The organism is Pseudomonas sp. MWU16-30317 (genome assembly GCF_020515695.1).
In the GTDB taxonomy this organism is placed as follows: Bacteria; Pseudomonadota; Gammaproteobacteria; order Pseudomonadales; family Pseudomonadaceae; genus Aquipseudomonas.
This window is the reverse complement of the sequence record NZ_JAIWJA010000013.1, coordinates 57,672-115,342: the sequence shown is the minus strand read 5'-3', so window position 1 is coordinate 115,342 and position 57,671 is coordinate 57,672. Positions and strand designations below refer to the sequence as shown.

At 59.3% G+C, this 57,671-nt stretch carries 47 protein-coding genes, 1 other RNA gene and 2 pseudogenes (2 of these 50 cut by a window edge); 29 read left to right on the top strand and 21 right to left on the bottom strand.

The genetic code is table 11. The features are described 5' to 3' along the window. The 11 genes from LIX93_RS27165 to LIX93_RS27115 all read left to right on the top strand — a co-directional run. A protein-coding gene (locus LIX93_RS27165) for a circadian clock KaiB family protein (RefSeq protein ID WP_226507138.1) crosses the window boundary here: on the top strand, positions 1 to 235 show its 3' portion. 98 nt of this gene lie to the left of the window's left edge; the window shows 235 of its 333 coding nt (coding positions 99–333); its start codon lies off the left edge, out of view; it ends in the stop codon at positions 233 to 235. Further along, on the top strand, positions 232 to 561 hold the full coding sequence (locus tag LIX93_RS27160; protein WP_226507137.1) for a circadian clock KaiB family protein: 330 nt from the start codon (positions 232 to 234) through the stop codon (positions 559 to 561). The genes LIX93_RS27165 and LIX93_RS27160 overlap by 4 nt, the downstream gene beginning before the upstream one ends. Beyond that, positions 558 to 2,180 carry a PAS domain-containing hybrid sensor histidine kinase/response regulator gene (locus tag LIX93_RS27155; protein ID WP_226507136.1) on the top strand — a complete coding sequence of 541 codons (1,623 nt, stop codon included), beginning with the start codon at positions 558 to 560 and terminating at the stop codon, positions 2,178 to 2,180. The genes LIX93_RS27160 and LIX93_RS27155 overlap by 4 nt, the downstream gene beginning before the upstream one ends. 142 nt (positions 2,181 to 2,322) lie before the next feature. After that, complete coding sequence (gene gvpU / locus LIX93_RS27150; protein ID WP_226507135.1) at positions 2,323 to 2,814, top strand: gas vesicle accessory protein GvpU; 492 nt, start codon at positions 2,323 to 2,325, stop codon at positions 2,812 to 2,814. Between the two features lie 358 nt (positions 2,815 to 3,172). After that, positions 3,173 to 3,652, top strand: coding sequence for a GNAT family N-acetyltransferase (locus LIX93_RS27145; protein ID WP_226507134.1), 480 nt, complete (start codon positions 3,173 to 3,175; stop codon positions 3,650 to 3,652). 324 nt (positions 3,653 to 3,976) lie between these two features. Continuing rightward, the gene (gene fabV, locus LIX93_RS27140; RefSeq protein ID WP_226507133.1) at positions 3,977 to 5,167 is read left to right on the top strand and encodes an enoyl-ACP reductase FabV; all 1,191 of its coding nucleotides are present in this window, start codon (positions 3,977 to 3,979) and stop codon (positions 5,165 to 5,167) included. Positions 5,168 to 5,298: 131 nt separating this feature from the next. Then, complete coding sequence (locus LIX93_RS27135) at positions 5,299 to 5,853, top strand: N-acetylmuramoyl-L-alanine amidase (RefSeq protein ID WP_226507132.1); 555 nt, start codon at positions 5,299 to 5,301, stop codon at positions 5,851 to 5,853. A gap of 191 nt (positions 5,854 to 6,044) precedes the next feature. Continuing rightward, positions 6,045 to 7,478 carry a pyruvate kinase gene (pyk, locus tag LIX93_RS27130; protein WP_226507131.1) on the top strand — a complete coding sequence of 478 codons (1,434 nt, stop codon included), beginning with the start codon at positions 6,045 to 6,047 and terminating at the stop codon, positions 7,476 to 7,478. Beyond that, positions 7,478 to 8,212, top strand: a complete 735-nt coding sequence (locus tag LIX93_RS27125) for a hypothetical protein (RefSeq protein WP_226507130.1) — start codon at positions 7,478 to 7,480, stop codon at positions 8,210 to 8,212. The genes pyk and LIX93_RS27125 overlap by 1 nt, the downstream gene beginning before the upstream one ends. A 4-nt stretch (positions 8,213 to 8,216) precedes the next feature. Next, positions 8,217 to 9,152 (top strand): AEC family transporter, encoded by a 936-nt coding sequence (locus LIX93_RS27120; protein ID WP_226507129.1) that lies wholly within the window; start codon positions 8,217 to 8,219, stop codon positions 9,150 to 9,152. A gap of 147 nt (positions 9,153 to 9,299) precedes the next feature. Beyond that, positions 9,300 to 10,607 carry an ATP-binding protein gene (locus LIX93_RS27115; RefSeq protein ID WP_226507128.1) on the top strand — a complete coding sequence of 436 codons (1,308 nt, stop codon included), beginning with the start codon at positions 9,300 to 9,302 and terminating at the stop codon, positions 10,605 to 10,607. A gap of 104 nt (positions 10,608 to 10,711) precedes the next feature. Here LIX93_RS27115 and LIX93_RS27110 read toward each other — a convergent pair whose 3' ends face one another. After that, positions 10,712 to 11,407, bottom strand: a complete 696-nt coding sequence (locus LIX93_RS27110; RefSeq protein ID WP_226507127.1) for a hypothetical protein — start codon at positions 11,405 to 11,407, stop codon at positions 10,712 to 10,714. 211 nt (positions 11,408 to 11,618) lie between these two features. On the opposite strand from LIX93_RS27110, the gene LIX93_RS27105 reads away from it, so the two are divergent. The 5 genes from LIX93_RS27105 (at position 11,619) to LIX93_RS27080 (ending at position 17,912) form a co-directional block, all read left to right on the top strand. Beyond that, the gene (locus LIX93_RS27105) at positions 11,619 to 14,189 is read left to right on the top strand and encodes a glycosyl hydrolase family 28-related protein (protein ID WP_275948760.1); all 2,571 of its coding nucleotides are present in this window, start codon (positions 11,619 to 11,621) and stop codon (positions 14,187 to 14,189) included. Between the two features lie 57 nt (positions 14,190 to 14,246). After that, positions 14,247 to 14,849 (top strand): TetR/AcrR family transcriptional regulator, encoded by a 603-nt coding sequence (locus LIX93_RS27095; protein WP_226507126.1) that lies wholly within the window; start codon positions 14,247 to 14,249, stop codon positions 14,847 to 14,849. Between the two features lie 250 nt (positions 14,850 to 15,099). Continuing rightward, positions 15,100 to 15,783: a type 1 glutamine amidotransferase domain-containing protein gene (locus LIX93_RS27090; protein ID WP_226507125.1), complete on the top strand. Its 684-nt coding sequence runs from the start codon at positions 15,100 to 15,102 to the stop codon at positions 15,781 to 15,783. Positions 15,784 to 16,014: 231 nt separating this feature from the next. Further along, positions 16,015 to 17,160, top strand: coding sequence for an alkene reductase (locus LIX93_RS27085; protein ID WP_226507124.1), 1,146 nt, complete (start codon positions 16,015 to 16,017; stop codon positions 17,158 to 17,160). A 332-nt stretch (positions 17,161 to 17,492) separates the two neighbouring features. Beyond that, positions 17,493 to 17,912 carry a hypothetical protein gene (locus LIX93_RS27080; protein ID WP_226507123.1) on the top strand — a complete coding sequence of 140 codons (420 nt, stop codon included), beginning with the start codon at positions 17,493 to 17,495 and terminating at the stop codon, positions 17,910 to 17,912. 34 nt (positions 17,913 to 17,946) lie between these two features. Here LIX93_RS27080 and LIX93_RS27075 read toward each other — a convergent pair whose 3' ends face one another. The 3 genes from LIX93_RS27075 to LIX93_RS27065 all read right to left on the bottom strand — a co-directional run bounded on the left by LIX93_RS27075 (position 17,947) and on the right by LIX93_RS27065 (position 22,214). Beyond that, positions 17,947 to 19,851, bottom strand: a complete 1,905-nt coding sequence (locus LIX93_RS27075) for an AAA family ATPase (protein ID WP_226507122.1) — start codon at positions 19,849 to 19,851, stop codon at positions 17,947 to 17,949. Positions 19,852 to 20,110: 259 nt separating this feature from the next. Then, the gene (locus tag LIX93_RS27070) at positions 20,111 to 20,359 is read right to left on the bottom strand and encodes a hypothetical protein (protein ID WP_226507121.1); all 249 of its coding nucleotides are present in this window, start codon (positions 20,357 to 20,359) and stop codon (positions 20,111 to 20,113) included. 784 nt (positions 20,360 to 21,143) lie between these two features. Further along, the gene (locus tag LIX93_RS27065; protein ID WP_226507120.1) at positions 21,144 to 22,214 is read right to left on the bottom strand and encodes a hypothetical protein; all 1,071 of its coding nucleotides are present in this window, start codon (positions 22,212 to 22,214) and stop codon (positions 21,144 to 21,146) included. A gap of 144 nt (positions 22,215 to 22,358) precedes the next feature. Here LIX93_RS27065 and LIX93_RS27060 point away from each other — a divergent pair, with 144 nt between their 5' ends. Beyond that, the gene (locus LIX93_RS27060) at positions 22,359 to 23,141 is read left to right on the top strand and encodes a hypothetical protein (protein WP_226507119.1); all 783 of its coding nucleotides are present in this window, start codon (positions 22,359 to 22,361) and stop codon (positions 23,139 to 23,141) included. 204 nt (positions 23,142 to 23,345) lie between these two features. Here the strand turns inward: LIX93_RS27060 and LIX93_RS27055 are convergent, their stop codons facing one another. The 14 genes and pseudogenes from LIX93_RS27055 to smpB all read right to left on the bottom strand — a co-directional run bounded on the left by LIX93_RS27055 (position 23,346) and on the right by smpB (position 41,899). Then, positions 23,346 to 24,047, bottom strand: a complete 702-nt coding sequence (locus LIX93_RS27055; RefSeq protein WP_226507118.1) for a SprT family zinc-dependent metalloprotease — start codon at positions 24,045 to 24,047, stop codon at positions 23,346 to 23,348. After that, positions 24,044 to 27,370: a type I restriction endonuclease subunit R gene (locus LIX93_RS27050; RefSeq protein ID WP_226507117.1), complete on the bottom strand. Its 3,327-nt coding sequence runs from the start codon at positions 27,368 to 27,370 to the stop codon at positions 24,044 to 24,046. The genes LIX93_RS27055 and LIX93_RS27050 overlap by 4 nt, the downstream gene beginning before the upstream one ends. 67 nt (positions 27,371 to 27,437) lie before the next feature. After that, entirely contained in the window at positions 27,438 to 27,917 is a 480-nt protein-coding gene (locus LIX93_RS27045; RefSeq protein WP_226507116.1) for an ATP-binding protein, read from the bottom strand. Between the two features lies 1 nt (position 27,918). Beyond that, positions 27,919 to 29,184, bottom strand: a complete 1,266-nt coding sequence (locus LIX93_RS27040) for a restriction endonuclease subunit S (protein ID WP_226507115.1) — start codon at positions 29,182 to 29,184, stop codon at positions 27,919 to 27,921. Beyond that, positions 29,177 to 31,672 carry an N-6 DNA methylase gene (locus tag LIX93_RS27035; protein WP_226507114.1) on the bottom strand — a complete coding sequence of 832 codons (2,496 nt, stop codon included), beginning with the start codon at positions 31,670 to 31,672 and terminating at the stop codon, positions 29,177 to 29,179. Before LIX93_RS27035 ends, LIX93_RS27040 begins: the two co-directional genes overlap by 8 nt. A 328-nt stretch (positions 31,673 to 32,000) precedes the next feature. After that, positions 32,001 to 32,273 (bottom strand): annotated as a pseudogene (locus tag LIX93_RS27030) (hypothetical protein); the annotation flags it as partial. Continuing rightward, positions 32,270 to 33,250, bottom strand: a complete 981-nt coding sequence (locus tag LIX93_RS27025) for an integrase domain-containing protein (RefSeq protein WP_226507112.1) — start codon at positions 33,248 to 33,250, stop codon at positions 32,270 to 32,272. The pseudogene LIX93_RS27030 and the gene LIX93_RS27025, both read right to left, overlap by 4 nt. Then, a complete protein-coding gene (locus LIX93_RS27020) occupies positions 33,228 to 33,587 on the bottom strand; it encodes a hypothetical protein (RefSeq protein WP_226507111.1) in 360 nt (119 codons plus the stop codon). Before LIX93_RS27020 ends, LIX93_RS27025 begins: the two co-directional genes overlap by 23 nt. Continuing rightward, positions 33,571 to 34,938 carry a YfjI family protein gene (locus LIX93_RS27015; protein WP_226507110.1) on the bottom strand — a complete coding sequence of 456 codons (1,368 nt, stop codon included), beginning with the start codon at positions 34,936 to 34,938 and terminating at the stop codon, positions 33,571 to 33,573. Before LIX93_RS27015 ends, LIX93_RS27020 begins: the two co-directional genes overlap by 17 nt. Before the next feature lie 905 nt (positions 34,939 to 35,843). After that, a pseudogene (locus LIX93_RS27010) lies at positions 35,844 to 37,100 on the bottom strand (integrase domain-containing protein). A gap of 185 nt (positions 37,101 to 37,285) precedes the next feature. After that, positions 37,286 to 37,685: a transfer-messenger RNA gene (gene ssrA / locus LIX93_RS27005) on the bottom strand. A gap of 109 nt (positions 37,686 to 37,794) precedes the next feature. Next, a complete protein-coding gene (locus tag LIX93_RS27000) occupies positions 37,795 to 38,076 on the bottom strand; it encodes a hypothetical protein (protein WP_226507109.1) in 282 nt (93 codons plus the stop codon). Positions 38,077 to 38,248: 172 nt separating this feature from the next. Continuing rightward, entirely contained in the window at positions 38,249 to 41,113 is a 2,865-nt protein-coding gene (locus tag LIX93_RS26995) for an FAD-binding and (Fe-S)-binding domain-containing protein (protein WP_226507108.1), read from the bottom strand. Positions 41,114 to 41,416: 303 nt separating this feature from the next. Then, a complete protein-coding gene (smpB, locus tag LIX93_RS26990; protein ID WP_226507107.1) occupies positions 41,417 to 41,899 on the bottom strand; it encodes an SsrA-binding protein SmpB in 483 nt (160 codons plus the stop codon). A gap of 170 nt (positions 41,900 to 42,069) precedes the next feature. Between smpB and LIX93_RS26985 the strand changes: the two genes are divergently transcribed. Both LIX93_RS26985 and LIX93_RS26980 read left to right on the top strand, forming a co-directional pair. Beyond that, positions 42,070 to 42,504, top strand: a complete 435-nt coding sequence (locus tag LIX93_RS26985; RefSeq protein ID WP_226507106.1) for a type II toxin-antitoxin system RatA family toxin — start codon at positions 42,070 to 42,072, stop codon at positions 42,502 to 42,504. Then, positions 42,467 to 42,814, top strand: a complete 348-nt coding sequence (locus LIX93_RS26980; RefSeq protein WP_226507105.1) for an RnfH family protein — start codon at positions 42,467 to 42,469, stop codon at positions 42,812 to 42,814. Before LIX93_RS26985 ends, LIX93_RS26980 begins: the two co-directional genes overlap by 38 nt. Before the next feature lie 87 nt (positions 42,815 to 42,901). Here the strand turns inward: LIX93_RS26980 and LIX93_RS26975 are convergent, their stop codons facing one another. Then, positions 42,902 to 43,429 (bottom strand): outer membrane protein assembly factor BamE, encoded by a 528-nt coding sequence (locus LIX93_RS26975; RefSeq protein WP_226507104.1) that lies wholly within the window; start codon positions 43,427 to 43,429, stop codon positions 42,902 to 42,904. 98 nt (positions 43,430 to 43,527) lie between these two features. Here LIX93_RS26975 and fur point away from each other — a divergent pair, with 98 nt between their 5' ends. Next, the gene (gene fur, locus LIX93_RS26970; RefSeq protein WP_226507175.1) at positions 43,528 to 43,935 is read left to right on the top strand and encodes a ferric iron uptake transcriptional regulator; all 408 of its coding nucleotides are present in this window, start codon (positions 43,528 to 43,530) and stop codon (positions 43,933 to 43,935) included. A 176-nt stretch (positions 43,936 to 44,111) separates the two neighbouring features. Here fur and recN read toward each other — a convergent pair whose 3' ends face one another. Further along, a complete protein-coding gene (recN, locus tag LIX93_RS26965; RefSeq protein WP_226507103.1) occupies positions 44,112 to 45,785 on the bottom strand; it encodes a DNA repair protein RecN in 1,674 nt (557 codons plus the stop codon). A 237-nt stretch (positions 45,786 to 46,022) separates the two neighbouring features. On the opposite strand from recN, the gene grpE reads away from it, so the two are divergent. From grpE to greA, 7 genes are all read left to right on the top strand, one after another. Further along, positions 46,023 to 46,586, top strand: a complete 564-nt coding sequence (gene grpE, locus LIX93_RS26960; protein ID WP_226507102.1) for a nucleotide exchange factor GrpE — start codon at positions 46,023 to 46,025, stop codon at positions 46,584 to 46,586. 128 nt (positions 46,587 to 46,714) lie between these two features. Further along, entirely contained in the window at positions 46,715 to 48,637 is a 1,923-nt protein-coding gene (dnaK, locus tag LIX93_RS26955) for a molecular chaperone DnaK (protein WP_226507101.1), read from the top strand. A 193-nt stretch (positions 48,638 to 48,830) separates the two neighbouring features. Next, a complete protein-coding gene (gene dnaJ / locus LIX93_RS26950; RefSeq protein ID WP_226507100.1) occupies positions 48,831 to 49,961 on the top strand; it encodes a molecular chaperone DnaJ in 1,131 nt (376 codons plus the stop codon). A gap of 97 nt (positions 49,962 to 50,058) precedes the next feature. After that, positions 50,059 to 50,865, top strand: coding sequence for a 4-hydroxy-tetrahydrodipicolinate reductase (dapB, locus tag LIX93_RS26945; protein ID WP_226507099.1), 807 nt, complete (start codon positions 50,059 to 50,061; stop codon positions 50,863 to 50,865). 299 nt (positions 50,866 to 51,164) lie between these two features. After that, positions 51,165 to 52,301 (top strand): glutamine-hydrolyzing carbamoyl-phosphate synthase small subunit, encoded by a 1,137-nt coding sequence (carA, locus tag LIX93_RS26940; RefSeq protein ID WP_226507098.1) that lies wholly within the window; start codon positions 51,165 to 51,167, stop codon positions 52,299 to 52,301. A 135-nt stretch (positions 52,302 to 52,436) separates the two neighbouring features. Next, positions 52,437 to 55,658 carry a carbamoyl-phosphate synthase large subunit gene (gene carB, locus LIX93_RS26935; RefSeq protein ID WP_226507097.1) on the top strand — a complete coding sequence of 1,074 codons (3,222 nt, stop codon included), beginning with the start codon at positions 52,437 to 52,439 and terminating at the stop codon, positions 55,656 to 55,658. Beyond that, a complete protein-coding gene (gene greA, locus LIX93_RS26930) occupies positions 55,655 to 56,131 on the top strand; it encodes a transcription elongation factor GreA (protein WP_226507096.1) in 477 nt (158 codons plus the stop codon). Before carB ends, greA begins: the two co-directional genes overlap by 4 nt. Before the next feature lie 76 nt (positions 56,132 to 56,207). Here the strand turns inward: greA and LIX93_RS26925 are convergent, their stop codons facing one another. Then, positions 56,208 to 56,516 carry a YhbY family RNA-binding protein gene (locus tag LIX93_RS26925; protein WP_226507095.1) on the bottom strand — a complete coding sequence of 103 codons (309 nt, stop codon included), beginning with the start codon at positions 56,514 to 56,516 and terminating at the stop codon, positions 56,208 to 56,210. A 102-nt stretch (positions 56,517 to 56,618) separates the two neighbouring features. Between LIX93_RS26925 and rlmE the strand changes: the two genes are divergently transcribed. Together rlmE and ftsH are read left to right on the top strand one after the other, a co-directional pair. Then, positions 56,619 to 57,254 carry a 23S rRNA (uridine(2552)-2'-O)-methyltransferase RlmE gene (gene rlmE / locus LIX93_RS26920; RefSeq protein ID WP_226507094.1) on the top strand — a complete coding sequence of 212 codons (636 nt, stop codon included), beginning with the start codon at positions 56,619 to 56,621 and terminating at the stop codon, positions 57,252 to 57,254. Positions 57,255 to 57,452: 198 nt separating this feature from the next. Continuing rightward, a protein-coding gene (gene ftsH / locus LIX93_RS26915; RefSeq protein WP_226507093.1) for an ATP-dependent zinc metalloprotease FtsH crosses the window boundary here: on the top strand, positions 57,453 to 57,671 show its start. It continues 1,692 nt past the right edge of the window; only the first 219 of its 1,911 coding nucleotides appear in the window; it begins with the start codon at positions 57,453 to 57,455; its stop codon lies beyond the right edge, outside the window.

The following is a 57,671-nucleotide window of genomic DNA, read 5'->3' as shown; positions in this document are numbered from 1 at the left end:
GGTAACGGCCCTGCGCAACCTCAAGCGCATCTGCGAGGAATACCTGGCGGGCGCCTACACCATTGAAATCATCGATCTGCTGGTGACTCCCCAGTTGGCGGCCGGGGACCAGATCCTCGCCTTGCCGACGTTGGTACGGCACCTGCCCACTCCCTTGGTGAAAATCATCGGCGACCTCTCCAATACCGACAAGGTGCTGGTGGGGCTGGATATCCGCAAAGAGCCCACAGCGTGAGCGACTTCGCGAATGCCCCTCTGACGGCGCCCGATGGCGACGAGGCATTCTGCGTCTTGCGGTTGTATGTATCCGGCAATAGCCCGCGCTCGACCCGGGCGATCCACAACCTGCGGCTGGTGTGCGATCGCTACCTGCGCGATCGCTACAGCCTTGAAGTCATCGATATTTATCACAACCCTTCAGCTGCCAAGGATGCCCAGATAATCGCGGTACCGACCCTGATCAAGCTGCTGCCGGCACCGCGGCGATTGCTGATCGGAGATCTGTCGGACAGCGTCAAGTTGCGTCAGGCCCTGGAGATCGCCGAGGAGGGTGAAGCATGATCGAGCGTGCGCCGGGGCTGAGCGATGCGCAGTACATCGAGCAGCTTGCTGAAAAACTGCGCGAAGCCGATGACACGCTGGAGGCCATTCGCATCGGCGCCGTGGATGCACTGTGTATCGATGATGGCGAGGGCGTCAGCGTCTACACCCTTGAAAGCGCCGATCGGCCCTATCGCACGCTGGTCGAGCAAATGCAGGAAGGCGCCGTGTCGATGTCGCCCGAAGGGGTGGTGCTGTACGGCAACGACCGCTTGGGGCAGATTTTGCAGCGGCCGCTGGAACAGGTTGTCGGCCAAGCGTTTGCCGACGGCGTGATCGCCGGCGACCGGCCGCGCTTCGAGGCTTTCTTGCTGGCCAGTTCCAGCGACGCCATGCGCGCCGAATTCAATCTGATCACCCCGTCGGGCGTGGCGGTGCCGGTCTACCTGTCGTTCCGCGGCTTGAATCAGGATTTCCCCGGTACGCCGATCATCTGCGGGGTGGTCACCGACCTCACCGAGCAACGGGCCATGGAAGCGCGCCTCAGCCAAGCGCAGAAAATGGAAGCCGTGGGCCAGCTCACCGGCGGCCTGGCCCATGACTTCAACAACCTGCTGCAGGGCATCAAGGGCAGCCTCGACTTGATCCTGCGTCGCAGCGATTCGCCTCGGGTCGGCCACTGGGCTGAAGCCGGGCTCAAGGCCGCCGATCGCGGCGCCAAGTTGACCGCGCAGCTGCTGGCGTTTTCCCGATCGCAGAAGCTCGAGCTCAAACCGCTGGTGATCAACGAAGTGATCGGCGACATGACCGATTTGCTGGTGCGCACCCTCGGCGCCGGGATTCGCATTCGCCTCGATCTGGAGCCGGCGCAGCACTATGTGCTCAGCGACCCGACCCAGCTCGAACTGGCGATCCTCAACCTCGGCATCAATGCCCGGGATGCCATGCCGGCGGGCGGCGAGCTGTCGATCAGCACTCACTACATGCCCGGCACGGCGCTGGTGCCGGAGGCCATGCAGGTCTGCATCGCCGACACCGGCAGCGGCATGAGCGACGAAGTGCGCCTGAACGCCTTCAACCCATTCTTCACCACCAAGGACATCGGCGCGGGCACAGGCCTGGGGCTGGCGCAGGTGCAGAGCATCGTCGAGCAGTCCCACGGCCGGGTGCATATCGAGTCGGTGCTGGGCGAAGGTACCCGCGTGTACCTGACGCTGCCGTGCACCCATTTGCGCGCAGTCAAGGCCGAGCCCGCAGCGCGGACCCATGACGGTTATGCGGTGCCGGGTAAAAGGATCCTGTTGATCGACGATGATCACGAGGTGCGCCGGGTGATCATCGACATGCTCGAAGTGCTGGGTCACGAGGTGCACGAGTCCGACAACGGCTACGACGGCTTGCAGCGCCTGGAGCAGATACTGCCCGATGTGTTGCTGTTGGACTTCGCCATGCCGCACCTCAACGGCGCCGAAGTGGCCACCGCCGTGCGGCAGAAACATCGACATCTGCCGATCATCTTCGTCAGTGGATTTTCCGACTCCGAACAGCTCGAAGCGGCCGTCGGCCCCGGCGTGGCGGTGCTGCGCAAGCCGTTCACCATCGAAGAGCTGGGCAGCATGATCGAGACCGGTGGGCGCTGACCCTTAATCTGGGGCAGCGGGCTTGCGCGCTCGGCGGCGAACAGATCCGATGCGCCGAAACCCCGCCCGTCGATTGATGCATTGCCCTCTGCCCTCGGGTGTTCTATAGAAGGGAAGTCAATCTATGGAACGGAGCTCCATCATGTCCAAGATCAACGCCAAGCTCGCCACTGCGCAGCCAGCTGCCGAGCCCCTCGCCGACCCCGCGTTCAGCAAGATGGAATGGGAAGGCCGCCAGGTCGACTGGTTGCTGCAATGGTTCGTGCGCGTGGCCAGCCAGGCCAATCTGGAAGTGGGCATCACCTTGTCGGTGCGCGGGCATCTGGTATCGGGTTTGTTGATATCGCCCCAGGCCTATTTCCATCTGCTGGCCGAACAGTTCGCCAAACCCTTCGCCGATGCCGGCAGCAGCGATGCCGAGAGCATCCGCGCGCTGGTACGTGGGTTTGATGAATCGACGGGTAAAGAGGAAGACCCGGCCGCGCAGTACATCCATGTGCGCGATGCACGGGTGTATAGCGGGCATCAAGGGCCGGTGTCGCCGGACGGGATGTTGTGGCGCGGCAAAGTGGCGGCGGTGGATGGGTTTTCGTTGGGGCACTTTCAAGGGGGTGGGGTGCTTCAAAATGTTTAAGGGCGCGCGTGGTACTGCTGCGGTAGATCTCGTTTGAGCACCCTACGGGGCTGGCCAATGACTTGCCTGCCAAGGAGCATCGCATCAGCCGTTACACCGTGCTGGAGCATCCTGATGGGTGTATGAATCTGCCGGCCCTTTCGCGGGCAAGCCTTGCTCCCACAATGCCAGCAGTTCCAGAGTCGAGCACCTGTGAATGCAAGGCTTGCCCGCGAAGAGGCCGGCACTACTTGCCTAGAACCATAGAATCTCCCACAGGTGTACGGATGCGTGCCCTTCGCTCTTTGGCAACACAACGTGCAGGATCTCCCGGCGCCCGCTAGCATTGACCCCCTATTCCCCACCGGATGACTGCCCCTTGACCCTTCACATCCGCCCGGCGCAACTCAGTGACGCGCCGCAGATTCTCGCCTTCATCACCGAACTGGCCGACTACGAGCGCGCCCGCCATGAAGTCGTTGCCAGCGTCGCAGACATTGAACGCTCGCTGTTCGGCGAAGGCGCAACCACCCATGGTCTGATCTGCCTGCAGGACGATCAGCCCATCGGTTTCGCCGTGTACTTTTTTAGCTATTCCACCTGGCTCGGCCGCAACGGCCTCTATCTGGAAGACCTCTACGTAAGCCCCGAATCCCGTGGCAGCGGCGCTGGCAAGGCATTGCTCAAACAGCTCGCCCGCGAAGCCGTGGCCAAGGACTGCGGTCGCCTGGAGTGGAGCGTGCTTGACTGGAACGAACCGGCCATCCAGTTCTACAAATCCATCGGCGCCGTGGCGCAGGACGAGTGGGTGCGCTATCGGATGGAAGGCGAGGGGCTGCGGCGGTTTGCCGAGGATTGAGGTGTTTGCCGCCTCCCGTTTTGAAATGACTCAACAGAAAGTTACACAAACCGTAACTTACTGTTGAGTCAAACGGCGGCGAGCGGCGAATCTGCTCAGCGCCGTTTGTAGTCTGTCGGCTGTATCGGGCGCGGCAATCGCAGGCAAGCCCCCTGGCTACAGGGTATTCAGATAGCCTTCGAGATCCCCGTGGTAAAGCGTTTCCCTGCGTATCTGCAAGCGCCGCCGTGACCCGCCGGTTTCCCAAGCGTCTATACCCGTGTTCAAATTGTAATGTTCAAGCCACCTGTGGCTCTCGGCATACTGTAAAGAGGAAGGGCTCCCATGATCATCAAACCGCGCGTTCGCGGCTTCGTCTGCGTGACGACACACCCCGTCGGCTGTGAAGTCAACGTCAAACACCAGATCGACTACGTCAAGCGCGAAGGCGCCATCGCCGATGGCCCGAAGAACGTTCTGGTGATCGGTGCCTCCACCGGCTACGGCCTTGCAGCGCGCATCACTGCGGCCTTCGGCTGCGGTGCGAGCACCTTGGGCGTGTTCTTCGAGCGTGAAAGCGCCGAGGGCAAGACCGGTACTGCGGGCTTCCATAACAGCGCTGCGTTCCACAAGTTCGCCGAGGCCGAAGGCCTGTACGCCAAGAGCATCAACGGCGACGCCTTCTCGGACGAGATCAAGCGCAAGACCATCGACGTGATCAAGCAGGACCTGGGCAAGATCGACCTGGTGGTCTACAGCCTGGCCGCGCCGCGCCGCACGCACCCCAAGACCGGTGAAGTGTTCAGCTCCACCCTGAAACCGATCGGCAAGGCCTTCACCCAGCGCGGCCTGGACACCGACAAAGTGGTCGTCAAGGACTTCACCCTCGAAGCCGCCAGCGAAGAAGAAATCGCCGGTACAGTGGCCGTGATGGGCGGTGAAGACTGGCAAATGTGGATCGACGCCCTGGACGAAGCCGGTGTACTGGCCGACGGCGCCAAGACCACCGCCTTCACCTACCTGGGCGAGAAGATCACCCACGACATCTATTGGAACGGTTCCATCGGTGCCGCCAAGAAGGACCTCGACAGCAAGGTCATCAGCATCCGTGAAAAACTCGCGGCCCACGGTGGCGATGCCCGCGTGTCGGTGCTCAAGGCCGTGGTCACCCAGGCTAGCTCGGCCATCCCGGTGATGCCGCTGTACCTGTCGTTGCTGTTCAAGGTGATGAAGGAAAAGGGCACCCACGAAGGCTGCATCGAGCAGGTCTATGGCCTGTACAAGGACAGCCTGTACAACCCCAAGCCGATCCTCGACGAAGAAGGCCGCCTGCGCGCCGACTACAAAGAGCTGGAAGCCGACGTTCAGGCCGAAGTTTCTGCACTGTGGGAAAAGGTCGACAACGACAACATCGACGCGCTGACGGACTTCGCCGGTTACAAGACCGAGTTCCTGCGCCTGTTCGGCTTTGAAGTCGAAGGCGTGGACTACGACGCTGATGTCGAGCCGCATGTAGTGATCGCCAACCTGGTGTAACAACCGGCTCACCCCGCGCGCAAGGTGCGGGGTGAGGGCAGGTGGTAGATATACAAGGCCGCTGCCTGTCTGGCAGCGGTCACCCTTTGCATACCGGCCTCGGGGAGGTCGAACAGCAGAGGGAACACATCATGACTTACTCACTCGTATGGTTGCCGGACGTACTGCGGGCCGCTGGGCTCAAGGTGGTGCTCGTCGATGGCTGGGCCACCCGTGGGCGCGCTGAAATGGGCACGGTCGAAGGGGTTATGTGCCATCACACCGCTAACCGCCGATCCGGCAATATGCCGACACTGGACACCTTGGTCCTCGGGCACAAGGACCTGCCGGGCCCTCTGTCACAGTTGGGGCTGGGCCGCGATGGCACCTATTACGTGGTGGCTGCCGGGCGTTGCAACCACGCCGGGGTCGGGGCGTTCCGTGGCAGCTCAGCGGGCAACAGCCGCTTTATCGGCATCGAAGCCGAGCACTCGGGGGAAGCCGAAGACCCTTGGCCGCAAGCGCAGTACGACGCTTATGTCGCGGGCGTCGCGGCGATCCTCAATCATCTCGAAGCGGACACGCACTACTGCGTCGGGCATAAGGAATTCGCCTTGCCGGCGGGGCGCAAGATCGATCCCAGTTTCGATATGGACGGGTTTCGCGCTCTGGTTCGGCAGCACATGCTGCAGACTCTGGCTCCCTGATCCGCATGTTCGAGCTAATGGCGCCATAGCCGTATACGGTTTGCGAAGAGCAAGAGTAACGGCTACGGGCCTCAATTTTACGTGGTCATCTCTTATTTCGTTTCGATCCAACGAGTGCATTTTATACTATTTCCGTTCCTGTCATAAAAATGACATAAAGCGTCGAAGCCAACAGGGACAGGGTTATGTAAATGAAAAGAACACGAGTGATAGCGACAATAGGGCCGGCGTCTCGTAGTCCTGACGTTTTACGCGCGTTAAGCCAAGCAGGGATGTCGGTGGCGAGGCTGAATGGCTCGCACGGCAATCTCGCCTGGCACGAAGAAACCATCGCATTGATCCGTAACACTCTACCAGATACACCGATCTTGCTCGATATACCGGGGCGTAAAATAAGAACCTTGCAGCTGGAGCACGAACCAGTGTTCTTGGCCGGGCAGAAGATTGTTCTGACGACCGATATCACCCACACCGGGAAAGAAAAGGTGCCGGTGGGTTACGATAAGCTACATGAGCGATTAAAGGCGGGAGATAAGTTGTTTGCCGACGATGGCACGCTTTCTTTTGAAGTCATTAGCGTCACTGGGCGCGACATATCAGTGCGTGCAGATATGGACGGTCAGCTGAAAAGTCGTAAAGGTATAAATGTGCCGGGCATCGATCTCGGCCAATCTCTGGTGACAACGAAAGACAGGGACATGATAGCCTTTGCTAAACGACAGGGTGTCGATTACATAGGTATCAGTTTTGTCGAAAGCAAAGCGCATATCGAGGCCATACGCTCCCTTATTGATGGGCCAACTCCCAAGATAGTCGCCAAGGTCGAAAATGCCGGCGGTATCGAGCATTTGGAAGAGGTGGTGTCTGCCGCCGATGTCATCATGATTGATCGCGGCGATTTGGCCGTTGAAACGTCTATTGACCGGGTGGCTATCTATCAAAAGCAAATACTCAAGTCGGCCACGCTCGCGGGTAAACCCACGATAGTCGCAACTGAGATGTTACACAGCATGATCGAAAGCCCGCTGCCGACCAAAGCGGAAGTAAGTGATATTACCAATGCTGTATTCGATGGGGCTGCTGCAGTGATGCTGTCTGGTGAAACGGCCGTAGGCCGTTATCCCGTCGAGGCCGTTACTAGGATATCCGGTATATCGCAACTGGCGGAAGGGTACATTTCCCATCATCGGGAAACTGCTTTTTCCGACAGGAACAATGACATTCGCAGTGCGATACAGGCGCTTACCCAAGCGCTGCCGGTGACAAAAATCATCGTGCTGTCATGTTCAGGGTATGGCGTCAGAATCGCATCCATGTCAGGCAGCGGTATACCGGTTATTGCGGTAGGGCAAGATCCTGCGGTGACGCGCAGCTGGAATCTGTTTCCCGGTGTCACGGGAGTTGCGCTTGACCTTGCTGGCCTGTCCAGCAGCACCCAGGACGCCAAATTGATACAGACCCTGCTCGAACGTAACCTGGTACGTGAAGATGACTACACGCTTATTGTCAGTACACAATCGGATTACACTCATCTGAGTGGTAACTTGCTGCGAACGCTGAACATACGGTCGTGGCTTGGGAATGTAGGTGAGCGCAAACATTCGGCGGCTATCGAGGTTGCCTAATGGAAGATCAATACCTCTATTTCTGTATAGTCGCTATTTTTGCAATCGTTCAGTCTATATTCGGCATGGGGATCCTGGTTTTCGGAACCCCTACATTGCTGTTGCTCGGGTTTGAATTTTCGACGGTGTTGGCTTTGTTGCTGCCCTCGTCGGTATTGATTTCCTTGACGCAAGTCGCCAGTTCAGGCTCAATTGCATTCCAAAGGCGGGAAAAACAGAATATCGTCATCTGCACCCTTTTTGTACTTGGCTTTTTGGCGTTGATACTGACGTTTCACTTGAAGATAAATATTGATATTTTGGTTGGCCTGGTTTTGCTGTTTTCCGCGCTGGTCCGTCTTAGTCCTTCGTTCAGGGCCAGGGTGAAAACACTGCTGAGCAAGAATGAACGGCTATTTGTTTCGTTCATGGGCACCGTACATGGACTTACCAATATGGGCGGGGCGCTGCTTGCCCTGTATGCGTCTTCCACTCAAGAGGGCAAGCTGGAAATTCGTACGGCGATATCCCGTTACTACCTGGCATTCGGTTTGATACAGTTGTCGGTGCTCGCGGTACTGAAGTTCGATGCGTTAAGCCTGTATGGCTTCCTGGCGGCGCCATTGGCGCTGTTCGTCTATCTCGTCGTGGGTAACTTGATATTCAAAAAAACCAGTTCTTTTGCTTATGAAAGGCTGGTTACCTTCTTCATCGCTGCGTATGGAGTGATTGTGTTGACCAAAGGATACTTGTAACGCGATGATGGCAATCACCTTGTTGTCCCTGCTACCTATCATGTTCCTGATTGCAATGGGGGTTGTGCTTCGAGTCAGAAACCTCATCGATGCCAGTTTCTGGCTCCCTTGTGAAAAGCTTAATTACTACTACCTCTTTCCGGCCTTGATGTTTTCATTGGTCGGCAAGGCAGACTTGAGTGAGTTTCCGATCAGGCCTATCGCGTTTTCGATTCTCGGCGCGGTCCTTATTGGTGGCGTCGCTTTGTGGCTTTGGCGGATATGGCTAAAGCAGTCCGGGCCGATTTTCTCTTCCGTCATGCAGGGCGCGTTGCGCCCTAATACCTATATCGGGGTGGCGGCTGCGGCTGCCACTTATGGGCATACCGGGCTGTCGGTGACTTCTATCAGTATTGCCGTGGCCATTCCCTTGCTTAACGTGGCCTCGATCGTAGTGCTGATGCACTATGGGGAGGGCAGCAAACCTGGTTGGTCGCACATTATCAAAACGCTGGTCAAAAACCCGGTCATTTTATCGGTGGTGACTGGGTTGTTATTCAACGGCAGCGGACTCACCTTGCCCGCCGCCATTGACATTATCTTGAAGATTTTGGGCGGGGCCTCCTTGCCTTTGGGCCTGCTTGCCGTCGGCGCGGGTCTGAATATCCGGGCGGCGAGGGCGGGGCACGGGCCGGTGATGCAGTCCTCTTTCGTGAAGTTGCTGCTGGTGCCGTTGGCCACTTTGTTGATCGGCACATCGCTCGGTATTTCTGGTGCAGTGCTGGCGACGGTAGTGCTGTTTAATGCATTGCCTTGCACACCGTCCGCTTACATCATGGCCAAGCTGCTGGGTGGGGACCACCAATTGGCCGCGGGCATTATCACCGTCCAGACATTATTTGCCGCCGTCACTATTCCGTTGGTGCTAATGCTAACGCAGCTAGTCACGTACACAGGCTGACCCGCGTCGACGCCGTGCTTCGAGGTGGTATGGCCTGAGATGAGGCAGGCCCGTCACGCCTCATGCAGGCTTGCCCGCCACCCTCGCCGGAGGGCATGATAGCCGCCAGAATTTTCCTTCACGCGACTTCCCTATGGCACTGCGTCCATGACCCACCGTCCAGCCCCATTTCCTGCCAACGAGGAAGAGCGCGCTCTGTCGCTCGAACACCTGCGCGTGCTGGACAGTGCCGCCGAGCAGGGTTTCGACGACGTGGTGCTGTTGGCGACCACCCTGTGCAATGTACCCATCGCGCTGGTGTCGCTGGTGGACCGCGAGCGCCAGTGGTTCAAGGCCTGCATCGGCCTGGATGTGCAGGAAACCCACCGTGACCTGGCCTTCTGCGCCCATGCGATCCTGGATCCCTGCGAGGTGCTGATCGTCGAAGATGCCACCCTCGACCCGCGTTTCGAAGAAAGCCCGCTGGTGCTGGGGCCGCCCTATATTCGCTTCTACGCCGGAGCGCCGATCCGCACCCACGCCGGCCACGCCCTGGGCACCGTGTGCGTGATCGACACCCGGCCGCGCACCCTCAGCGCCGCTCAGTCGCTCGCCTTGCAGGCCTTGGCCAGGCAAACAGGGGCGTTGTTGCAGCTGCGTCTGCTCGATCGGCAGCGCGAGCAGCACGAGGCCGAGCTGACGCTGCAACTGGAGGCAGCGCAGGCGCACAGCCTGGCCGCCGAGCAATCCCTGAATCATTCGCGCCGGGTGTCGTCGCTGGGCATGCTCACCGCCAGCATCGCCCACGACTTCAACAATCTGCTGCAGTCGTTCAGCGCCAGTCTGCAGATGATCCGCCTGCGCGCGCGGCGGCCGCTCGACGTCGAGCGCTTCAGCGACACCGGGCTGCAAGCGGTGGAGCAGGGTCGGCAACTGGTCAATCATCTGCTCAGCAGTGTGCGCCGTGATGGCCCGGAGCTGATCTGTATCGATGTCAGCGAGCGCATCGCCGCGGCGCAGGAACTGATGCAGCGCTCGCTGAGCCGCGATATCGAGCTGACGTTCGACCTCGCCGCTCACGGCTGGGGCGTGATGTGTGTCGAGGTGCAACTGCATGCCGTGGTGATGAACCTGCTGGCCAATGCTCGAGATGCCTTGGCGGGGCCAGGGCGGGTCACCGTGGCCACCCGCTTGCAAGCGGTGGAAGACGACCTGCAACTGGCGCAAGGAGACTACCTGGTGCTCAGCGTCAGCGACAACGGCCCGGGGATGACCAAGGCGCTGGCGGCTCAGGTGTTCGAACCCTTCTTCACCACCAAGCAATCAGGCCAGGGCACCGGCCTGGGGCTGGCGCAAGTGCGCGAGTTCGCCCAGAGCGCCGGCGGCTGTGTGCGGCTTGAAACCGCCCCAGGCGCAGGCACCCACGTGAAGCTTTATCTGCGAATCCTCGGCCACATCGACGGCCTGCCGCAGTAATTTACGCATCGGCTGGGATCGTCTGGCACTGGGGGCAAGGTGGCGCGTTCGGCGGGAAACAACCGCACTACGCCAATACCCTGGCGCAGTGCAGCGAGTGCGGATCAGCGTGAGGGGCGTTGTTGCGGCCCTGAGCGCGCATCGTTACGCGCCATGCTCTCTGTGGCCATGGCGGGTGCCGACGCCTTGCCATGCAAGCGCTTCATGGCCCAGACATGGTCCAGGGTCGCGGCCAGCCACATCGAATAGGTCAGCAACTCGATGCCCTCTTCGGCCATGGTCTTGGCCAGGCGCGCATAGCCATCCTTGAGGATCAGGTGCCAAAGATCGCCCATGCCGAACACTCGGGAAAACACCAGGATGCCCAGGCCCGTGGCAATCGAGCCGAAGGCGGGGGTGCGAGTGAAGGCGGCCAGTGCCTGCACGGTGTCCGCACGGTTTTCCTTGCTCCAGCCGATGGCCAGGCACACCGCCGCGATCGCACAGAAAGGCCAGCACCAGGCGCTGTGACTGATGGGGTCGAACAGCCCATCGAGTTCGCGCATCAACAGACAAGCAAAAAAGCCCCCTGCCAGCACGCTGAAGCCTTTTTGATGGGGCAAGCGAGCATTGCGCCAAAACAAAAGGGCGCAGATGAACAGCATGATTTCCTGAGTGACTTCGGTGAATGAGGTTTCCAGTATTTGCGTGTTGAAGACGGCGACATCGAGCCAGATCATGCCAAGGCCGAACAGGCTCATGGCGATTTTGAGACACACGCCCAAGGTGGCGTGGCGAAGGGTTTGCAGATCGGATTTCAAAACGGGCGGGCTCCGGGGCGCGGGGAATGGAGGGCGGAGGTGTTAGCGGCTTGCACTATTATTTGACAGGCTTTTCACAAATTTGTCACAAGCTGTTAGATGAAAGTTTCAGTGCCCTCCGTCTGAATCAAGGGCGATATCTCGGAACCAACTGCCTCGATCCTTGCCTCAACCGGGATTCAGCCCCTTTCCCGCTAGCACGGACCCGCTCATGACCACTCGATATAACGTTCTGGATTTCGGCGCCAAAGGCGACGGTGTCACCGATGACACCCACGCCATTCAGCTGGCCATCAACGCGGCGTTCAAGGCGGGAGGCGGGGAGGTGTACGTGCCGCCAGGCACTTTCATCGTCAGTGGTACCAACGCCGACGGCGGCAGCCTGACGCTCAAATCCAACGTCACCCTGACAGGCGCCGGCCAGGACATCACCACCCTGCAGCTGGCGCGTGGCACAAGTTACGACATCGATGGACTGGTACGCACCTCCAGCACCAGCAACACCCATGATGCCGGCATCAAGGACCTAACGCTGCTGGGCACATCGGCCTACACCAGCGGTACGGTGAACGGCTTTGTGACCGGCGCCGCGGCGGGCTCGAGCGCCCATGCCAGCAACATCACCGTCAGCCAGGTGACCTTGACCGGCTTCACCGGTAACGCCCTGCAGGCCAATGCACACGTCACCGATCTGGTCGTCAGCGACAGCCTGGCCCTGAACAATCAGGGCAGTGGTTTCGTCACCCGCTTCGACGACCAGAGCACTGCCAAGTTTTACGACAACACCGCCTCTGCCAGCGGCGGTGATGGTTTCGATCTGCACTATTGGGGCGGCAAAACGCTCCTCTACAACAACGTCGCCAACGGCAGCACCGGCGATGGCATCGTCCTTGAGGAAGTGCCCAGCAGCCAAGGCTCAGCCTCCCTCGGCGGCTGGATCTCCGGCGGCGCCGTTTACGAAAACGCCGGTGCGGGCCTCGTCATACGTGGCTTCACAGGGCGCGTCGACGGGGTGAGCGTTTATGACAACAACGAGGCGGGCGTACGCCTTGAAGGTACCGATCACGCCGTGGTTACCGTCTCTTCCATCTATAACAATGGCCGCGCCAACGGCGACGCGCAGATCGTCGCCACCGGCAACACCCTCGCCGACGGCCAGGTGGTGCCGGCAGATAACAGCCTGACGATCAGCTACAACACCCTGAGCGTAAGCGGCGAAGGCAACCACAGCACCACCGCCGTGCTCGACACCGACACCAGCACCCCGCAGTACCATCACATTCTCGGCAACATCGTGCAGGGCCTGCCCGATGGTATCGACGTGGCCGGCAACCTGAACGCTGCGCAGCTGGCGCCCAACCGTTTATACGGCACCGCAGGCCCCGACACTCTGATCGGCAGCGCGGCCAGCAGCGATCTGTACGGCGGCGGTGGCGACGATGTACTGATCGGCGGCACCCGCAACGACCGGCTCGAAGGTGGCCTGAGCGCTGACACTCTCACCGGCGGCGGTGGCAACGACACCTTCGTGTACAGCCATTTGGCTGACAGCACGCGCCTCCACCTCGACGTGATTACCGATTTCTCGCAGACGCGGGACAAGCTCGACCTCACCGCGCTGGGCATCGACCGCCTGGGCAACGGCTACAACGACACCGTCGCGCTCACCTATGTCGCCGCCGAGCATCGCAGCTACCTCACGCATCTGGCCGACAACGGCCGCGAAGACTTCCGCCTGGCCCTGGACGGCGACTACCGCACACGGCTCACCGACAGCCAGTTTACCGTGCTGCACCAAGGCACCGCCGGTGACGACACGCTGTCGTGGCTCGGCACCCCGGATGCCAGCGCCATCTACGGTGGCGCCGGCAACGACGTGCTCAAGGGCGGTCATGGCGATGGGCATCTGGACGGCGGCGCGGGCGCCGATATCCTCACCGGCGGCGGTGGCGCCGATGTGTTCAGCTACCACCAGATCAGCGACAGCTTCGTCAACGACCGCACCGGCGTGACGTCCACCGACCTGATCACCGACTACAGCCTCGACCTCGGTGACGCCATCGACGTCTCCGACCTCGGGTTCACTGGCCTGGGCGATGGCCATAACGGCACGCTGGCGCTGGATCTCACCGACCACGTCTGGCGCGTGCAATCACTGGACGCCGATGCCGACGGCAATCGCTTTTCGTTGAGCTTTACCCTCGCCAACAGCCTCGGGCTGGCGACCAGCGATGCGGCCAAGGCGTTCATCTTCGCGCCGAGCATTGAGGCCTCGAAGTACTATCTGCCCTATTGGACGACCACCGAAGGCAAGGACATCTTGACGGTCGGGGGTGGCGCCACGGTCGACGGCCACGGCGGCGATGACACCCTCACCGCCGGTGTCGGCGACACGGTGTTCATCGGTGGCCTGGGCCGCGATGTACTGACCGGCGGCAGCGGCTCGGATACCTTTCGCTACACCCAGTCCGAGGACAGCTACCATGGCGCCAATGATCTGATTACCGATTTCAATCCGCTCAAGGACCAGATCGACGTGGCCGCGCTCGGCTACACGGGGTTGGGCAATGGCCACGATGGCACCCTTTTGGTGGACTACAGCGCGGACACTGGGCGTACCTATGTCAAAGATCTCGACGTCAACGCCAGCGGCCACCGGTTCGAGATCGGCCTGGCCGGGGATCTCGCGGCAGCGATCAAGCCATCGAGTTTCGTATTCGCCGGGGAGGGGAGTGCCGAGCTGACCTTGCTCGGCGTCGCCCATGACAGCGTAACCGGGTAACAGTCGTTCCTGGCGGGATAGTAGACCGATCGGCTAGTAAGGTTTAACATGCCCGCCATGAGCACTCCAAAGACACGCGAAACCACCGACGTCCGCCAGGGAATCCTTGATGTAGGCCAACGAATCATGGCCGCCAAGGGTTATTCCGCCGTGGGCCTGAATGAAATCCTGGCCACGGCGGGTGTGCCCAAAGGGTCCTTCTACCATTACTTCGGGTCGAAGGACGCCTTTGGCGAGGCGCTGTTGGAGAGCTATTTTTCCACCTATCTGGCCGAACTCGATCAGATCCTCGCCCTGCCTGGTCTGACGATGGCCCAGCGGCTGCTCAAGTATTGGGAAACCTGGCAGCACACCCAGTCGTTCGAGGATTGCCAGGGCAAATGTCTGGCGGTGAAGCTTGGTGTGGAAGTCGCCGACCTGTCCGAAGCGATGCGCGCGGTGCTCAAGCGCGGTACCTCTGGCATTATCGATCGCCTCGCCCAGGCCATCGAAACCGGTGTGGCAGAAGGCTCGTTGACGGTCGGCGGCGAGCCCTACGCCGTTGCGCAGAGCCTCTATCAACTGTGGATCGGCGCCAGCATGATGGTGAAGATCACCAAGAGCGTGCTGCCTTTTGAAACGGCCGTGTCGACGACTCGTCAGCTGCTTGCGCTGTCCTGAATCCCTGAGGCGTCCCCTTATCGTTGCTCTCCAGAAGACTGGAGGAGCGAAAATATCAAAAAGCTATAGACGACTGGTCTAATCGAAGTTAAGGTAGTCAAACATTCACCGCAACGCACAGTAACAGGATGATCAGCAGCGCTCAGGTGCCCTTGGTCAGAAGCGCGGCGCAGTGATCAACATTTGCCTATGCTGTAGACGACCAGTCTAATTTTTTGACCCGAACCCCTACTGGAAAAGGAAAATCTAAATGAAAGTTCTCATGGTCCTGACTTCTCACGACACCCTTGGCAACACGGGCCGCAAAACCGGCTTCTGGCTCGAAGAGCTGGCCGCACCGTACTACGCCTTCCTCGACGCCAAGGCCGAGATCGTCCTGGCCTCGCCAGCAGGTGGCCAGCCGCCCCTCGATCCAAAAAGCAACGAGCCAGACTCCCAGACCGAGCAGACCCGCCGTTTCGAGGCCGACGCCGCCGCGACCGCCCAACTCGCCAATACTGTGCGCCTGGACAGCGTCTCGGTTGCCGATTTTGATGCCGTGTTCTACCCAGGCGGCCACGGCCCACTGTGGGACCTGGCTGAGAGCCCAGTCTCGATCAAGCTGATCGAATCCTTTCTGGCTGCCGACAAGCCTGTCGCCCTGGTCTGCCATGCGCCCGGCGTACTGCGCCACGTCAAAAAGCCTGACGGCACCCCGCTGGTGCAAGGCAAAAAAGTCGCCGGCTTCACCAACAGCGAAGAAGAGGCGGTCGGCCTGACCAACATCGTGCCTTTCCTGGTCGAGGATATGCTCAAGGCCAACGGCGGCCTGTATTCCAAAGGCGCGGACTGGTCTTCCTACGTGGTCCGTGACGGCCTGCTGATCACGGGTCAGAACCCGGGGTCGTCCAGCGAAGCCGCGACCGTGCTGATCGACCTCCTCAACAACGGCTGATCCGGCGCTCGGCGGGGGACGCAGCCGCGTCTCTCGCCTGAATTGAACCCTCTGTATCCGCACTTCACGCTATCGGCATGGGGCGGCGGATTGCGCCCTGATTTTCTGACGTGCCCATCACGGCGTCACGGACATCAGCAGCGGCGGCGCAGGCTAGACCTGCGGCAACCACAAATTTCTCAGCCTCGGGGCTCGCCCGCCGAGTGACTCACGCTTCAAGGAAACTGACTCATGAAATACCCCGCACTGTTCGAACCCACCACGCTGGGCCCGCTGACCCTGAAAAACCGCATTGTCATGCCGCCGCTCACCCGCCAGCGCAGCGCCCAGCCTGGCGACGTGCCCACGGCCCTGATGGCTACCTATTACCAGCAACGCGCCAGCGCCGCCTTCATCGTCAGCGAAGGCACGCAGATCGAACCCCGCGGCAAAGGCTACGCCTGGACGCCGGGCATCTACAGCCAGGCGCAGATCGATGGCTGGCGCACCGTCACCGACGCCGTGCACGCTGAAGGCGGTGTGATCTTCGCCCAGCTGTGGCACGTCGGTCGCGTATCCCACAACGCCCTGCAACCCGACGACGGTGCGCCGATCGCACCCTCGGCAATCCAGGCGAAGAACGTCAAAGCCTTTATCGAAACCGGCCCAGGCACCGGCACCCTGATCGAGCCCTCGATGCCGCGTGAATTGAGCGTCGATGATATCCACGCACTGGTCGAGCTCTACGCCCAGGCCGCGCGCAACGCCCTGAGCGCCGGCTTCGATGGCGTCGAGCTGCACTGCGCCAACGGTTACCTGGTCAACCAGTTCATCTCGGCCCACGCCAACCAGCGCACCGATGAATACGGCGGTTCGTTGCACAACCGCCTGCGCTTCTTGCGTGAAGTGGTGCAGGCCGTCAGCGCCGTGGTCGGGCCGGATCGCGTCGGCGTGCGCTTTGCACCACTGTTCACCAGCACCGATGAGGACCGCGTGTACATCGGCTTCGTAGAGGAAAATCCGCACGAGACCTATATCGAAGCCATCAAGGTGCTCGAGCAAGAGGGCATCGCCTACCTGTCGATCGCCGAAGCCGACTGGGCCAACGCCCCCGACCTGCCGGAAGATTTCCGCCGCGAGGTGAGAAGCACCTTCACTGGCCGGATCATCTACGCCGGGCTGTACACCGCTGAGCGCGGCGCACGCCTGATCGAGGCTGGCCTGGCGGACTTCATCGCTTTCGGTCGGCCGTTTATCGCCAACCCCGACCTGCCTCGGCGCATCGCCAACGGCTGGCCACTCAACCCGCTGAACGCCACCGGCCTGTATGGCGGGACCGAGCAAGGTTTTACCGATTACCCACGGTATGTCGCCGCTGAATTGGAGGTAGTGTCATAAGGTATCGAAGGCGAAGTGGTACTGATCACCGATAGCAATACCGGCATCGGCACCAAGGCTGCCGGTGATCGCTGATGCTGAAGGGTACCTCTGTAAGAGATGTATTGATGCGACCGGCCCCTTCGCGGGCAAGCCTTGCTCCTACAGCAAGCAGTTCCTCTGTCTTACACCTGTGGGAGCAAGGCTTGCCCGCGAAGAGGTCTGCACAGCTGGCACAAAAGTCGTAGCGAGGTGGCTGCGATCAGGCGCGATTGCAGCGTTCAGGAACTGGAGAAGTGCCATTGAATCCTGAACGCAATTCTGGAGTCCAATCTCTCAAAGGAGGGAACCCTATGAGAACTCTGATCGCAGCGCTTGCCATTGCCGCTCTGGCGGGCTGCTCATCCAATGCCATCAACATCAAGCAGACCACGCCCGCCTCCCCTGATGAGGTCTACGCCTATCAGGCAAAACCTAGCGGCCCGAGCGGGCAAGTGACGGTGATGCGTGAGGGCGGGGTCTACGGCGCTGCCTGCGATGTCGTTGTCTACGTCAACGACAAACGCGCGGCCAAACTGGGCACCAGCGAGCGAGCCACCTTCAATCTGCCTGTGGGCAAAGCCACTGTCGGCGTCGGATTGACCGACTCCGGGCTGTGCGGCGGCGCCGAGGTCAGGACGATCCCGGCAGATGTCCCGCTCAACGGCGAAAAGCTCTACCGGATCAGCTCGGACATAAACGGCTGGTTGATCACCCCGTATGTCGAACATTGACGGGGCGATCGCGGCAGATCAAGCGGCCGGCAGGTCAGTTCAGCGTCGAGTCCTCGCTGTAAGCCGCTTGTTCCAGGGCGGCATGCTCACGCTCGGAGTTACGCACAGCACTCAGCCCCAGCGCCTCATAAACTTCCGCACCGTCAATGGTCTCGGCCTCCAGCAACCGCGCCACCACCGTATCCATCGCGACGCGATGCTCATGCAGCAGCCCATCACAGATCGCCTCTTGCTCGCGCAGTAATGCATTCACCTGCAGCAGCGTAGGCGTCGGGTCAACTTCGATACCCGCATCGCGCATCACACTCAGCGTCGCCAGATCACTGTGCGGGCCCATACCCAAGGCGCTGACCATCGACAAGGCGATACGGGTCGCCTCCTGCAAATCGGACGACGCCCCCGACGACACCTCATGGAAATACAGCTTCTCCGCCGCCCGCCCCGCCAACAACATGACGATACGGTTCTGCAGTTCAGACTTGCGATGCAGGCGCTTGTCCTCGGTCGGGATCACCAAGGTCACGCCGAGCGCCTGACCACGCGGCAGGATAGTCACCTTGTCGACCTTGCCGATTTTCAACTGCGCCGCCGCGAGCGCGTGACCGGCCTCGTGCACGGCAATACAACGACGCTCCTGCTCGGTGAACGGCGTGACACCCATAGGCTTCTCGCCGATGCGCTGGGTCTCGATCGCATTCACCAGGTGATGCTCCTCGATACTGCTGGCCGCTTCCCGGGCAGCGAAGATCGCCGCCTGATTGACCAGCGCCGCAATCGCCGCCGGAGTCAGGCCCATGCAAGTGCCGGCCAGACGGTCGATGTCCATCTCGCCGACCTGCTTGAGCTTGCCCAGATACAGGCGCAGCAAGGCCTTGCGGTCCTCCAGCGTCGGCAGCGGCACGGCGATGGTGCGATCAAAGCGGCCCTCGCGGCGCAGCGCCGGGTCCAGGGATTCCGCCAGGTTGGTGGCGCCGATCACCAGCACGCCGTGGGCCGAGCTGAAGCCGTCCATCTCGGTGAGGAACTGGTTGACGATGCGATTCTGCTCGGCCTCGCCCATGCGCGGCTCGGCAGCGCGGCGGCCGATGCCGTCGATCTCGTCGATAAGAATGATGCACGGCGCCTTGCGCCGCGCCTGCCGGAACAGACTGCGGACCTTCATGATGCCCACGCCGTAGAACATGCTCGAGAAGTCGCTGCCAGTAGCCGCGATGAAGTTCACCCCGCACTCGGTGGCCAGTGCCTTGGCCAGATGCGTCTTGCCGGTGCCCGGCGACCCGGTCAGCAGCACCCCACGCGGCGGTCGCGCGCCCAGAGAGGTGAAGCGCTCGGGATAACGCTGGGCCATGGCGATGTCCAGCAACGCCTGCTTGGCCTCGCCGCAGCCGACCACGTCGTCGAAGGTGGTGGGCGTATGCTTGTTGCGGCGCAGATAGCCCATCACCCGCCCGGACACCGTCGGCCACGCGACGCTCAGCAACAAACCGATCACCAACAAGCGCATGGTCATGTCGATGGCAGCGCCGGCACTGATCGCGTCGCTTTCTTTAAGCTCGGAATACTGGAAGGTCGGCGTCGCATCGCTGGCCACGAACAAATAGGCCTGACGCGCCACGAAGCCAGAACCGTCGTACACGGCGTAATGGCTGCCGTCCTTGAGAGTGACGTACAGCTGGTTGTTGCCGCTGATGGCCTCGGCCACTTTGTCGGCACGCACGTCGTCGACGAAGCTGGAGAAGCGCGCAGGTTGAGCGCGCCATGGGCTGTCGTCGTGCTGGAGTTGCTCGGCCATGGTCGGGTTGGCGGAGACGGGGGATTCGCTGTGGGATAGCCACATGCCGCCGGCCAATATCAGGGTGATGGCGATGCCCGCTGCGGACTGCCAGTAACGATTACGCAGCCGAGTGCGGATGCGCTGGATAAATGAAGGTCGGGCCATCGGAACCTCTGCCTTGGGCGAATACCGGTAGAACGGGGAGCGTTGCTGCTCTCAAGGGGGTATCGGCCGGCGGAGTGGAGAGTGGAGCGCCGGAAAATTGTTCCCCGCTGGGTGGTAGCGAGAAATGGGCCAAGGTGGGATGGGCGGGGATGAAGGGCGACGGGCGGGTGTCCCAAGCCCTGCAAGGCGCAGGACTTTAGGTAGGGGCATTGAGAGGAGCAGGGAATGACTGGATTCAGCGTCAGCCATCGTTGAGGGGCTATTCCTCTGCAGGTAGCCTTTGCAACCGTTCCTGCACCGCGTCGTCGAAAATCATGTAAAGCGCTTCAATATCTGCTGGCTTCAACCTTTTGGAAGTTTCAAGGCCAAGGATCAATGCAATCTCCAGCGTACCCTCACGTTCGATGTCTTCCCGTGTGCTCGCTGCATTGAGTGCACGCACCAGGTCGTTGATCGGTCCACGGACAGGCTTGGGTAGCTTCAACAGGTCCAGTCGTTCTTGCGGCATGCGGTTGGCGCTCCGGCACAGGGGGTGAGCGCTGATCGCGTGCGGGGGCGCGGTTGGCACTGGGAGGATGACAATATGGGATTGTACAGGTATGCCTTGATTGATGCTGTGGTTGGCTTTGAGGTTATTACCAGGCTGGCGTAGGGGCCTGACTATATACGGGTGCGTTTGGGCAGATTGCGGGGTTCGCAGGGTAAATGCAGAGGCAAGCGCGTGGTCCCGCCGGTCTCCGTGCTGCTGGTCGGCATTTTGGTAGGCCGTCGCCTTTGCGAAACGTAACAGCTAATTCGTATCGCATAGCAGTGGTTCAATTGGCGAAATAGTCGCATCAGGATTTATGGTTTTGCTGCCCGGAGTATTGAGCTGTGAGAGGTTTTCCTGTGGGCTTTGGGCGGGGGTAGCTGTATGCAGGGTAGGAATAGCGGTACTTGGTACTGTGTCGGTTGGGCCGGGGTGAGCTGAAATGATGTGCTAAGCCTATGAAAAATATGAAGTTGTTTAGTTGCGCCGTCTTTGTGGAATACCATTTGGAATGCGCTGCACAGGATTGAGGCGGAATGCTGAAGCGTGATCCTCCTGAGTCAATTACCAAGAGTCATTTCGCTGTGGCCAATCTCGTGGTTGTCAGCCCGTTTTTCTTTCCTGTGTTGGATGAGGATGGGTACAGGTGTCAGCTTTAAATGAAGGGACCTAATTGGCTTTGATTACTCATCGTTAGCATCCGGTTGCTAAGAGTACAGGTGCGTGGTTGAGCAGTATCTTGTACTTGTACCCTGCTCGCGGACTATGTGGGCGTGAAAACGGCGAAAAATTCCTTGAAGCTCTTTGTGGTTAATGTGTTATGTATGCGTGGCAATCCTGTTTCATCTAAAGGGGCGGTTCCTTTGCCGTTTCGGCTTCTCTCGTGCTGGAGTTGCTCTTGCAGTTTATCCACTGATAGCCAATAGTTGCATGTCTGCTGGTCATGTGATCGATTGATGCTGAAGTATTTTCCGTCTCGCTCACCTGCGACTGGGTAATGATGAATGGACTCACTCAGCCAGTATAACTTGGAGTCCAATGTGGCTATCCATGTGTCCTGAAGCTTGCCATAAAAGAGCTCTTTGGAAAACTCCAGGGCGCCTTTTATGTATTTAAGGTCTTGAACGCCATTGAAGATGTTTTTGAAGCGCTGCGCTGGCTTGTTGCTCCCACTCATGAAGTTGTTCTTGATATCTTCGATTTTGGCGTTAAGCTCGTCGGAATAGTTGGGCTTTTTCTCACAGAAGCAGTACTTGGCAATTTCGGCTTCAACGGCGCTGAGCATATCAATGTCATCACAAACACGGCTCATATATGTTTTGAATTTTTCAATGCTTGGCAAGCTCGGCTTCGTGGCGTTGATAATATGTATCTGCATGAGCGAAAAAAACGGCACGCTGTAGAGGTGCTGCTCTTCTATGCTGAGTTCTGAAAACTCATACGGTCGGGTTCTTTCCGTTTCATTTGGAGTGTTTCGTGTCGCGGTCGGATGATCGATCATCTGCGGGCAGAATATCGAAAGAAACAATTCATACATCTCAAAGCTAAGCTTCTTGAATTTCGGATGGACCTCATTAAGGGCAAGCCCAGGCGTTATGCACAGACTTTGTGGTGGGCAAGAATTTATGAAATTTATAAGTCTAGTTAAGTCGAAATCGTTCGGGCTGTGGCGGCGAAGAATTACATCTTCCATTCTCACCAGAATGTTAAGGTCGAGAATCAAGGTCGTCTCTATGCCGTTCCGCTTGTTCTCGGCCACCATGCTTGGGGTGAGCCGCGGGGAACTGTCGGTTTTGCGGCAAGGCTTTATGAAATGTAGGGTATGTGTGGGCATTGTGATTTACCTAACTCCTATCTGATTAAACTGTGTCCTTAGATCGTTTGCTGCTTACTGCGTAGAGCCTGCATTGCCTGCTGGGTCGGCGTCAAGTAGATAGTCAGATATTGCTTCTAATGATCCTTTAGTGGTGATAAATTTATGCTACTAATCTATGGCGTGGATGATATGAAGAAAACTAGGCAGGAAAACGTAATTCAAGCTGCAATTACCGGTGCATTGGAAGCCTATTGCAGAGATAGTCGGACTTCGCTCAAAACCTTCCCCCCATATGCTGTACAGCAAGGCGACGGAATGCGGCTGTATTGTGGTGATCTAGTCGCTATGCTGGAAAACGCTAAAATACTGCTTTTGGAAATTAAAGAGCTTAATTGTAAAAGCGGGGTTTTTGACCAGTTTGATGGCGAGCAATTCAAAAGCTGCCTTGCTTATGAGAGACTTGGCGTTCCCATTGCATACTCATATAATACTATATCTCTTCCTGATTATGATGATCGCTCGGATGTTGAACGGTGGCCTGAGTTAATTTTGGGTAGGACGAAACGGGCATTGCCGAGTAAGCTGCCAAACAAAAAGCCAGATAAGTTAAATCATTCATCGCTGCTGGATTGGCTTCGTGATGATCAGGGCGGCGACATGGCTGCGGGCTTTGGCCGGGTGCTCGGTGCGCTTAAGCGTCCGGAAACGCTAAAGAATGGTGCGTTGGTCCTTCTGTACGGCGTAGCTGAGCAAACGCTTGCAATGCTAGATCGTGAACAGGTTCTACTCGTTTTGAACTATTTGGACAAGGAAAGTAAATTGCGTCCGGGTCATTATAAGAAGATAGAAAGTGTACTGGGTGCCGCGGCTGAGGTATTTAAAGGTTACATAAAGCCTATGATTATTAGAGACAACTCTGGTGGGGCGACGCCAGGGCAGCCGTGAATTATTTTATTGATTTTCTGCAGGGTATGGTTGTTCAAAGAGTTCTAGGCGCGTGGTGATTCTAATGTCTGGCTCAAAGGTTAAATGCAGAGATTTATCCGATCGCTGGAACCCTGGTGCTTGTAAGCCATCCTCATAGCCAAGTTGGTTGGTTCTGACCAGTACCTAAGTCGCGGGTGCTGGTGAAATGGTCAGCCATGGTACTCAGAGGCCTTCAACATCAATTCCGTGTTCTGCCAACCATGTCTTGCGCTGTGCATAGTCAGGCATGACGCGTTCCAGGCGGAGCCAAAATTCTGGGGTGTGATGTGGCTCTTGCAGGTGCACCATTTCATGCACCACCACGTACTCCGCAATGGGCTTGGGCAGTAGGATTGTTTTCCAATGAAAATAGAGCTGTGCGCCCTTACCACATGAGCCCCAGCGATAGCCCAGATCCTGCACACGCACACCGCTGGGGATCAGGTCCATGCGGGCTTGGTGGTTCTTGACGCGCAAGGCCAGCCAGCTTCGGGCGTGTTCGCTGTACCAACGGATAAAATGTTCACGGGCTCGCGGCAGTTCGCTACGCAGCAGGCGGAAGCGACCGGCAGAGAGTTTAAGTGGCACATCCTGCTCATCAACCAGTTTGAGGCGGTAACTGCGCCCCAGATATAGAAACCCCTCTCCGTCCACGTATTCCTTAGTGGGGATTGAGCGCTGCAGGCGTTCCTTTTCGGCAAGACGCGAGTAAATCCAGAAGCTTTTTTCCGCTACGAATTGCCGCAGCGCTTGCTCCTCTACCTCTGGCGGGGCAGACAGGATAAGTGCGCCGTCACGCTCGACAGTGATCTGTAGCGTCTTGCGCCGCGCGCTTCGGCGTAGCGTCAGTTGTAGGTCGTCTACAGTGAGGGTTTGATTGCTCACAGCTGCATCAACCGTTCATGGCTGGCTCTGGCCTGATCCATCAGGCGGTCAGACAGCACACCCGCCGTATCGCTATCCACCAAGGGCGGACGCAGTCTCATCAAGTGATCGAATAGCTGCCCGGCCAGCTCTTCCTGTGCCGCTCGCTTGCGCGGGCTCCAGATATCGCGGTGGCTTTGGAGTTCGCCCACCAACAAATCGACCAATTCTACTGTCACATCCTTCAAACGCAGCATCTCGGCGGGCTGCGGATTGGCGTCGGCACACACCACATCCAGCAGGGTGCGCAGGAAGGGTGCATAGTGCTCGGGCAGATCCAGGGGGCTGTAGTCATCGCTCATTTGACCGCTGCGCAGCTCGTTGATGATCTTCTGCATCTGTTCAACCAACTGATCCCACTGCTCGCCCAGCGACTTGAGCAGCTCGTTCAGGCGTTCGGACAGCTTGCGAAAAAGCACCGGATCTTCATCAGCATGGCTGCGCACATGCGAGCGAATGGCGTGCTCCATCTCTGAGGCCTTGGCGCGGTCGTTGACGCTACGCGACAACTGCTTCTCGAAGTCTGCATCGGTGAGCTGGATCGGCGGAATCTTCGGGTCGATGCCCAGCGAAATAACGTGATCGTCGATCAGCTTGCGCACCTTGGCACCGACATCCTTGCCCAGTTGCGGCAGGTCCTTGTAACGCCCGCGCGCACGTGCATGGATATAGGCCAGACGCTTGGCATCCTTGACGAAGGGCAGGCCCTCGGGGCGTGGCAGTACGGTGTCCAATGAGTCGAGGAACGCTTTCAGCTTTACCGCAAATTCGGCGCGCATCTTTTCCGACTCCAGTGCGGCAATGCAGGCTTCTGCATCTCCCAGCGACTCGATGCCCTGGCGGCGCAGCACATCCACTACACGCAGATGACGATCTCGCAGCACCGGCACTTCGTCCTTGATGCTGCTCAGCGCACCTTCGATATCCTCGTCCGCATAGGCTGCCAGGGCTTCGCGCAGGTGGTTGGCGACCCCGTAGTAGTCGACCACGATGCCACAGCGTTTGCCGAAACCAGTACGGTTGACCCGCGCAATGGCTTGCAGCAGCTCGGCTTCCTTGATTGGCCGGTCAAGGTACATGACCCCTTCAATGGGAGCGTCAAAGCCGGTGAGCAACATAGACTTAACAATCAGGAAGGCAAGCGGATCGGTCTTGCCCGACTGCTCATGATTAAGAGGCTTCTTGAAGCGTTGGATCAGTTGCTCGTGCTTGCTGCCATCCGTCCAGGTTTTCCACTCGGCCGGATCGTTATTTGAGCCGGAGATAATCGGTGCGAATTCCAGGCTGCGTACCCTGTCGCGATAGCGCCACGCCTGCACGCGCGCCTGCAGCTTGGGTGGACGCTGGCACAGTGCCTCATCGTCGAGGTCCTTGTCGGCTGCCGGCAGCGCTTCAGCCTCGACCAGCAATTCATCACGGGCGGCCTGCAGCGCGTGGAAATAGCGGATTACCGCAATCCGGCTATAGGCTACCACCTGCGCCTTGTAGCCATTGGGCAGGATATTGGTGACGTAATGTCTGAGGATGTCGCGCGCCTTATCAGCGATTAGCGCGGGGGCATCAAAGATATGGCCCTTGGTGGCGTACTTTTTCTTGATCAGCTCCAGCTCGTCCTGACTGTGCTCGCGGAACAAATCCTCGAACAGCTCATCCAGACTCGCCCCATCTTTCAATGCGCCCTTGGCAGTGCGTCCTTCGTAAAGCACCGGCACTGTCGCTCCATCTGCCTCGGCTTCCTTGATGGTGTATTTGTCGATGAACGCGCCGAAAATTTCGTGGGTGCGTTTCTTATCGCCCATGATGATCGGTGTACCGGTAAAGCCGATGCGCACGCAGTTGGGCAAGCCCGCCAGAAGGTTCGCCTGCAGATCGCCGGCTTGGGTGCGGTGGGCCTCATCGATCAATACCAGAATACTCTCGTCGTGGTTGAGCACCTCGAATGGTTTGTTTACCAGATAGCGCGCTCGCTTTTCTGCGGCTTTGAGGAATGGCGCAGTGTCCACGGCGATGGGTGCATCCCCGTTTTCCTCCTGCTCGGGATTTCGATACTTTTGGATGGTGGCGAATACCAAACCGGGGCCCTGGCGACGTGCCAAGGCTTTAACACCCTCGATATTGGAGGCCACCTCCGGCAGTTCACCGCTCAGCGTGGCGGTGGCGGAGAGCTGGTTTTGCAGGTCTTTACGGTCAGTGACCACGATGATTTTGAAGCGGCGCAGTTGTGTATCCGTGCGCATCTTGCGCACCAAAAATACCATGGTCAGGCTCTTGCCTGAGCCTTGAGTGTGCCAAACGATGCCGCCGCGCTGATCGCTCTCGCCATGCTCAAGGCGTGTCTGCCCACGCTTCAGGCGAATCACCGTGCGGTTCACCGCGCGGTACTGTTGGTAGCGGCAGACCGTCTTGATGGTCTGCCCGCCAACCTGCATAAACAGCATGAAATGCCGGATCAGATCGAGCAGGTGGGCCGGCGTCAGCATGCCTGCCACCAGGCGCTCCTGCTCGGACAGTTTGGTTTTGCCTAGCTGCTCGGCTACTGACTGCTCGCTGCCGTTGCCATCCGGGCCAACCACGGTTTTCCATTGAGAGAAATGCCCGAAGCCGGCACCAATGCAGCCCACCCGTGCCTCGTCGTAGCTACTGGCGACCAATAGCTGCACGCTGGCGAACAGTGTCTCGTTGCCCTCGTTTTCCTCGACCTCGAAGGCTGCCTTGCGCTGGTTGCTGTAGCGGCGCAATTGATCGACAGCTTCGGCCAGCGGTTCTGGAATGGAGGGGCTCTTGCACTCCACCACTACCAGCGGGATGCCGTTCACCAGCAACACCAGATCCGGGACGATAAATTTCTTGCCGCTGTTATACCCCGGTGGGCAATCCACTCGGAACTGGTTGATCACGCGGAAGTGGTTATTGGCCGGGTTGGCCCAGTCGATGTACTGGATGGTCTGACCACGTCCGCCTTCCCAGCCCTGAAGGCCATCGACCGTGATGCCTTTGAGCAGCAGCTCAGTGACTGTATGGTTGGCTTCCATCAGCTTGCCGGCGCCCACGCGGATAATGGCCGCCAGTGCTTCTGCAATGCGCTGCTCATCCAGCCAGGGCTGATCGTCGCGCAGGTTGATGGCAAGCAAGCGCTCGGCCAGTGCAGCTCGCTGAATTACTTCACTGAAACTGCTGCGACCAGTGATGGCCGGGTCGTCGAGGCTGCCCTCGATATGCTTCCAGTTCAGCCCCTGTAACTGAGCCACAAAGGGTTTTTCGACGTCATCCAATTCCCAGCCCACGGTTACTCCTTTAATCCAGTTCAGGCGTGTATGGGCTCATACAGGCTCATAGCGGCTCATAGAATTTTTAGCTGAGCTTATAGACCGACCAGCGTCGTTCACTTTGCTGTATCAGTGTGCCCTTGTCTTTCATGCGCTTGAGCAGTTTTGCCGCTTGATCATGGGGCAGCATGGCTATGCATTCGGGCGTGCCGTAGTATTTCAAGCGGCGGCGTAGATAGACGCCGCTGGTGGTGGCAACTTCGCCCTGAGCTTTGGGTACATGGATACGTGCCACGGTCACGCCATCCAGATCGAGAGCCTCGGCCTGTACGTTCAGCGACGGCGAGGTGCGCGCTGCGACCATGCCGGCAAGGCCGTTCAGCAGGTGATGTTCGGCATGCAGGCCGGTATGTGTGCCGTTGTCCTCCACGCCCAGCCACAGCTCGCCGCCCTCGGCATTGGCAAGGCAGATCAGCGCCTCGATTAGTTCGCGGTCGGGGAGCTTGCTGCGATCGCTTTTGAGCTCGACGGTGAGGGATTCGCGGGGCGGTAGATGCTGGGGCATATCAGGCTTCCGTTGGTGCAGCAGTGTGTTGCATAGATTCCAGCATTGGAGTGATACGTACGCGCCCGGTTAGCAGGTCATCCATAAGACCGGATCTCTTCTGGAGCAGCTTGTTCACAGCGATCTGCTCCGCTTCCAACCTTGCCTGTAAGGCATCATATCGCGCAGCGATGGAATCTTGCTCACTCCTGCTTGGCACAGCTACCAAGAGCGGACGCAGGTCTTGGAGATTAATGTTTTTCTGTGCGCTCTGAGGTGCGCGAGCGTTGAGGGCTCTCTTAGCCCGACGAATCGACAGTTCAACGAAGCGGATATTGTGCTCTGGAGCAACAACTGCCCCTACAACGCTGTCCGGAAAAAACATCGGGCGCGCCAGTACCGCGGTGTCAGCGATGTTGGCTGCGATCGTAATGGCGATAGTGCCAATTGGAAACTTTTGGCTCACGGAAATGCCGCGCTCACTTAGAGTCTGGGAGTAACTAGATATGTAACCTCCTTGAGCCAACGCGACGTCTCCAGTTTGGATAAATGGGTATTCTCCCCCAAAGAAAGCTGGATCATTCCTTGGCCTGTGCGTGAATTTTCCGCGCGAGACCTCTGCTAAATCTCCAAGCTTTTGTATTTCCCATTCCCTCGGAATCAACCCCAACGGCGACTCCTTGTATAGTTGCGGCTCGTCACTCTGTGTTGGGCGCAGTTGGCCATTGGCGTCGATGCCACGGGTCAGCAAGTCGTGCAGCACGCCCTGCTTGACAGCCTCGAGCTTGTCGATCAGCGCCTCGGTTGTGCGGATCTCGGTATCGAGAGTGTCGAGTATTTGGGCGATTTTCCTCTGTTCACGCTCATTGCGCGGTATTTCAACAAAAAACTCTCGAAGCTCTCCGCGCTTGATGTGCTTCATCGTACTACCATGTGTACGCTTGCCCATTTCAGCAACAGATGCTTGCAGCACATGAAACAGGAATGAGCGATCAATCCCTTCAGCAGGCACAACTTTAAACAGATGTTGGTTCAGCCATGCTGAGCCACCAGTCCAACGTACGACTGCGAGTGTTCCGCTCCAAGAGAAGATCAGATCACCATCGTCAATCCGGTAGTTGTCCGGTAACAGGCCGGGAAAACGATCAACGATGCCTTGGCTACCGGTAATTTGAGCTATTCGGATGATCGGCAGACCGTGCTCTGACCAATGCAACTCATTGAACGCGAATCCGTTCTCATAGCTTCCCAGTGAGGCTAGGCTGCGTCGCTGCCACTGATCAGACATACCCCAATCCCTTAATGAAGCCTTGCAATGCCCTCGTCGCCTTGTCGCGCTTGTGCTCAATCTCATTCAACGTCACCCGATATTTGTCCCACCAGTTCTCGAAGGCAGCGACTATCTGTTTGCGCTGGGCGGCGATATAGCGCTCGACGATGGCTTGCATATCGTTGTGCAGGATGGTCAACAGCAGTTCGGCCGCTTGCTGCTCGTCCAGCCCGTCGACGGCCTGATTTAGGTGGCTGGCGAAGTTCTCCTGCCGGGTTTTAAGCTGTTTTTTCACCTTGAACAACTCGGCTTTCCAGGCTCTGAGCTGGGCTTCGTCGACGGTGTTTTCTTCGTCATCTGTATCCGTCGCGCTGTCAGCCTCGTCAGCCTCTTCCCCCTTGATCGGGGATGCGGCCTTGAGCTGACTATCCAGTTCGGCCTTTTTGGCCTCCAACTCGGCCAGCCGGGCAACGAAATCGCCAAGTAGGAACTTCACCAGCTTGTGCTCCAGCGGGCTTTGCTTGCTGGCCTTGTCTTCCAGGGCGGTGATGATGCTGGTACGCCAAGCGTCGATTACGCCCCGGCTACCGCGAGCCATCAAGCCAAGGAAGTCGTATTTGCTCTGGTACCAAAAGCCCGCGACGATGCCCCTGACTTGGAAGGGGTCGAGCAGTCCGATGCCTTCCAGCGTCTGGCTAAAACTGGCCAGTAATTCACCGCGCAGTTCAACCAGTGCAGCGCTGTTATTGAGCTGCCCTGCCAGTGCGTTGATACGCGGGCTGTGTTCGTGCCACCAGCGCTCGAAGGCATCACGGAGGGCCGCTTCTTTGACCTGCAGTCCTGCATTGCCTTCGACGGCAGGCTTGAGGTCGGCGCGGCGGCTTAGCTCGTTGCGAAAGTCGAAATATTGCGCATCGCGAGTGACGAACAGGTCGTGCGGGGCGAGGCCGTGGGCGGCGAATAGCGGCGCTTTCGCTTGGACTTCGGCTTTGGGCACTCCCCCCAGCAGATGCGCACGCACGTCATGCGGCTCGGGCGGCGGTGTGTTATCCACATAGCGGCGAATATTAAGGTTGTACCCGTTGTCGCGCAGAGTGGCGATATCCACCACGTCGCTGAGACCGTCGATTCGGCGAAATTCGTCGAAGGCGGTGGTGATCTTCTCGATGTTCTCGGGCAGCAGGTAGTTCTGCGCACGGCCCTCGAAGCATTCGCGGTCGGCGTTGATAAACAGCACCTTGCGTTGGCGCTTGGCAGGCTTGGCGCTGACACGGTTGGCGCCTTCCTGCTTTTGTTGGCGCAGGATAAGGATGCAGGCGGGAATGCCGGTGCCATAGAACAGGTTGGCCGGTAGGCCGATCACTGCTTCGAGCAGGTCGTTCTCGATAATGCCAGCGCGAATTCCGCGTTCCTCACCGCCCCGGAACAGCACGCCGTGGGGCAGTACGGTGGCGATCATGCCCTCGTCGCGGGTCACTGCGAGCATGTGCTGCAGGAACATCAGGTCGGCTTTTTTCGAGCCCAACGACACCTCGCCGAAGCAGAAGCGTTGCTCGCGGAATGTCGGGTTCCAGGCCAGGCTGCCATCCGGGGTTTTCTCGGTATGGCCCCAGTTGATGGAGAACGGCGGGTTGGTGAGGATTCGGTCGAAGCGGCGCAGTTCACCGCCCTCGATATGCCGAGGGTCGGCTAGCGTGTCTTCGTTCTCCAGCCAAGCGTTGCTGATGCCATGCAGCAGCATATTCATCTGCGCGATGGACCAAACGGTACCGTTGAATTCCTGCCCGAACAGGTTGGCCTTGCGGCCGTCCTCGCCGTGCTCATCGATATATTCCTTGGCAGCAATCAACATGCCGCCCGAGCCACAGCAGGGGTCATAGACATCGTGTGCTAGAGTCGGCTTGAGCAGGTGAACCATCAGCCGCACAACCGAGCGCGGTGTATAGAACTCACCACCTTTCTTGCCGGCAGAGTCGGCGAACTCAGCGATCAGGTATTCGTAGGCTGCCCCCAGCAAATCGGGGAATTCGAAATCACTATTGCGCAGACGCACCTCACCGAAGTGGGTAATGAGTTGGCGCAGCTTCTGATCGGGAATCTTGCTCTGGCCGACCTTGCGGGTGAAGTCGATATGCTCAAGCACCCCTTCCAGGGAGACGTTATTTTCCTCGATGCCGCCCAGCGCCTTGTTAAGTACATTGCCGACGTTGATGTGCGCTTCGTTGAGCAGATACCTGAAGCGCGAATGGTTGGGCACCCAGAAATTGCCATCGCGCTTGTACCAGCGTGGATTTTCTGCCGTGACAAAGGCCTCAGCCTTGCTCTTACCGGCATTTATTTCATCGGCAACGACCTGCTCATAGCGCTCCTCGAATACGTCGGAGCAGCGCTTGAGGAACAGCATGCCAAAAATGTATTCCTTGAACTCCGAGGCGTCCATCTTGCCGCGAAGAATATCGGCAGCCTTGAACAGATGGCGTTCCAGTTGTTGCAGCGTGAGGGGCATTGCGGAATCTCTTGTGGGCACCCAGGGAGCGGATGCCGGTCCCCATGGTATTAAATGCCGGGGATTGTATCTCAATCCGAGCTCGGCACTGAGCTGTCTCGGTTACCCGGGCCAGGTCGGGCGTCTAGCGCTAGCTGTACTGACTTTTTCATGTCGGTGATTCGCACTGATGCTCATTGCAGCGCGTTGAGCATTGAGCTGTTCCCCAAAAATGACCCACTTGCTATATCTCTCAGTCGCTTACGGCTTGCAGGGCTATTTGCTCTACCGCGCTTTTACGATCACCTGAACAAACTACTGTCAGCAAGTTGCGACACACGGCAGGGGCGATCACCAAGTCTCGGTTCTTCCCTAATCGCTTCCAGACCAATGAAGCCGTGAGTAGGTAATAATACCGGGTGGCGTCTGAATGATCTTTCAGATACTGAGTGAGAAACCAGCGCACATGCTTAAGCTGCCAAGTCCAAGGATTATCACGCTGCCAGCGCTCTTGAATGGCCGCTTGCATGAATCGAGCTTGCCGTAGGTGACGTTGCTGCGTAACCTTTGAACCAGTCATTACGCCGCTCAGGAACAGCTCCATATTGAAGGGTTTGGTCACGCTCGACCTCCAATGTAGGCCGAAATGACATCGATCCGGTTATGCCCAAGCTCAAGACTGATTTGCCGTCGCGCCTTTTGGTCCAGAGCGTGGTCGATGAGATAGCATCGGCCACCGTTGACGGGGGCCGCGTGGCCAGTGAGTTGTGCGTAACGCTCGCACGCATAAGCGGCTCGCAATTCATGAACCCCCTTCAGTCCCAGCTTCTGAAGCAATTCACGGGCTGGCCTCACCGTCTGTTGCTGGAACTTGGCGTAGCTTTCACCTTGGGCCAGCAAATTGCGGCTGTGGGGTGGCGAAGCGTGATGAGCCATCTGCAAGGCTGCCTTAACCTCGTTATTTGCGATGATCCAGCGCGGAGCTGAAGCGCCAGCCCGGCCGCCTTTGGTCCCATCCTGAATATTGATGCGGCCTAAGTGTTTAGCCTCACGTTGCAAGCGTGGCAGGTCAGCCAAGATCGTTTCGCGCAAGCGCATGCCGGTTGCGCGGGCCAAGCAGATAATCGCAGCGACGCGGTGGTGGTGCTGTTCGCGAAGCGCTTCAATCACTCGACTCAGTTGTTGGTGCTCTTGGCCATCCGGTGCGCGGGTGCGTACGCTTGATCGCTGCATGCCGAGTGTCTTACTCGGGCTGGCGATTTTCACGTACTGGTCGCCGCGTAGTGCTGCGAGGGTACGGTTTACGCTACTCAGGCGGTTCTGCGCGGTGGCGATGCAGATTTCACCTTGGTGGATTTGCTGACGCAGGTGTGTGGCGTAGCTGTGCAAGGTACTGCGATCTATCTGGCGGGCGTCGTTGTAACCGGGGCCGTCCGCTGACCGACACCACTTCACGAAAGCCTGCCAGCGATCACTGTGTGCTTTGACCGTAGCGAAGTGGCCGCCGGCAAACATATCTTTCAGTGCTTGTGGGCCGGCATAGCTGAGCTGACGGCCGTAGCCAAAGTTGCGGCCATCACGCCGGCCGACCAATGCCATCGGCTTCACCGTTTTCCGTGTCTTGCAGAAAGCGCAGCACCGCTTTCCAGTGGGCGCTGATCTTGTTCACTTGTTGCCAATGTGTGGGACGAATAATCAGGGCGTTTTGCTGATGCCGCAACATTGCTCCCTCTTCGCGCATTTGGTGGATCAGTTGGCCGATGTCGACAGGCCCTAAGGCAGGTGTGGCGACAACGGCGACAGTGGCGACAACCCTTGTAGTTGCTGGTCTGAAGCATGGCGACAAGGCGGCGACGGAAGTGGCGACACTCCGCAACGCAGGCCGTGTCTGATGCTGCGCCTGATAACGGCGCACCGCATCATTGAGGCGGAACATGGCGTACCTCGAAGGTCTTTCCGTCATGAGAGTCCAGCCAGCTATGTGAGATCAATTCGACCAGCAGCGTAATGGTGTGATGGCTGCTTTTGCGGGCAAAACGGGGGCCATTGCGGTTGAGGTCGCGGACGGTAAATTGGGTCCAGCCTTTTTGCGTCAACCAGCGCAGCAGTCGATCCGATTCCTCGCGTAACGTGTTGACGGGCTCTTGCTCCGTCAGGCGCTGGATCTCGGCGAGGTAGTAATCCATCAGCGTCGAGGCGCGCTGGATATGGGGCTCGTCCACTACGTGCGCGTCTTCAATCACCGCCAATACCCCGGCGATACGCAGTACATTGGCGGCTGCTTTCCCGGCTACAGATTGAATGCCGGCCAGCTCGCCAAACTCACCAGACTGGCATTCGATGGTGTCGTGAATATCGATCCAGGCAGTGCGAGCGCTGGGTGTCAGTTCCAGCCTGTCAGGGTTAAGTGAGCCGTCGTTGTGTAGCGACAGCGGCTTATCCAGCAGAGCGGTAATGCGCGCTTGGTAGCGCTGGATCCTGGCATCTCGCGTGAGGTCGACTGCCTTGTACAAGCGCCGCCCCACCAGGCGTTCGGGCCAACTGATCAGGCAACGGCCAAGGATGCCTTGGCCATTGATCATCCGGTCTGTGAGTAGCTGGTTGGCCAGGTAAGGTTGCAGCATCAGATGCAGACTGAGGCGACGATCATAAGCTCGCAGGCTTTCGCCAGGCATGGAGCGCGCCCGGTCGATGGGGCTGCCATCCCAGAGCGCTGACAGGGTGGTGATGGCCTTGAGTTGGTTCTCTTTACTCATGGTGCTGCTGCCCAGAAACTGGCCGCCCTCATCGTTGAATAACCCCATGCTGGGCAAGCCCTGGCATAGGTTTTTGATCAGGGCTTCAATCGTGGGTTCGGCGATGATCAATCTGGGTGGGACGGGTTCGGATAACTCACGAGCTTCGTGCTTTCCTCGAATGGCGGCGCGATTGGATTTCAGTTGCTCCAAATACAGCATCCACTGTCGCCGCTCCCACTCACGTGCAGATGCTAGCGCCAGATGATCCACTGCGCTTTTACGATCACCTGACGATGCCACCGTCAGCATGTAGAGGGACAACGGATAAACACGGCCATCGAGCTGCACATTGGCGTGCGACTGGGTCACCAGGGCGGCAGTGGCTAACGCCGATTGCGCAGCCATGGCGCAGGGCACGCCGATCACCTCGGCCATGCGTTGGACGGCTGGCCCTAATATCTGTCCCAACGCTTCGACCGGATATGCCAGCGGCTCGGGCCGGTATTCCAGCAGCGGCCGTGGCAGGTCGAACACTTCGCACAATTGCATCGTCATTCTCCTGGTGTTTCGAATTTCTCCCTCACTCTCCCCGCCACGGTTGTTGAGTGTTATCAGGGATCAAGGCCCCTGCAGCCTGTGAGGGTTGTCCACTTACGCGGGACGGGCGGCTCTTTACGACCGGGAGCTTGGGCATCTCATGATCTGGCCTCCTGAGCACCAATAGCGGTGGGCGGGTGGAGGCTGCGTTGGCTGACGAGACCAGCGCCGCGAGATCCTGAGTCTGTTGCAGGCAGTGATGCGATGACCGGGGCGTGCCTGACTGTCAGTCAGGTGCAGTCCATTCCGTGGGATGCGGCACCATCATCTGCATTGCTGCTGCGAGTGACATCGGGGTTTGTCACGCCGATTGTCACAGGGACAAACGCTGCAATGTGTTGCCCGGCAAGGGCTGCGGCAGTGATTTCGGCGCCCGTCTCTTTCCTGGAGAAAGAGACGGGCGTGGGCTGCCGCATTTGCACTGTGGATAAGTCGGCTTCGATCACGTTGGGCGTGACTGCGCGCCAAATTGGAAGCGAGCGCGCATGGGCTGGGACCACCACTGTAGGGCGTAGCCTTAAAGGCCCTTGGCTACCTGGGCAATGCTGTCGATGACAGCGCTGTACGGCTCTGGTGTAACGCGTGCTCGGAAGGTGGTCAACTGGGTGTGCGGTGGGCTTTTTAGTCGTTGGACGTGCGTGGGAGAAGGTGGCTTTGAATGGACGATGGGCCGTTCGTCGGTTTTAAAGTGAGCCCCTGAGGACGGGAAGGCGAAGCCTTCCTGCCCTCAGGGGCTGGGCCTTAAAAGCTTACGGGCGATGCAGATGGTGGCGACGGTCGCCACGTTGTCGCCATACGAAGGACCGCTAAATACGTGGGTTGTCGCCACTGTCGCCGTTGTCGCCAGCAGGAATTGATTAACGAAACGGGATGACGTTCCCGTTTTTGTTTTCATGAATGGCCGTCACCGACAAATTGCCGGTGGCGGCTTTTTGAATGTACTCGCTCCACCAAGTCATCATCGGGCGTCTTCGCTCGATGTAGTCCGCTCAGTTGTACGCGCTTCGGACTTCGTCTCTGTCGACATGGGCGAGTGCGACTTCAATCAACTCCGGGTCCCATCCATGTTCGTTGAGGATGGTGCTGGCCATTGATCGCAGGCCGTGGCTGACCAACCGATCCTGGAAGCCCATACGCTTTAATGCCATGTTCGCGGTCTGGCTGTTTGCGTGGGTACGCGGATTTCGGTCGGCCGGAAATACGTGTTCCCGATGGCCGCTGTAGGGCTTGAGTGTCTCTAGCAGCGCGAGCGTCTGGTCGCTTAGGGGGATGGGGTGCGCACGGCGTTTTTTCATGCGCTCCTTTGGGATGGTCCAGATGCGTTTCTCGAAATCTATTTCTGCCCAGGTCGTCCCGGCAGCCTCGGCAGGGCGGGTCATAGTGTGCAGTTGCCATTCGATCAGGCAGCGGGTGATGCGTTTGATGCTGGCGTTGGCAATCGCCAGCATAAGGTCGGGTAGTTCTTCGGGAGGAAGTGCCGGCATATTTTCTTTTTGCGGCTTTTTGAAGGCTGCCCGAATGCCGCTGAGCGGGTTCGCGAAGATCAGTCCGCAGTTGACGCCGTAGGCCATGATTTCGTTGAGACGTTGGGAAAGTCGCTTGACCGTCTCCAGGCTGCCTTTGGCCTCGATCGGGCGTAGGAGCTTGATGATCATGGGGGCGGTGATGTCTGCGAGGGGTGTGGCTTTGAGGCTGGGGAAAACATGCAGCGTGAGTGAGCGCCAGATGTCTTCGGCGTAGGCCGTTGTGACGGAGTGTTTTCTCAACTCGAACCAAGCGGTGGCCACCTTCTCGAATGTGTGCTCGGTTTTTGCCAGCTTGGCCTGCCTTAGCTCATCGCGGTGAGCCTTGGGATCAATGCCTAGCGCCAGTAGTTCACGTGCTTCTTGAGCTTTCTTTCTGGCGTTCGCCAACGAGAGAGCCGGGTAAGGGCCCAGCGCCATATTGAGGCGGTTTTTGGTTACCGGCTCGCGGTAGTTGAAATTCCATATCATCGAGCCACTGGCTCTGACCCTGAGTTGAAGGCCGTCGCCGTCAGTGAGAATGAAGTCTTTTCCTGTTGCCTTGACTGCCTTGAGTTGGCGGTCTGAGAGGCGGGTTGCATTAGTAGGCATGAGAGCTACCTCCGGCACCGTTTTGGTATCCCAAAAATAGCACCGGTGGGTCCGGATACCAAATGGGATACCAAAACGCCTGGAACTCTAAATTCTTCTACGGAAGCCAATGGCCCTAAAACCCTTGATTTTACTGGATTTCAGGCACAAAAAAAGACGTCCGTGGACGTCTTTAGATGTTGAAGTGGTGGAGCCGGGGGGATTTGAACCCCCGTCCGCCAGTGCTCCGCTGTCGGTACTACATGCTTAGCCCGTTCTACTAAGTTAACCCGCGGCCGCCCGAGGGGCAGGGTGCTTTGGGCGAGTTGTGTAAGTTTTAGCCGATTCGTCCACAACGTACTGCACGGCGATCCTGTTCTGCATGACAATCACTTCGAGTTTACAGGCATCCTCTAGTGATTGCTGGCACCGAAGTGACCAGAAGCTCAGGCTCTAGTCGTCGCAATTAAGCGGCGAGTGCGAATTCCTGGCCGTAGGTTTCGTCATTGGCAACTATAAAAGTTGCAACAGTGGATTTACGAGTTCTGTTACCAACTCGGCATGCACCTAAAGTTTCACTACCGGCGTCGAATCCTGATCGACCCCATAACCTGCTGATTTCGCAGCAGGAAGCCAGTGTACGCGAAAGCGGGCGACGAGTCGACAGTCGTCTTCTCGCGCCCTGGCGACAGCGGCTCAGGACGCCTCTGCGGCATTAATTGCCGGCAGCGCCGCCTTTCTTGCTCTTGGCGATGTCGCTCAAGGTTTTGGTGGTGGTGGTGATGCAGCCTTTTTTGTCACCTGCAGCCTGCTCTTTCTTTGCCGCTGCGATGGAGGCTTTGTAATCGACACCGCCATCGGCGGTCGCGGCGCTGGACGTGGCTTGCTCGTTTTCGATTTTCTTGATGTTGCCGGCGCAGAGGTCTTCGGCAGCGAAGACAGGCGAAGCAACGAATGCTGCGGCGATGAACAGACCGGTCAGGGTAGTGCGCTTCATAGGGTATCTCCTCAAGCGAAAAATGATCCGGCTGACATCTGACGTCGCGCCCGGAGTTCGAAATAGCCCCATCCAGTGGGGCTTAATGGTGTTGACTCCGAGCTTTTGCAGGGGTTCTATCTTTTTGCGCGGATAATGTGAGATCGCCATCTTGTGGCGTTCGTGCCCTGTTTCAGGGCGCGGTGAGCGCGGTGGTGACGCGGTCTACCAGATACACCAGGCCGTGGTAATCCAAGCCGCTGTGCTGGCTGAGGCCGATTTCGCAGGTGCGGCTGGTGGAGATGCCTTCGTTGCAATATTGCACGGCCTCCTTGAGGCTGCGCAGGGCGTGGGCATTGAGTTGCGGGGTGGTGAAACCTTTGTCGCCGGCGAAGCCGCAGCAGTGAATGCCCTCGGGTACGACGACCTGGGTGCTGCAGCGGCGAACGAGGTCGATCAGGGCCTGGCTCTCGCCCAGGTGCTGGGTGCTGCAGGTGACGTGCACGGCGATGGGGGTGTCTTGGGGGTGGAAGGTGAGTTTGTCCACGAGGTGGCTGCGGATGAAGCGCACTGGATCGTAGAGGTCGAGGCGGGGCTCGTTGAGGTCTTGCACCAGGCGCAGGGTGCAGGGGCTGGTGTCGCAGTAGACCGGGTCGAGGCCGCCGCGGCTGGCGTGCATCAGGGCATCGATGAGCTCCTGGCGTTTGCGCTCGGCGGGGGCGTTGTAGCCTTTGGAGGCGAAGGGCTGGCCGCAGCAGAGGCTGTCCTGGTTCTCGGGGTAGATGACCTCGAAGCCGGCCTTGGTGAGCAATGCGTGGGTTTTTTCCTGTAGCGACATTTGCTCGCGGTCGCTGGCGGCCGGGCCCATGGCGCGGGACACGCAGGCGGCCAGATAAACGACGCGGGGGCGGTCCATCGCTGGCTGTGGCGTGAAGCGCAGGGTGTCTTGTGGCTGCGGCATGGCGGCCGTCCATGCAGGAATCCGGCCCTTGGAGAGTTGGCTCAGGCGAGCGGACCATTGGTTCAGGCGCGGTGCGCCGAGCAGCATGCGCGCACCGTTGGCGGCGTGCAGGGTCATGCGTGCGCCCTTGAGCGCGGTGCTGAAATGGTCGGCCAGCCAGTTGGCGGTGCGCAGGTTGTGGGCGTTTTGCGCGCGGAGTTTCTTCACCAGTTCGCCGGTGTTGATGCCGACGGGGCAGCGTTGTGCGCACAAGCCGGTGGCGGCGCAGGTGTCGATGCCCTGGTATTGGTAGTCGTGCTCGAGCGCCTGGGTGTCGAGGCCTTGGCGTTTTTTTGCCTGGATGTCGCGCCACATGACGATGCGTTGGCGCGGGCTGAGGGTCAGTCCCTTGGACGGGCACACGGGCTCGCAGAAGCCGCACTCGATGCATTTGTCGACGATGGCGTCGGCGGCCGGCATGGGCTTGAGGTTTTTGAGGTGGATGTGCGGGTCGTCGCTGAGCACTACGTCGGGGTTGAGGATGCCGGTGGGGTCGAGCAGGCGTTTGAGTTGCCACATCAGCCGGTAGGCGTCGCTGCCCCACTCGAGTTCGACGAAGGGCGCCATGTTGCGGCCGGTGCCGTGCTCGGCCTTGAGCGAGCCGCCGAATTCGACGGCCACCAGTTGCGTGACGTCTTCCATGAACGCCTGATAGCGGGCGATTTCTGCGGGGTTGTTGAAGCCTTGGGTGAAGACGAAGTGCAGATTGCCCTCCAGGGCATGGCCGAAGAGGATGGCTTCGTCGTAGCGGTGGCGTTCGAACAGTTCGATGAGGCGGCGCACGCCGAATGCCAGTTGCTCGACGGGGAAGGTCACGTCTTCGATGATCACGGTGGTGCCGGTCGGGCGTACGGCGCCAACGGCGGGAAAGGTATCTTTGCGGATCGCCCAGAGCTGCGCGTTGGCGGCAGGATCGGTAGTGAAGTCGACCTGTTTTTCGACGGGGAAGGCGGCGATGGAGGCCGTGATGTGCCCGATCTGTTCTTGTAGCAGCGCGGCGCTGGCGGCGCGGGATTCGATCAGCAGAGCGCAGGCGCCGGCGGACAGTTCACGCACGAATGCCGGCATGCCGGGTTTTTCCTGGACCGAGCGCATGCTGCGGCGGTCGAGCAGTTCCACGGCGGACACCGGTTGCTGTTTGAGTACGGTGACCGCCAGGCAGCAGGTCTCTACATCTGGGAAAACGATAAAGGCCGAGGCTTTGTGTGGGTGTTCGGGCACGGTGTCGTAGGTGACGGCGCTGATAAAGCCCAGGGTGCCTTCGGAGCCGACCAGAAGGTGGGTGAGGATGTTGACGGGCTCATCGAAGTCGACCAGGGCGTTGAGCGACAGGCCGGTGGTGTTTTTCAGGCGGTATTTGTGGCGGATGCGCTCAGCCAGCGCGGTGTTGGCGCGAGTTTCACGCCCCAGGCGTGCGAGTTCGTCGAGCAGTGTGCTGTGGCTGGTGCGCAGGGCCGCGAGGGAGGCTGGGTCTTCAGTGTCGATGCGGGTGCCGTCGGCCAGCACCATGCGCATGCCTGCGAGGGTGAAGTAGGTGTTTTGCGCGGTGCCGCAGCACATGCCGCTGGAGTTGTTGGCGACGATGCCGCCGATCTTGCAGGCGTTGATCGAGGCAGGGTCAGGGCCGATCTTGCGTCCGTAAGGGGCCAGCCAAGCGTTGGCCTGAGCGCCGATGACGCCGGGCTGCAGGCGGATTTGCGCACCGTGGTTGCGGATCTCGCGGCCGTTCCAGTTATCGCCGAGCACGATCAATACCGAGTCGCTGATGGCCTGGCCGGAGAGGCTGGTGCCGGCGGCGCGGAAGGTCACGGGCACATGTTCGCGGTGGGCGAGCTTGAGCAGGGCGACGACTTCGTCTTCGGACTCGACGCGGATGACCAGTTTCGGGATGAGCCGATAGAAGCTGGCGTCGGTGCCGAAGGCGAGGGTCGAGGTCGGGTCATCGAAGCGGCGGTTGGCCGGGATCAACTGTTCGGCCGCGTACAGGAAGGCTGCGGGCAGCGAGACGGAATTCAGTTGGGCGATGGCTTGGACGGTAAGCGGGTGCTGGGTGCGCATTGAGCCCCCTTGTTGTTATTGGGCAGGGTTGGATCATGGCTGGATAATTGGTAAGACCAATTGTTCTGGGTGTGGGGCTAGATTAGAGGGGGTTGGCGGGGGATGTCAATTTTGGGGGAGTGAGGCGCGGGGAGGGGGTTTCAACGCAGGGATCTGTAGGGATCGGACAGGCGTCTTCGCGGGCAAGCCTTGCTCCCACAGCCGTACAGTTACAGCACTGTACGGCTGTGGGAGCAAGGCTTGCCCGCGAAGGGGCCGGTATGGCCTATGGACAAAGAGCTATCGCGCAGAGCCGCGTGGGACTCAGTCGTCCTTGCCCTTCGTCCGCACGGCGCGTTGCAGCTCGCGGTCGGAGTCGCGTTCGCGCTCGGTGTGGCGCTTGTCGTATTCCTTCTTGCCCTTGCCGAGCGCGATTTCGCACTTGATCAGGTGCTTGCTCCAATACAGCGATAGCGCAACGCAGGCGTAGCCCTTTTGCTGCACCGCAGTGTTGAGGCGATCGAGCTCTTTTTTGTTGAGCAGCAGCTTGCGCGTGCGTACCGGGTCGGCAATCACGTGAGTGCTGGCTGTGGACAAGGGCGAGAAGTGGCTGCCGAGCAACCAGGCTTCGCCGTCCTTGAGCAGCACGTAGCTGTCCACCAACTGGGCTTTGCCTGCACGCAGGCTTTTCACTTCCCAGCCGGCGAGGACCATACCGGCCTCGAACCTGTGCTCGATGAAGTAATCGTGTCGCGCTTTTTTGTTTTGCGCGATTGTCCCTTCCGGGTGTTTCTTTTGTTTGGCCATAGGGCGGGCATTATAGGGAGTCCGCGCGTCGTCGGCTACCGGGATGCTGCATGCTTGAGCGAGTGAGATTAATACCGGACAATACCGCCATGAACATTTTCTCGCAGCGCTCGATGGCGCCCCCGGCATTCTCCCTGATCTGCCGCTCAGCTTTTGGAAGTGACGCCTGAATGACTACCCATATCCAACGCTCCGCCTTGCTCCCTTACCCAGCCCAGGCGCTCTATGATCTGGTCAACGACGTGGCGCGCTATCCCGAGTTCTTGCCGTGGTGCTCGACGACCAAGGTGCGTGAGAGCTCCGACGTCTTGATGGTCGCTAGCCTCGAGGTAGCCAAGGGCGGCCTCAGTCAGCATTTGGTCACGCGTAATACCCTGACGCCGGGCCAGCAGATTGAAATGAATCTGGAAGAAGGCCCCTTTACCCAGCTGCATGGGCTTTGGGTGTTCAAACCCTTGGGCGAGAAGGCCTGCAAGATCAGCCTCGACCTGTCGTTCGACTACGCCGGGCCGATCGTCCGTGCCACCTTGGGTCCGCTGTTCAATCAGGCAGCCAACACGTTGGTGGATGCATTCTGTCAGCGTGCCAAGCAGCTGCACGGCTGAACCGGCATTGATCCGCGTTGAAGTGGTGTATGCCGATGTCGATCGCCAGGTGCTGCTGGCGGTTGGGGTTGCGCCGGGCACCACGATGCATCAGGCGGTGACGCTGTCGGGGATAGCCGAACAGTTTGCCTCGGTCGTGTTGCTGGAATGCCCGATGGGGATTTTCGGTCGACGTATCGAAAAGCCTGCTGAGCATGTGCTGGAAGACGGCGACCGCATTGAGATCTATCGGCCGCTGATTGCCGACCCTATGGAGGTGCGGCGGATGCGCGCAGCCAAGACGGCCAGGCCGAGCAAGAAGCGCGGCTGATCCCTCGCAATGAACAAAAATCTTCATGAATGAAAAATTTCATGCATAAAAAAACCGGCTCGCGAGCCGGCTTTTTTTATGGCGATATTACTGTGGCGAGGATTCGATCGGTTGCGGTGTCGGTACGGCCTGTACCTTCACGCCGTCGACGTCACGCTGGATCTTGTCCAGGGTCGAGCCCGGGGTAGCAGGCGCTTCTGGCTTGCCAGGCTGCGCCGCCGGGGCGCCTGGGCTGACAGTGGTGCCACTGTCCTGGCCGAGGATCGCTTGATCCTTGCTCACGCCCGGCATGAAATCGCCCGACAGGCCGGCCAATTGGTCGGTGCCGTTGAATAGAATACTGATGCGCTCTTGCTGGCGTTCACCGCCCCCGGGTTGCAGGCTGTACAGATAATCCCAACGATTGGGATGAAATGTGTCGACCAGCAGGGGGTTGCCCATGATAAACCTTACTTGGCGTCGGGTCATTCCTGGCCGCAACTGGTCTATCATGTCCTGCGTGACGACATTGCCCTGCTGGATGTCGATTTTGTAAACCCCGGGGAACGAACAACCGGCGAGTGCGAGCAGTCCCACGAAGGTGAGGCTGGTTAGCAAGTGCTTGGTGTTTTGCATCGGTGGGCGACTTCCACTATCTTGGCTGGGACAACGTAAACCCCGATCATACCCGCATTAAGAGAAGCTGCGAAGCAGCATCGGCGAGAAAGCTGACCATGGTAGAAAATAACGAACTACGTAAAGCCGGCCTGAAGGTTACCCTGCCTCGGGTCAAAATCCTGCAAATGCTGGAGAATTCTCCGCAGCGCCACATGAGTGCCGAGGATGTCTACAAGGCATTGATGGAAGTTGGCGAGGATGTCGGGCTGGCCACGGTTTACCGTGTGCTGACTCAGTTCGAGTCTGCTGGGTTGGTGATGCGTCATAACTTCGATGGCGGCCATGCCGTGTTCGAAGCTGTCAGCGATCGAGAGCATCACGACCATATGGTATGCGTCGATTCGGGCGAGGTTCTTGAATTCAAGAGCTCCGAAATCGAGGAGCTGCAGGAGCGTATCGCCACGGAACATGGTTACGAGCTGGTTGACCACAACCTGGTGTTGTACGTCCGCAAGAAGAAGTGAGTGGGCCTGCGGTTTGCGGGGCTACACATGAAACAAAGGCGACCCTAGGGTCGCCTTTGTGCTTTGAGTGGTCGGGGAAATTTAGGCGGGGGCAGATTACGACTCAAGTCCGGCCAGCTCGGTGGGAGCAAGGGGGCGCGTCCGGCGGTGAAAAGGCCGGTGCAGTCACCCGCAGATCAGGACTTCGCAGTAACCACCATCTTTTTGGCATGGGCCAAGGATTCCTTGGTCAAGTCGATGCCACCCAGCATGCGCGCCACTTCTTCGACCCGTTCGTTCTTGTTGAGGCTCGACACCGCAGTGCGGGTTTCATCGCTGCCGCGCACCTTGTGTACGAATAGATGGTGATGCCCTTGGGCCGCCACCTGCGGCAAGTGCGTCACGGTCAGCACTTGTCCGCGCTCACCCAGGCGGCGCAGCAATTGCCCGACGATCTCGGCGGTCGGGCCGCCGATACCCACGTCCACTTCGTCGAACACCAGCGTCGGCACGCGGGAGGTTTGCGCGGTGATCACCTGAATCGCCAGGCTGATCCGTGACAGCTCGCCACCGGAGGCGACCTTGGCTAGCGCCTTGAGCGGCAAGCCGGGGTTGGCGCTGACCATCAACTCGACCTGCTCCAGCCCATGGGGCTGCATGCTGTTGCTGCCGTGGGGGCGCAGCTCGATGCTGAATCGACCGCCCGGCATGCCGAGGCGCTGGATTTCTGCCTCCACCGCAGTGGCCAGGCTGTGCGCCGCCTGTTGGCGCAACTCGCTCAGCTCTCGGGCTTTCTCCTGGTAGTGGCGGGCGTAGGCTGCCAACTCTTCCCCCAGGCGTTCGACGGACTCATCGTTGGCGTTCAGCGTTTCGATTTCGTCCAGCAGCGTCTGGTGCATGTGCGCCAGTTCACCCGGCTGAATGCGGTGCTTGCGCGCCAATGTATAGATAGTGTCGAGACGCTCGTCGATGTATTGCAGGCGCGCCGGGTCGGCGTCGAAGTTATCGAGGAAACGATTGAGCTCGCCGACGGCTTCTTCTACCTGGATCTGCGCGCTGGAAATCATGCCAGCGGCTTCGCCCAAGGCGTGGGGCGGATTGTTGGTGGCACCGAGGCGATTGAGGCTGGCGGTCAAGGCGCCGAGCACGTTGCCTGAATCGTTCTCGCTGCACAGGTCGATTACCTGGCGGCAGATGCCGAACAGCGCCTCGGCGTTGGTGAGGTTTTTCTGCTCGGATTCCAGTTCGTCCAGCTCGTGCTCGCCCAGTGCGAGGTTTTCCAGCTCCTCGAGTTGGTAGCTGAGCAACTGATGACGCGCCCGTTGCTCGTCGCCGGAATTGCGCAGGTGCTCGATCTCCTGGTGCGTTTGCCGCCAGCGTTGCGCGGCCATCTGCACCTGGCGCGACAGATCGCCAGCGCCGGCATATTCATCCAGCAGGCGGCGATGGGTGTCGGTTTTGAGCAGCGACTGGTGTTCGTGCTGGCTATGGATGTCGATCAGCAGTTCGCCCAGCGCCTTGAGGTCGCCCAGCGGGCAGGGCGTGCCGTTGATGTAGCCCCGCGAGCGGCCCTCGGCGGTGATCACTCGGCGCAGGATGCACGGCCCGGCGGAGTCGAGGTCGCGTTCGGCGAGCCACGCGCTGGCCTCGGGAATATCTGCAAGATCGAAGGAGGCGAGGATGTCCGCCTTGTCGGCACCGGGGCGTACCACGCCGGGCTCGGCACGATCGCCCAGGGTCAGCCCCAAGGCATCGAGCATGATCGATTTGCCAGCACCGGTTTCGCCAGTGATGACGCTCATGCCGCGCGCGAGTTCGAGGTCGAGGTGTTCGACGATGGCGTAGTTGTGTACGGACAGGTGCACCAACATAAAGGCAGCTCCCAGGTTCAATGTCTGGTTATTTATACAGTGGTTCGGGTTGGGCTGACAATGCCCCCGCTTAGGTCTATTTGCGAGCGAAACCAGGTTTTTTATCGCGATTGTGTGATTCCACCGTACAGCGCCTTATCTGCTGCAGCCCCTTGAAGCGTGATTTTACGACCCCATATACCCGGTCAGAAGCGCGACAACAGCTCGCCCACGACATTGATTGACAGGAGAATTTGCATGGCTGACGAACAGACTCTGGATGACCTGAACCCGGAAGCGAATCACGCGGACGGCGGTAGCGACGATCACGCTGCGCGTATCAAGACCCTGGAAGAACAACTGGCTGGGGCTCAGGACAACGCCCTGCGCGTCGCCGCCGACGTGCAGAACATTCGTCGTCGTGCCGAGCAAGATGTCGAAAAGGCCCACAAATTCGCCCTCGAGAAGTTCGCCAGCGACCTGCTGCCGATCATCGACAGCCTCGAGCGCGGCCTGGACCTGTCCAACCCTGAAGACGTCAACATCCGCCCGATGCGCGAAGGCATCGAGCTGACCCTGAAGATGTTCCAGGACACCCTCAAGCGCTACAACCTTGAGGCTCTCGATCCGCACGGCGAACCCTTCAGCGCCGAGCTGCACCAGGCCATGGCCATGCAGGAGAGCGCAGACGTCGAGCCCAACAGCGTGCTCAAGGTGTTCCAGAAGGGTTACAGCCTCAATGGCCGCCTGCTGCGTCCGGCCATGGTCGTGGTCAGCAAGGCGCCGTCCGCGCCGCAGCCGTCGATCGACGAAAAGGCCTGATGGAATTTCTGTCGGCAGCCTTGAAAAGCGCCAACAGGCCCCCATTTTAGAGTCAAGCGTTTAAGTGCTACCGCAGATGGCCACAACCTCTGGGGCAACCAAATCAAGCAAGTTCGGAGAGTAAAGACATGGGCAAGATTATCGGTATCGACCTGGGGACCACCAACTCCTGCGTCTCGATTCTGGAAAACGGCAAGGTCAAAGTGATCGAGAACGCTGAAGGCGCTCGCACTACCCCGTCGATCATCGCTTACGCCAACGACGGCGAAATCCTGGTCGGCCAGTCCGCCAAGCGTCAGGCAGTCACTAACCCGCACAACACGCTGTACGCGGTGAAGCGTCTGATCGGCCGTCGCTTCGACGAAGAAGTCGTACAGAAAGACATCCAGATGGTCCCTTACAAGATCGTCAAGGCTGACAGCACTGGCGATGCCTGGGTTGAAGTGAACGGCCAGAAAATGGCACCGCCACAGATCTCGGCTGAAATCCTCAAGAAGATGAAGAAGACCGCCGAAGACTACCTCGGTGAAGCCGTCACCGAAGCGGTCATCACCGTACCGGCCTACTTCAACGACAGCCAGCGTCAGGCCACCAAAGACGCCGGCCGTATCGCTGGCCTGGACGTCAAGCGCATCATCAACGAGCCTACCGCTGCCGCACTGGCCTACGGTATGGACAAGGCCAAGGGCGACCACACTGTCATCGTTTATGACCTGGGTGGCGGTACCTTCGACGTGTCGGTCATCGAAATCGCTGAAGTCGATGGCGAGCACCAGTTCGAAGTGTTGGCCACCAACGGCGACACGTTCCTGGGGGGTGAAGACTTCGACATCCGCCTGATCGACTACCTCGTCGACGAATTCAAGAAAGAAAGCGGCATGAACCTCAAAGGTGACCCGCTGGCCATGCAGCGTCTTAAAGAAGCCGCTGAAAAAGCCAAGATCGAGCTGTCCTCGAGCCAGTCGACCGACGTCAACCTGCCGTACATCACTGCAGATGCCACCGGTCCAAAGCACTTGAACGTGAAGATCTCCCGCTCCAAGCTGGAAGCTCTGGTTGAAGACCTGGTTCAGCGCACCATCGAGCCTTGCCGTATCGCATTGAAAGATGCCGGTATCGACGTTGGCTCGATCAACGACGTGATCCTGGTCGGTGGTCAGACTCGCATGCCGCTGGTGCAAAAACTGGTCACTGACTTCTTCGGTAAAGAAGCCCGTAAAGACGTCAACCCCGACGAAGCCGTCGCCATGGGTGCTGCCATCCAGGGCGCCGTATTGGCCGGCGACGTCAAAGACGTGCTGCTGCTGGACGTCAGCCCGCTGACTCTGGGTATCGAAACCATGGGCGGCGTGATGACCGCGCTGATCGAGAAAAACACCACGATTCCTACCAAGAAGTCGCAAGTGTTCTCGACGGCCGATGACAACCAGAGCGCCGTGACCATTCACGTGCTGCAAGGTGAGCGCAAGCAAGCCGGTCAGAACAAGTCCTTGGGCAAGTTCGACCTGGCCGAGATTCCACCGGCTCCACGTGGCGTGCCGCAAATTGAAGTGACCTTCGACATCGACGCCAACGGCATCTTGCACGTAGGTGCCAAGGACAAGGCCACTGGCAAGACTCAGTCGATCGTGATCAAGGCCAACTCCGGTCTGTCTGACGAAGAAATTCAACAGATGATCCGTGACGCCGAAGCCAACTCGGAAGAGGACCGCAAGTTCGAAGAGCTGGCCGCTGCCCGTAACCAGGGTGATGCACTGGTGCACTCGACTCGCAAGATGATCGCCGATGCTGGTGACAAGGTCACCGCTGAAGAGAAGACCGCTATCGAGTCTGCATTGGTTGCACTGGAAGCCGCCGTCAAGGGCGACGACAAGGCTGCCATCGAAGCCAAGGTCGAAGAGCTGTCCAAGGTCTCCGCACCCGTGGCGCAGAAAATGTACGCTGACCAGGCCGAACAGCCTCAAGGCGGTGCACAGCCTGCCGGCGATAAAGCCGAGAAGCCCGATGACGTCGTCGACGCTGAGTTCGAAGAAGTCAAAGACCACAAGTAAGCAGTACGCTTGTTGGTCGGCCAGTTGACTGTGCTTGTGCAGTCGCTGGTAGGATGTCGCCGCGCGGGGGCTTGCTCCCGCGTTGGCGTGTCTGGAATCCACGAATTTTTTACAGCATGCGACATGATCGGATGTTGGCCGCACGGCCCGCTGCGCTCTTGCGTGCTGGCTCTCAAAAAGAGTGCAAAGACTTATGGCTAAGCGTGACTATTACGAAGTGCTGGGGGTGGAGCGAGGCTCCAGCGAGGCAGACCTGAAAAAGGCCTATCGCCGCCTTGCAATGAAGCATCACCCGGACCGTAATCCGGATGACAAAGAGTCGGAAGAGAAATTCAAGGAGGCCAACGAGGCCTACGAAGTACTCTCCGATGCCAGCAAGCGTGCTGCCTACGACCAGTACGGTCATGCCGGCGTCGACCCGCAGATGGGTGGCGGCGGCGGTCCCGGTTTTGGCGGGCAGAATTTCTCTGACATCTTTGGTGATGTCTTCAGTGATTTCTTCGGTGGTGGCCAGGGTCGCGGCGGTCGTGGTGGCGCTCAGCGCGGCAGCGATCTGCGTTACACCCTCGAGCTCGACCTTGAAGAAGCCGTGCGCGGTACGACGGTCAATATCCGTGTGCCGACGTTGGTCAACTGCAAGCCGTGCGACGGCAGCGGCGCCAAGAAAGGCTCGGCGCCGATCACCTGCCCGACCTGTGCCGGTATTGGCCAGGTGCGCATGCAGCAGGGCTTCTTCTCGGTGCAGCAGACCTGCCCGCGTTGCCACGGTCAGGGCAAGATCATTTCCGACCCGTGCGATTCGTGCCACGGTGCGGGCCGCGTCGAAGAATCCAAGACGCTTTCCGTCAAAGTACCGCCAGGTGTCGATACCGGTGATCGCATTCGTCTGTCCGGCGAAGGCGAGGCGGGCGCGCAGGGTGGTCCGACGGGCGACCTGTATGTGGTGATCAGCGTGCGCGAGCATGCGATCTTCCAGCGCGACGGCAAGCATCTGTTCTGTGAAGTGCCGATCAGCATCACCGATGCAGCGCTGGGCGCCGAGCTCGAAGTGCCGACGCTGGATGGCCGCATCAAGTTGAAGATCCCCGAAGGGACTCAGACCGGCAAGCAGTTCCGTCTGCGCGGCAAGGGCGTTGCTCCGGTGCGCGGTGGCGGCGCGGGCGACCTGATGTGCCGCGTAGCGGTCGAGACGCCGGTCAATCTGGGTCGTCGTCAGCGCGAGCTGCTGGAAGAGTTCCGTGCTTCGCTTGAGGGCGACACCTCCCATTCGCCCAAGGCCAATGGCTGGTTCGAAGGCGTGAAGCGCTTCTTCGGCGATCTGTAATCGATCCAAAGGCTGAGGGCCTCTTCGCGGGCAGAGCCTGCTCCCACAGATGTGTGCGAGCGGGCTCTGCCCGTGAAGCTTTCAAAGGAATACGGGTATGCGACGTATAGCGGTAATGGGCGCCGCCGGGCGCATGGGCAAGAATCTCATCGAGGCAGTGCAGCAGCGTGCACCGCTGACGGGGCTGACCGCCGCCATCGTGCGTCCGGGCAGTACGTTGCTGGGTGCCGACGCTGGTGAACTGGCTTCCCTGGGGCGTATCGGCGTGCAATTGGTCGGCAGCCTGGCGCCGGTGGTCGATGAATTCGATGTGTTGATCGACTTCACCCTGCCGGATGTGATGCTCAACAACCTGGCGTTCTGCCGCAAGGCCGGCAAGGCCATGGTCATCGGTACCACGGGTCTCTCGGCGGAGCAGAAGCGGCACTTGGTCGAGGCGGGCAAGGACATCCCGATCGTCTTCGCTTCCAACTTCAGCGTCGGCGTGAACCTGTCGTTCAAGCTGCTGGAGATGGCTGCGCGGGTGATGGGTGAAGAGGCTGATATCGAGATCATCGAGGCGCATCACCGCCACAAGGTCGATGCCCCGTCAGGTACGGCGGTGAGCATGGGCGAGGTGATCGCCAAGGCGCTGGATCGTGATCTGAGCAAGGTCGCGGTGTATGGCCGTCAAGGTCATACCGGTGCCCGCGAGCGCGAAACCATCGGCTTCGCCACTGTGCGCGGTGGGGATGTGGTGGGCGATCATACGGTGCTGTTCGCCGCTGAAGGCGAGCGCGTCGAGATCACTCACAAGGCGTCGAGCCGCATGACCTTCGCCAAGGGTGCCGTTCGTGCAGCGCTGTGGCTGGATGGCAAGGCGCCGGGTCTGTATGATATGCAGGATGTGCTGGATCTGCATTGATCCCGCTAGTTTCGCGGGCAGAGTCCGCTTCCATAGGGTAATACCTTCCTCGTGGGAGCGAGTTCAGCTCGCGAAGCCCCCCAGAAACACCGCTGCGACCCCCTGTGTCGCATTCTCCGCGCAATCAGGCGCAATAGCGGTGGACCAAAAAAGCCTTTTTCTGTAAGCTACAGCTTTAGTGTGTCCACTAAAAGCGCGCAGATAATTTCGACGAGAAAGCGGGGTGACGTGTCTATACGTCATTCCGCTTTTTTGCAACCTGCGATCGCCCTTTCAGGCTTTATTTACGGGAGGTCTTCTTGACTACGCCAGCCATACTCGCCCTTGCTGATGGCAGCATTTTTCGCGGTGACGCCATTGGAGCCGACGGTCAGACCGTTGGCGAGGTGGTGTTCAACACCGCAATGACAGGCTATCAGGAAATCCTTACTGATCCTTCCTATGCCCAGCAGATCGTTACCCTGACTTACCCGCACATCGGCAACACCGGGACCAATCCGGGCGACGCCGAGTCCGACCGTGTCTGGTCCGCCGGCCTGGTCATCCGTGATCTGCCGCTGGTTGCCAGCAACTGGCGCAACACGATGTCGCTGTCGGACTACCTGAAGGCCAACAATGTGGTGGCCATCGCCGGTATCGACACCCGCCGCCTGACCCGCATCCTGCGTGAGAAAGGCGCTCAGAACGGCTGCATCATGGCCGGCGACAACATCAGCGAAGAAGCCGCTATCGCTGCCGCACGCGGCTTCCCGGGCCTCAAGGGCATGGACCTGGCCAAGGTCGTCAGCGTCAAGGAAAGCTACGAGTGGCGTTCCACGGTCTGGGATCTGGCTACCAACGAGCACGCCGAGATCCCGGCCAGCGAGCTGCCTTACCACGTGGTCGCGTTCGACTACGGCGTCAAGGTCAACATCCTGCGCATGCTGGTCGAGCGCGGTTGCCGCGTCACCGTGGTGCCAGCGCAAACCCCGGCCAGCGACGTACTGGCACTCAACCCGGATGGCGTGTTCCTGTCCAACGGTCCGGGCGATCCCGAGCCTTGCGACTACGCTATCAAGGCGATCAAGGAAGTGCTCGAAACCGACATTCCGGTGTTCGGTATCTGCCTGGGCCACCAGCTGCTGGCCCTGGCCGCTGGCGCCAAGACCGTCAAGATGGGTCACGGGCACCACGGTGCCAACCACCCGGTCCAGGACCTGGATACCGGCGTGGTCATGATCACCAGCCAGAACCACGGTTTTGCGGTCGATGAGGCCACCCTGCCGAGTAACGTGCGCGCCATCCACAAGTCGCTGTTCGACGGTACCCTGCAGGGTATCGAGCTGACCGACAAGAGCGCCTTCAGCTTCCAGGGTCACCCTGAAGCGAGCCCGGGCCCTAACGATGTGGCGCCGTTGTTCGACCGCTTCGTCGATGCCATGGCCAAGCGTCGCTAAGGCCTGGATTCGAAAAGCCCACGCGCGTACGAGTGGCAGCCCCGGCGACGGTGGCAGCCACCCACGCCAACGAATGATGTCAAGCCGGCCATCCCCCGGGATCGCCGACTGAATTGCGGACTTGAGTGACAACCCATGCCAAAACGTACAGACATAAAAAGCATCCTGATTCTCGGTGCCGGCCCTATCGTCATCGGTCAGGCCTGTGAATTCGACTACTCCGGCGCCCAGGCCTGCAAAGCCCTGCGCGAGGAGGGTTACCGCGTCATCCTGGTGAACTCCAACCCAGCCACCATCATGACCGACCCAGACATGGCCGATGCCACGTACATCGAGCCGATCAAGTGGCAGACTGTGGCCAAGATCATCGAGGCCGAGCGCCCTGACGCCCTGCTGCCGACCATGGGTGGCCAGACCGCACTCAACTGCGCCCTGGACTTGGAGCGCGAAGGCGTCCTGGAAAAGTTCGGCGTCGAAATGATCGGTGCCAACGCCGACACCATCGACAAGGCCGAAGACCGCTCGCGTTTCGACAAGGCCATGAAGTCCATCGGCCTGGCCTGCCCGCGCTCCGGTATCGCCCACACCATGGAAGAAGCCAACGCAGTCCTCGAGACGCTGGGCTTCCCGTGCATCATCCGTCCGTCCTTCACCATGGGCGGCACCGGTGGCGGTATCGCTTACAACCGTGAAGAGTTCGAAGAAATCTGCGCCCGTGGTCTGGACCTGTCGCCGACCAAGGAACTGCTGATCGACGAATCGCTGATCGGCTGGAAAGAGTATGAGATGGAAGTGGTCCGCGACAAAAAGGACAACTGCATCATCGTCTGCTCGATCGAGAACTTCGACCCGATGGGCGTGCACACCGGTGACTCGATCACCGTTGCCCCGGCACAGACCCTGACCGACAAGGAATATCAGATCCTGCGTAACGCCTCGCTGGCGGTACTGCGCGAGATCGGCGTCGAAACCGGCGGGTCCAACGTGCAGTTCGGTATCTGCCCGGACACTGGCCGCATGGTCGTGATCGAGATGAACCCGCGGGTATCGCGTTCCTCGGCGCTGGCGTCCAAGGCGACCGGCTTCCCGATTGCCAAGGTCGCGGCCAAGCTGGCGGTCGGTTACACCCTCGACGAACTGCAGAACGACATCACCGGCGGCAAGACCCCGGCGTCCTTCGAGCCGTCCATCGACTACGTGGTCACCAAGCTGCCACGCTTCGCTTTCGAGAAATTTCCGAAAGCCGATGCCCGCCTGACCACTCAGATGAAGTCCGTGGGTGAAGTCATGGCCATCGGCCGGACCTTCCAGGAGTCCTTGCAGAAAGCTCTGCGCGGCCTGGAAGTGGGCGTGTGCGGCCTTGATCCGAAAGTCGAGCCGAGCAACCCGGAATTCCACAGCATCCTCAAGCGCGAGCTGACCGTGCCGGGTGCCGAGCGTATCTGGTACGTGGCCGATGCCTTCCGCGCCGGCATGACCTGCGACGAAATCTTCAAGCTGACCATGATCGACCACTGGTTCCTGGTACAGATCGAAGACCTGATCAAGGACGAAGAAAAGGTCAAGACTCTTGGTCTGGCCGATATCGACAAGGACCTGATGCTGCGCCTCAAGCGCAAAGGCTTCAGCGACCAGCGCCTGGCCAAGCTGCTGGGCATTACCGACAAGAACCTGCGCCGTCATCGCCACAAGCTGGAGATCTTCCCGGTCTACAAGCGCGTCGATACCTGTGCCGCCGAGTTCGCCACCGACACCGCCTACCTGTACTCCACGTACGAGGAAGAGTGCGAGGCCAACCCGTCGACCCGCGACAAGATCATGATCCTTGGTGGCGGTCCGAACCGTATCGGCCAAGGCATCGAGTTCGACTACTGCTGCGTGCACGCGGCCCTGGCGCTGCGTGAAGACGGGTACGAGACCATCATGGTCAACTGCAACCCGGAAACCGTCTCCACCGACTACGACACCTCGGATCGCCTGTACTTCGAGCCGTTGACGCTTGAAGACGTGCTCGAAATCGTGCGGGTCGAGAAGCCCAAAGGCGTGATCGTTCAGTACGGCGGCCAGACCCCGCTGAAACTGGCTCGCGCCCTGGAAGAAGCCGGCGTACCGATCATCGGCACCAGCCCTGACTCCATCGACCGTGCTGAAGACCGCGAGCGCTTCCAGCAAATGGTGCAGCGCCTGAACCTGCTGCAGCCGCCGAACGCCACCGTGCGCAGCGAAGAAGAAGCCATCCGCGCCGCCGGCGTGATCGGCTACCCGCTGGTAGTGCGTCCGTCCTACGTCCTGGGCGGCCGCGCCATGGAGATCGTCTACGAACTGGACGAACTCAAGCGCTACCTGCGTGACGCTGTACAGGTGTCGAACGACAGCCCGGTGCTGCTCGACCACTTCCTCAACTGCGCCATCGAAATGGACGTGGATGCGGTGTGCGACGGCACCGACGTGGTCATCGGCGCGATCATGCAGCACATCGAACAGGCTGGCGTTCACTCCGGTGACTCCGCGTGCTCGCTGCCGCCATACTCGCTGCCTGCCCACGTGCAGGACGAAGTGCGCGATCAGGTCAAGAAGATGGCCCTGGAGCTGGGCGTCATCGGTCTGATGAACGTGCAGCTGGCCCTGCAGGGCGACAAGATCTACGTGATCGAAGTCAACCCGCGCGCCTCCCGTACCGTGCCGTTCGTGTCCAAGTGCATCGGCACCTCGCTGGCGATGATCGCGGCGCGGGTCATGGCGGGCAAAACGCTGAAGGAAATCGGCTTCACCAAGGAAATCATTCCTAACTTCTATAGCGTCAAGGAAGCGGTGTTCCCGTTCGCCAAGTTCCCGGGCGTCGATCCGATTCTCGGCCCAGAGATGAAATCCACCGGTGAGGTCATGGGTGTCGGTGACACCTTCGGCGAAGCCTTCGCCAAGGCCCAGATGGGCGCCAGCGAAGTGCTGCCGACCGGCGGTACCGCGTTCATCAGCGTGCGTGACGACGACAAGCCACTCGTGGCTGGCGTCGCTCGTGACTTGATCGCCCTGGGCTTCGAAGTGGTCGCGACCGCTGGCACTGCCCGCGTGATCGAGGAAGCCGGCCTCAAAGTGCGCCGTGTGAACAAAGTCACCGAAGGTCGCCCGCACGTGGTCGACATGATCAAGAACGACGAAGTCACCTTGATCATCAACACCACCGAAGGCCGTCAGTCGATCGCTGATTCCTACTCCATCCGTCGCAACGCCCTGCAGCACAAGATCTATTGCACCACTACGATCGCTGCGGGCGAAGCTATCTGCGAAGCGCTGAAATTCGGTCCGGAAAAGACCGTTCGCCGCTTGCAGGATCTGCATGCAGGGCTCAAGGCATGATCAAATACCCCATGACTGTCCAGGGCGCGCGCGCCCTGGAAGAAGAACACGCGCACCTGACCAAGGTAGTGCGCCCCAAGCTCAGCCAGGACATCGGTACTGCGCGCGAGCTGGGGGACCTGAAGGAAAACGCCGAATACCACGCTGCCCGCGAGCAGCAGGGTATGGTCGAGGCGCGCATCCGGGATATCGAAGGCCGCATGCAGAATGCGGTAATCATCGATGTCACCACGATCGAGCCCACCGGCAAGGTGATTTTCGGCACGACAGTGGAGATCGCCAACGTCGAAACCGACGAATCAGTGACCTATCACATCGTCGGGGAAGATGAAGCCGACTTCAAACTCGGAAAGATTTCCGTGGGTTCGCCCATTGCTCGCGCCTTGATTGCCAAGGAAGAGGGCGACGTGGTGGCGGTGAAAACGCCGAGCGGCGTCGTCGAGTACGAGATCGTCAGCGTCAAGCACATCTGACGGGGTGAACCCTTCGCGGGCACGCCTTGCTCCTACACGGTGGGAGCAGGGCTTGCCCGCGAAGCTTTTTAAGCGATCAATGCGCCCGGTGGACGTTCGACAGCTGTTTGTTCACCTGCGGATTCTTGCGGTAGATCAACGCCATTTTGCCGATGACTTGCACCAGATCGGCGCGGCCGGTCTTGCACAGCTGTGCAATGGTCGCCAGACGTTGTTCGCGATCGAGGATGTTGAGCTTGATCTTGATCAGCTCGTGATCGCTCACAGCGCGTTCGAACTCTGCTAAAACACCTTCAGTCAATCCATTATCTGCCACAATCAAAACCGGTTTCAGATGGTGGCCGATGGATTTGTACTGTTTCTTCTGCTCCTGAGTGAGCGGCATAATCTGACCCTTGTCTGATCTTGTAAAAAGCGGCGGCCAGTTTACCCGAGCGGCAATCTCCGCGCCCAGTTAATCGCGACGCCAGAAATATCGAGGTGCCCAGTGGCCCGTTCCAAAACCAGTCTTGGTTGGCTGAAAGAACATTTCAACGATCCTTACGTCAAGATGGCGCAGAAGGATGGTTACCGCTCCCGTGCGAGCTACAAGCTCCTGGAGATCCAGGAAAAGGACCGGATCATCCGTCCTGGCATGAGTGTGATCGACCTCGGCGCCGCGCCGGGCGGCTGGTCGCAGGTCACCAGCCGGCTGATCGGCGGTCAGGGTCGGTTGATCGCCTCCGACATCCTGGAAATGGACAGCATCCCTGACGTGACCTTCATTCAGGGCGATTTCACCGAGGACGCCGTGCTGGCGCAGATTCTCGAAGCGGTAGGTAATTCGCAGGTAGACCTTGTTATTTCCGACATGGCACCCAATATGAGTGGAATGCCGGCCGTCGATATGCCCAAGGCCATGTTCCTTTGTGAACTGGCACTGGACCTCGCAAGCCGGGTGCTCAAGCCGGGTGGCGACTTCCTGATCAAGATCTTTCAGGGCGAAGGCATCGACGTCTATCACAAGACCGTTCGGCAGATGTTTGACAAGGTTCAGGTACGTAAACCTGACTCCTCCCGGGATCGCTCTCGCGAGCAATACCTTCTGGGCCGCGGGTTCCGCGGTGGCAACGAGCAACAATAGGGGCGCTGAGCCTCATTGATTGATATTTTCAATGGGGCGATTGGTCAGCACATAGGCCAATATTGTAGTCAATGCTTTACAAAGGGTTACAGACTGTGTCTGCAGACTATGAAAGTGTCGTGTAAGTTAGGCCGATGATTATCATGCGAGGCACGTCTGCCCCGGTGGCTTGCTTCAGAGGGTAGTGAATTGAACGATATGGCAAAGAACCTCATCCTGTGGTTGATCATTGCAGCCGTCCTGGTGACGGTCATGAACAACTTCTCCAGCCCTAACGAGCCGCAGACCCTCAACTATTCCGACTTCATTCAGCAAGTCAAAGATGGCAAGGTCGAGCGCATCACCGTGGACGGCGCGGTCATCACCGGCAAGCGCAGCGACGGTGACAACTTCAAGACCATCCGTCCGAATATCGCC

Coding starts and splice junctions, on each gene's coding strand:
- LIX93_RS27155 (WP_226507136.1), top strand. CDS start 558: ATGATCGAGCGTGCGCCGGGGCTGAGCGATGCGCAGTACATCGAGCAG.
- gvpU (WP_226507135.1), top strand. CDS start 2,323: ATGTCCAAGATCAACGCCAAGCTCGCCACTGCGCAGCCAGCTGCCGAG.
- fabV (WP_226507133.1), top strand. CDS start 3,977: ATGATCATCAAACCGCGCGTTCGCGGCTTCGTCTGCGTGACGACACAC.
- LIX93_RS27135 (WP_226507132.1), top strand. CDS start 5,299: ATGACTTACTCACTCGTATGGTTGCCGGACGTACTGCGGGCCGCTGGG.
- pyk (WP_226507131.1), top strand. CDS start 6,045: ATGAAAAGAACACGAGTGATAGCGACAATAGGGCCGGCGTCTCGTAGT.
- LIX93_RS27125 (WP_226507130.1), top strand. CDS start 7,478: ATGGAAGATCAATACCTCTATTTCTGTATAGTCGCTATTTTTGCAATC.
- LIX93_RS27120 (WP_226507129.1), top strand. CDS start 8,217: ATGATGGCAATCACCTTGTTGTCCCTGCTACCTATCATGTTCCTGATT.
- LIX93_RS27115 (WP_226507128.1), top strand. CDS start 9,300: ATGACCCACCGTCCAGCCCCATTTCCTGCCAACGAGGAAGAGCGCGCT.
- LIX93_RS27105 (WP_275948760.1), top strand. CDS start 11,619: ATGACCACTCGATATAACGTTCTGGATTTCGGCGCCAAAGGCGACGGT.
- LIX93_RS27095 (WP_226507126.1), top strand. CDS start 14,247: ATGAGCACTCCAAAGACACGCGAAACCACCGACGTCCGCCAGGGAATC.
- LIX93_RS27090 (WP_226507125.1), top strand. CDS start 15,100: ATGAAAGTTCTCATGGTCCTGACTTCTCACGACACCCTTGGCAACACG.
- LIX93_RS27085 (WP_226507124.1), top strand. CDS start 16,015: ATGAAATACCCCGCACTGTTCGAACCCACCACGCTGGGCCCGCTGACC.
- LIX93_RS27080 (WP_226507123.1), top strand. CDS start 17,493: ATGAGAACTCTGATCGCAGCGCTTGCCATTGCCGCTCTGGCGGGCTGC.
- LIX93_RS27075 (WP_226507122.1), bottom strand. CDS start 19,851: ATGGCCCGACCTTCATTTATCCAGCGCATCCGCACTCGGCTGCGTAAT.
- LIX93_RS27070 (WP_226507121.1), bottom strand. CDS start 20,359: ATGCCGCAAGAACGACTGGACCTGTTGAAGCTACCCAAGCCTGTCCGT.
- LIX93_RS27065 (WP_226507120.1), bottom strand. CDS start 22,214: ATGCCCACACATACCCTACATTTCATAAAGCCTTGCCGCAAAACCGAC.
- LIX93_RS27060 (WP_226507119.1), top strand. CDS start 22,359: ATGCTACTAATCTATGGCGTGGATGATATGAAGAAAACTAGGCAGGAA.
- LIX93_RS27045 (WP_226507116.1), bottom strand. CDS start 27,917: ATGCCCCAGCATCTACCGCCCCGCGAATCCCTCACCGTCGAGCTCAAA.
- LIX93_RS27040 (WP_226507115.1), bottom strand. CDS start 29,184: ATGTCTGATCAGTGGCAGCGACGCAGCCTAGCCTCACTGGGAAGCTAT.
- LIX93_RS27035 (WP_226507114.1), bottom strand. CDS start 31,672: ATGCCCCTCACGCTGCAACAACTGGAACGCCATCTGTTCAAGGCTGCC.
- LIX93_RS27025 (WP_226507112.1), bottom strand. CDS start 33,250: ATGGCATTGGTCGGCCGGCGTGATGGCCGCAACTTTGGCTACGGCCGT.
- LIX93_RS27020 (WP_226507111.1), bottom strand. CDS start 33,587: ATGTTCCGCCTCAATGATGCGGTGCGCCGTTATCAGGCGCAGCATCAG.
- LIX93_RS27015 (WP_226507110.1), bottom strand. CDS start 34,938: ATGCAATTGTGCGAAGTGTTCGACCTGCCACGGCCGCTGCTGGAATAC.
- LIX93_RS27000 (WP_226507109.1), bottom strand. CDS start 38,076: ATGAAGCGCACTACCCTGACCGGTCTGTTCATCGCCGCAGCATTCGTT.
- LIX93_RS26995 (WP_226507108.1), bottom strand. CDS start 41,113: ATGCGCACCCAGCACCCGCTTACCGTCCAAGCCATCGCCCAACTGAAT.
- smpB (WP_226507107.1), bottom strand. CDS start 41,899: ATGGCCAAACAAAAGAAACACCCGGAAGGGACAATCGCGCAAAACAAA.
- LIX93_RS26985 (WP_226507106.1), top strand. CDS start 42,070: ATGACTACCCATATCCAACGCTCCGCCTTGCTCCCTTACCCAGCCCAG.
- LIX93_RS26980 (WP_226507105.1), top strand. CDS start 42,467: ATGCATTCTGTCAGCGTGCCAAGCAGCTGCACGGCTGAACCGGCATTG.
- LIX93_RS26975 (WP_226507104.1), bottom strand. CDS start 43,429: ATGCAAAACACCAAGCACTTGCTAACCAGCCTCACCTTCGTGGGACTG.
- fur (WP_226507175.1), top strand. CDS start 43,528: ATGGTAGAAAATAACGAACTACGTAAAGCCGGCCTGAAGGTTACCCTG.
- recN (WP_226507103.1), bottom strand. CDS start 45,785: ATGTTGGTGCACCTGTCCGTACACAACTACGCCATCGTCGAACACCTC.
- grpE (WP_226507102.1), top strand. CDS start 46,023: ATGGCTGACGAACAGACTCTGGATGACCTGAACCCGGAAGCGAATCAC.
- dnaK (WP_226507101.1), top strand. CDS start 46,715: ATGGGCAAGATTATCGGTATCGACCTGGGGACCACCAACTCCTGCGTC.
- dnaJ (WP_226507100.1), top strand. CDS start 48,831: ATGGCTAAGCGTGACTATTACGAAGTGCTGGGGGTGGAGCGAGGCTCC.
- dapB (WP_226507099.1), top strand. CDS start 50,059: ATGCGACGTATAGCGGTAATGGGCGCCGCCGGGCGCATGGGCAAGAAT.
- carB (WP_226507097.1), top strand. CDS start 52,437: ATGCCAAAACGTACAGACATAAAAAGCATCCTGATTCTCGGTGCCGGC.
- greA (WP_226507096.1), top strand. CDS start 55,655: ATGATCAAATACCCCATGACTGTCCAGGGCGCGCGCGCCCTGGAAGAA.
- LIX93_RS26925 (WP_226507095.1), bottom strand. CDS start 56,516: ATGCCGCTCACTCAGGAGCAGAAGAAACAGTACAAATCCATCGGCCAC.